Source organism: Faecalibacterium sp. Marseille-Q4896 (genome assembly GCF_017377615.1).
GTDB classification, from domain to species: domain Bacteria; phylum Bacillota; class Clostridia; order Oscillospirales; family Ruminococcaceae; genus Faecalibacterium; species Faecalibacterium taiwanense.
Genome location: NZ_JAFREG010000001.1, coordinates 393,857 through 450,843 on the forward strand (window position 1 = coordinate 393,857; position 56,987 = coordinate 450,843).

56 protein-coding genes and 2 tRNA genes (2 of these 58 running past the window's edge) are annotated in these 56,987 nt (G+C 58.5%); 17 read left to right on the forward strand and 41 right to left on the reverse strand.

Translation table 11 applies throughout. The features are described 5' to 3' along the window. The 16 genes from J3348_RS02115 to J3348_RS02190 all read right to left on the reverse strand — a co-directional run. Positions 1–635, reverse strand: partial view of an acyl-ACP thioesterase domain-containing protein gene (locus J3348_RS02115; RefSeq protein WP_207698204.1) — the 5' portion only. 103 nt of this gene lie to the left of the window's left edge; the window shows 635 of its 738 coding nt (coding positions 1–635); it begins with the start codon at positions 633–635; its stop codon lies off the left edge, out of view. A 63-nt stretch (positions 636–698) separates the two neighbouring features. Beyond that, entirely contained in the window at positions 699–1,931 is a 1,233-nt protein-coding gene (locus J3348_RS02120) for a spermidine/putrescine ABC transporter substrate-binding protein (protein WP_207698205.1), read from the reverse strand. Continuing rightward, on the reverse strand, positions 1,931–2,776 hold the full coding sequence (locus J3348_RS02125) for an ABC transporter permease (RefSeq protein WP_005937234.1): 846 nt from the start codon (positions 2,774–2,776) through the stop codon (positions 1,931–1,933). Before J3348_RS02125 ends, J3348_RS02120 begins: the two co-directional genes overlap by 1 nt. Then, positions 2,776–3,591, reverse strand: a complete 816-nt coding sequence (locus tag J3348_RS02130) for an ABC transporter permease (protein ID WP_044953212.1) — start codon at positions 3,589–3,591, stop codon at positions 2,776–2,778. The genes J3348_RS02125 and J3348_RS02130 overlap by 1 nt, the downstream gene beginning before the upstream one ends. 9 nt (positions 3,592–3,600) lie before the next feature. Next, positions 3,601–4,647: a spermidine/putrescine ABC transporter ATP-binding protein gene (gene potA, locus J3348_RS02135; protein WP_097774916.1), complete on the reverse strand. Its 1,047-nt coding sequence runs from the start codon at positions 4,645–4,647 to the stop codon at positions 3,601–3,603. A 279-nt stretch (positions 4,648–4,926) separates the two neighbouring features. Then, on the reverse strand, positions 4,927–5,910 hold the full coding sequence (locus tag J3348_RS02140) for a DUF4340 domain-containing protein (protein ID WP_207698206.1): 984 nt from the start codon (positions 5,908–5,910) through the stop codon (positions 4,927–4,929). Between the two features lie 12 nt (positions 5,911–5,922). After that, a complete protein-coding gene (locus J3348_RS02145; RefSeq protein ID WP_207698207.1) occupies positions 5,923–7,353 on the reverse strand; it encodes a Gldg family protein in 1,431 nt (476 codons plus the stop codon). A 15-nt stretch (positions 7,354–7,368) separates the two neighbouring features. Beyond that, positions 7,369–8,241 (reverse strand): ABC transporter permease, encoded by an 873-nt coding sequence (locus J3348_RS02150; protein WP_207698208.1) that lies wholly within the window; start codon positions 8,239–8,241, stop codon positions 7,369–7,371. Next, a complete protein-coding gene (locus tag J3348_RS02155; RefSeq protein WP_207698209.1) occupies positions 8,238–9,212 on the reverse strand; it encodes an ABC transporter ATP-binding protein in 975 nt (324 codons plus the stop codon). The genes J3348_RS02150 and J3348_RS02155 overlap by 4 nt, the downstream gene beginning before the upstream one ends. Before the next feature lie 190 nt (positions 9,213–9,402). Then, the gene (rpmE, locus tag J3348_RS02160) at positions 9,403–9,603 is read right to left on the reverse strand and encodes a 50S ribosomal protein L31 (protein ID WP_005926533.1); all 201 of its coding nucleotides are present in this window, start codon (positions 9,601–9,603) and stop codon (positions 9,403–9,405) included. A gap of 233 nt (positions 9,604–9,836) precedes the next feature. Continuing rightward, on the reverse strand, positions 9,837–11,177 hold the full coding sequence (locus J3348_RS02165) for a TRAP transporter large permease (RefSeq protein WP_207698210.1): 1,341 nt from the start codon (positions 11,175–11,177) through the stop codon (positions 9,837–9,839). 1 nt (position 11,178) lies between these two features. Next, positions 11,179–11,700, reverse strand: a complete 522-nt coding sequence (locus tag J3348_RS02170; protein WP_005937205.1) for a TRAP transporter small permease — start codon at positions 11,698–11,700, stop codon at positions 11,179–11,181. A gap of 99 nt (positions 11,701–11,799) precedes the next feature. Further along, positions 11,800–12,891: a TRAP transporter substrate-binding protein gene (locus J3348_RS02175; protein ID WP_154255440.1), complete on the reverse strand. Its 1,092-nt coding sequence runs from the start codon at positions 12,889–12,891 to the stop codon at positions 11,800–11,802. 347 nt (positions 12,892–13,238) lie between these two features. Further along, positions 13,239–14,249 carry a TRAP transporter substrate-binding protein gene (locus J3348_RS02180; protein WP_347563409.1) on the reverse strand — a complete coding sequence of 337 codons (1,011 nt, stop codon included), beginning with the start codon at positions 14,247–14,249 and terminating at the stop codon, positions 13,239–13,241. Continuing rightward, positions 14,246–15,055 carry a response regulator gene (locus J3348_RS02185; RefSeq protein ID WP_005937194.1) on the reverse strand — a complete coding sequence of 270 codons (810 nt, stop codon included), beginning with the start codon at positions 15,053–15,055 and terminating at the stop codon, positions 14,246–14,248. Before J3348_RS02185 ends, J3348_RS02180 begins: the two co-directional genes overlap by 4 nt. Then, the gene (locus tag J3348_RS02190) at positions 15,052–16,575 is read right to left on the reverse strand and encodes a histidine kinase (RefSeq protein WP_242702831.1); all 1,524 of its coding nucleotides are present in this window, start codon (positions 16,573–16,575) and stop codon (positions 15,052–15,054) included. The genes J3348_RS02185 and J3348_RS02190 overlap by 4 nt, the downstream gene beginning before the upstream one ends. A 137-nt stretch (positions 16,576–16,712) precedes the next feature. Here J3348_RS02190 and J3348_RS02195 point away from each other — a divergent pair, with 137 nt between their 5' ends. Next, on the forward strand, positions 16,713–17,246 hold the full coding sequence (locus tag J3348_RS02195) for a hypothetical protein (protein WP_005937189.1): 534 nt from the start codon (positions 16,713–16,715) through the stop codon (positions 17,244–17,246). A 137-nt stretch (positions 17,247–17,383) separates the two neighbouring features. On the opposite strand, the gene J3348_RS02200 is transcribed toward J3348_RS02195, so the two are convergent. From J3348_RS02200 to J3348_RS02210, 3 genes are all read right to left on the reverse strand, one after another. Further along, complete coding sequence (locus J3348_RS02200; RefSeq protein WP_154255439.1) at positions 17,384–18,970, reverse strand: mannitol dehydrogenase family protein; 1,587 nt, start codon at positions 18,968–18,970, stop codon at positions 17,384–17,386. Positions 18,971–18,975: 5 nt separating this feature from the next. Next, positions 18,976–20,076 carry a mannonate dehydratase gene (gene uxuA, locus J3348_RS02205; RefSeq protein WP_005937183.1) on the reverse strand — a complete coding sequence of 367 codons (1,101 nt, stop codon included), beginning with the start codon at positions 20,074–20,076 and terminating at the stop codon, positions 18,976–18,978. Between the two features lie 215 nt (positions 20,077–20,291). Further along, positions 20,292–21,746 carry a lipopolysaccharide biosynthesis protein gene (locus J3348_RS02210; protein ID WP_207698211.1) on the reverse strand — a complete coding sequence of 485 codons (1,455 nt, stop codon included), beginning with the start codon at positions 21,744–21,746 and terminating at the stop codon, positions 20,292–20,294. Between the two features lie 311 nt (positions 21,747–22,057). On the opposite strand from J3348_RS02210, the gene J3348_RS02215 reads away from it, so the two are divergent. After that, positions 22,058–22,141 (forward strand) — tRNA-Leu (locus tag J3348_RS02215). 377 nt (positions 22,142–22,518) lie between these two features. Here J3348_RS02215 and J3348_RS02220 read toward each other — a convergent pair. After that, a tRNA-Leu gene (locus tag J3348_RS02220) sits at positions 22,519–22,600 on the reverse strand. 157 nt (positions 22,601–22,757) lie between these two features. On the opposite strand from J3348_RS02220, the gene spoIVB reads away from it, so the two are divergent. The 3 genes from spoIVB (at position 22,758) to J3348_RS02235 (ending at position 25,795) form a co-directional block, all read left to right on the forward strand. After that, a complete protein-coding gene (spoIVB, locus tag J3348_RS02225; protein WP_154255437.1) occupies positions 22,758–23,987 on the forward strand; it encodes a SpoIVB peptidase in 1,230 nt (409 codons plus the stop codon). Between the two features lie 134 nt (positions 23,988–24,121). Beyond that, positions 24,122–24,880 carry a sporulation transcription factor Spo0A gene (gene spo0A, locus J3348_RS02230; protein ID WP_044953592.1) on the forward strand — a complete coding sequence of 253 codons (759 nt, stop codon included), beginning with the start codon at positions 24,122–24,124 and terminating at the stop codon, positions 24,878–24,880. A gap of 72 nt (positions 24,881–24,952) precedes the next feature. Further along, a complete protein-coding gene (locus J3348_RS02235; RefSeq protein ID WP_242702832.1) occupies positions 24,953–25,795 on the forward strand; it encodes a polysaccharide deacetylase family protein in 843 nt (280 codons plus the stop codon). A gap of 14 nt (positions 25,796–25,809) precedes the next feature. On the opposite strand, the gene J3348_RS02240 is transcribed toward J3348_RS02235, so the two are convergent. The 7 genes from J3348_RS02240 to J3348_RS02270 form a co-directional block, all read right to left on the reverse strand. Continuing rightward, on the reverse strand, positions 25,810–26,655 hold the full coding sequence (locus J3348_RS02240) for a MerR family transcriptional regulator (RefSeq protein WP_207698212.1): 846 nt from the start codon (positions 26,653–26,655) through the stop codon (positions 25,810–25,812). 109 nt (positions 26,656–26,764) lie between these two features. After that, positions 26,765–28,168, reverse strand: coding sequence for an aminopeptidase (locus J3348_RS02245; protein WP_207698213.1), 1,404 nt, complete (start codon positions 28,166–28,168; stop codon positions 26,765–26,767). A gap of 15 nt (positions 28,169–28,183) precedes the next feature. Then, a complete protein-coding gene (locus J3348_RS02250) occupies positions 28,184–28,852 on the reverse strand; it encodes a lytic transglycosylase domain-containing protein (RefSeq protein ID WP_005941169.1) in 669 nt (222 codons plus the stop codon). Continuing rightward, on the reverse strand, positions 28,849–29,466 hold the full coding sequence (coaE, locus tag J3348_RS02255) for a dephospho-CoA kinase (RefSeq protein ID WP_097777900.1): 618 nt from the start codon (positions 29,464–29,466) through the stop codon (positions 28,849–28,851). Before coaE ends, J3348_RS02250 begins: the two co-directional genes overlap by 4 nt. Next, positions 29,463–30,491 (reverse strand): L-threonylcarbamoyladenylate synthase, encoded by a 1,029-nt coding sequence (locus tag J3348_RS02260; protein WP_044953601.1) that lies wholly within the window; start codon positions 30,489–30,491, stop codon positions 29,463–29,465. Before J3348_RS02260 ends, coaE begins: the two co-directional genes overlap by 4 nt. Before the next feature lie 86 nt (positions 30,492–30,577). After that, positions 30,578–31,669 carry a peptide chain release factor 1 gene (gene prfA / locus J3348_RS02265; RefSeq protein WP_207698214.1) on the reverse strand — a complete coding sequence of 364 codons (1,092 nt, stop codon included), beginning with the start codon at positions 31,667–31,669 and terminating at the stop codon, positions 30,578–30,580. Positions 31,670–31,763: 94 nt separating this feature from the next. Then, a complete protein-coding gene (locus tag J3348_RS02270) occupies positions 31,764–31,952 on the reverse strand; it encodes a DUF951 domain-containing protein (RefSeq protein ID WP_005941184.1) in 189 nt (62 codons plus the stop codon). 205 nt (positions 31,953–32,157) lie between these two features. Here J3348_RS02270 and J3348_RS02275 point away from each other — a divergent pair, with 205 nt between their 5' ends. Further along, positions 32,158–33,093: a S1 RNA-binding domain-containing protein gene (locus J3348_RS02275; protein ID WP_005941187.1), complete on the forward strand. Its 936-nt coding sequence runs from the start codon at positions 32,158–32,160 to the stop codon at positions 33,091–33,093. Positions 33,094–33,143: 50 nt separating this feature from the next. Next, entirely contained in the window at positions 33,144–33,695 is a 552-nt protein-coding gene (locus J3348_RS02280) for a DUF4364 family protein (RefSeq protein WP_154255469.1), read from the forward strand. Between the two features lie 54 nt (positions 33,696–33,749). Here the strand turns inward: J3348_RS02280 and spoIVA are convergent, their stop codons facing one another. The 3 genes from spoIVA to J3348_RS02295 form a co-directional block, all read right to left on the reverse strand. Then, positions 33,750–35,240 (reverse strand): stage IV sporulation protein A, encoded by a 1,491-nt coding sequence (spoIVA, locus tag J3348_RS02285; protein WP_044953602.1) that lies wholly within the window; start codon positions 35,238–35,240, stop codon positions 33,750–33,752. Between the two features lie 534 nt (positions 35,241–35,774). Next, positions 35,775–37,109, reverse strand: coding sequence for an aspartate--tRNA(Asn) ligase (aspS, locus tag J3348_RS02290; protein WP_005941202.1), 1,335 nt, complete (start codon positions 37,107–37,109; stop codon positions 35,775–35,777). A 363-nt stretch (positions 37,110–37,472) separates the two neighbouring features. Continuing rightward, a complete protein-coding gene (locus J3348_RS02295) occupies positions 37,473–38,096 on the reverse strand; it encodes a sugar transferase (protein ID WP_005941208.1) in 624 nt (207 codons plus the stop codon). Between the two features lie 328 nt (positions 38,097–38,424). Between J3348_RS02295 and J3348_RS02300 the strand changes: the two genes are divergently transcribed. Both J3348_RS02300 and J3348_RS02305 read left to right on the forward strand, forming a co-directional pair. After that, the gene (locus tag J3348_RS02300; protein WP_005941213.1) at positions 38,425–40,440 is read left to right on the forward strand and encodes a TIM-barrel domain-containing protein; all 2,016 of its coding nucleotides are present in this window, start codon (positions 38,425–38,427) and stop codon (positions 40,438–40,440) included. A gap of 206 nt (positions 40,441–40,646) precedes the next feature. Further along, a complete protein-coding gene (locus tag J3348_RS02305) occupies positions 40,647–42,014 on the forward strand; it encodes an MATE family efflux transporter (protein ID WP_207698215.1) in 1,368 nt (455 codons plus the stop codon). 134 nt (positions 42,015–42,148) lie between these two features. Here J3348_RS02305 and J3348_RS02310 read toward each other — a convergent pair whose 3' ends face one another. Then, on the reverse strand, positions 42,149–42,286 hold the full coding sequence (locus tag J3348_RS02310; protein ID WP_207698216.1) for a hypothetical protein: 138 nt from the start codon (positions 42,284–42,286) through the stop codon (positions 42,149–42,151). 207 nt (positions 42,287–42,493) lie between these two features. Next, complete coding sequence (locus J3348_RS02315; protein WP_097774894.1) at positions 42,494–43,042, reverse strand: GNAT family N-acetyltransferase; 549 nt, start codon at positions 43,040–43,042, stop codon at positions 42,494–42,496. A 197-nt stretch (positions 43,043–43,239) separates the two neighbouring features. Here J3348_RS02315 and J3348_RS02320 point away from each other — a divergent pair, with 197 nt between their 5' ends. The 3 genes from J3348_RS02320 to J3348_RS02330 are packed head-to-tail and all read left to right on the forward strand — an operon-like array spanning position 43,240 to position 45,404. After that, positions 43,240–43,995 carry a GntR family transcriptional regulator gene (locus J3348_RS02320; RefSeq protein ID WP_097777907.1) on the forward strand — a complete coding sequence of 252 codons (756 nt, stop codon included), beginning with the start codon at positions 43,240–43,242 and terminating at the stop codon, positions 43,993–43,995. A gap of 28 nt (positions 43,996–44,023) precedes the next feature. Continuing rightward, positions 44,024–44,965, forward strand: a complete 942-nt coding sequence (gene pyrB / locus J3348_RS02325; protein WP_005941232.1) for an aspartate carbamoyltransferase — start codon at positions 44,024–44,026, stop codon at positions 44,963–44,965. A gap of 1 nt (position 44,966) precedes the next feature. After that, positions 44,967–45,404, forward strand: coding sequence for an aspartate carbamoyltransferase regulatory subunit (locus J3348_RS02330; protein WP_005941235.1), 438 nt, complete (start codon positions 44,967–44,969; stop codon positions 45,402–45,404). A 416-nt stretch (positions 45,405–45,820) separates the two neighbouring features. On the opposite strand, the gene J3348_RS02335 is transcribed toward J3348_RS02330, so the two are convergent. The 9 genes from J3348_RS02335 to J3348_RS02375 form a co-directional block, all read right to left on the reverse strand. After that, a complete protein-coding gene (locus J3348_RS02335) occupies positions 45,821–47,128 on the reverse strand; it encodes a sensor histidine kinase (protein ID WP_242702834.1) in 1,308 nt (435 codons plus the stop codon). Continuing rightward, positions 47,121–47,843: a LytTR family DNA-binding domain-containing protein gene (locus J3348_RS02340; protein ID WP_207698218.1), complete on the reverse strand. Its 723-nt coding sequence runs from the start codon at positions 47,841–47,843 to the stop codon at positions 47,121–47,123. Before J3348_RS02340 ends, J3348_RS02335 begins: the two co-directional genes overlap by 8 nt. 59 nt (positions 47,844–47,902) lie before the next feature. Beyond that, a complete protein-coding gene (locus tag J3348_RS02345) occupies positions 47,903–49,270 on the reverse strand; it encodes a sodium-dependent transporter (protein WP_207698219.1) in 1,368 nt (455 codons plus the stop codon). A 776-nt stretch (positions 49,271–50,046) separates the two neighbouring features. Next, a complete protein-coding gene (locus tag J3348_RS02350; RefSeq protein ID WP_207698220.1) occupies positions 50,047–50,877 on the reverse strand; it encodes a pseudouridine synthase in 831 nt (276 codons plus the stop codon). A gap of 508 nt (positions 50,878–51,385) precedes the next feature. After that, positions 51,386–51,793, reverse strand: a complete 408-nt coding sequence (gene ytfJ / locus J3348_RS02355; RefSeq protein ID WP_005941263.1) for a GerW family sporulation protein — start codon at positions 51,791–51,793, stop codon at positions 51,386–51,388. A gap of 79 nt (positions 51,794–51,872) precedes the next feature. Further along, a complete protein-coding gene (locus J3348_RS02360) occupies positions 51,873–52,622 on the reverse strand; it encodes a DUF2953 domain-containing protein (RefSeq protein ID WP_207698221.1) in 750 nt (249 codons plus the stop codon). Positions 52,623–52,625: 3 nt separating this feature from the next. Then, positions 52,626–53,177 carry an SMC-Scp complex subunit ScpB gene (scpB, locus tag J3348_RS02365; RefSeq protein WP_005941268.1) on the reverse strand — a complete coding sequence of 184 codons (552 nt, stop codon included), beginning with the start codon at positions 53,175–53,177 and terminating at the stop codon, positions 52,626–52,628. After that, a complete protein-coding gene (locus J3348_RS02370; protein ID WP_207698222.1) occupies positions 53,174–53,896 on the reverse strand; it encodes a segregation/condensation protein A in 723 nt (240 codons plus the stop codon). The genes scpB and J3348_RS02370 overlap by 4 nt, the downstream gene beginning before the upstream one ends. 2 nt (positions 53,897–53,898) lie before the next feature. Beyond that, positions 53,899–54,573: a site-2 protease family protein gene (locus tag J3348_RS02375; protein ID WP_207698223.1), complete on the reverse strand. Its 675-nt coding sequence runs from the start codon at positions 54,571–54,573 to the stop codon at positions 53,899–53,901. A 453-nt stretch (positions 54,574–55,026) separates the two neighbouring features. Between J3348_RS02375 and rpmB the strand changes: the two genes are divergently transcribed. The 5 genes from rpmB to J3348_RS02400 form a co-directional block, all read left to right on the forward strand. Next, positions 55,027–55,215: a 50S ribosomal protein L28 gene (rpmB, locus tag J3348_RS02380; protein WP_082210844.1), complete on the forward strand. Its 189-nt coding sequence runs from the start codon at positions 55,027–55,029 to the stop codon at positions 55,213–55,215. Between the two features lie 69 nt (positions 55,216–55,284). Continuing rightward, complete coding sequence (locus J3348_RS02385) at positions 55,285–55,461, forward strand: DUF4250 domain-containing protein (RefSeq protein WP_097774886.1); 177 nt, start codon at positions 55,285–55,287, stop codon at positions 55,459–55,461. 100 nt (positions 55,462–55,561) lie between these two features. Then, complete coding sequence (locus J3348_RS02390; RefSeq protein ID WP_097801858.1) at positions 55,562–56,317, forward strand: alpha/beta hydrolase-fold protein; 756 nt, start codon at positions 55,562–55,564, stop codon at positions 56,315–56,317. 143 nt (positions 56,318–56,460) lie between these two features. Then, positions 56,461–56,856, forward strand: coding sequence for a metal-sensing transcriptional repressor (locus tag J3348_RS02395; RefSeq protein WP_207698224.1), 396 nt, complete (start codon positions 56,461–56,463; stop codon positions 56,854–56,856). 42 nt (positions 56,857–56,898) lie between these two features. Next, on the forward strand, positions 56,899–56,987 hold the start of the coding sequence (locus J3348_RS02400; RefSeq protein ID WP_207698225.1) for a heavy metal translocating P-type ATPase. The gene runs 2,476 nt beyond the window's last position; 89 of the gene's 2,565 nt are visible here — the first part of the coding sequence; the start codon lies at positions 56,899–56,901; its stop codon lies beyond the right edge, outside the window.

Sequence of the window (56,987 nt, forward strand, 5' to 3'; positions counted from 1 at the left end):
TCTGCCGTTTCTCCCATCGGGATCTCGCGGTGGTAGTTGATAGAAGCAAAGGTCACGGGGCCTTTGCGCATCACTTCCAGCGGCAGCGCATCGCAGACAAGGTCCAGATAGAATGCGTTGTTCAAATGGCCGTTCAGATCGCACTGGGAATAATGCGCCGTCCACTCCCCTGCGCTGGTCAGACCATCCTTGCACTTGTGCAGCTGCAAAGGCAGCTCGCCCTCCACCGTATCGTTCCAGAAATTCTCCACCGTCCAGCCCGGCTCCCGCAGGATACGGCCCTCGGCAAGGCTTGCCACGATCCAGCGGCAGTCCACCATAGCCACCTCTTTGCCCTCGGCATCGGTCAGGGTGGTGATGCGTTTGACGGAACCATGTTTGCTGACCTGCGCCCGGGAGGTAAGGGTCAGCGTTTCGGCACGCTGGGGCACACGGTCAAATTTCAGGGCCTGCTTGCCCACCAGAAAGGTCACACCGCGATCTTTGAAGAACTGGTCATCCATACCAAAGGCGCGGGCGTGGTCTGTCGAAATCTGCTCCACATAGCGCAGCAGGGCGCTGGGCTTGAGCAGGCTGCGGAAGTCGGCATCTGCGTTCATGACTGTCATGGTCTCGGTGTAAAAGAACTGTTCCATGGTTTTTCCTTTCTATAAAAAGAGACCACTGCACGTTGTTCTGTGCAGCAGCCTCCTTTGCGTTTAATACTGATTGCGGTTGCGCCTGCGGACCTTGCGCCAGATGTTGAAGCAGGCCAGCGCCACCATGGCTGCCAGCAGCGCAAGGAACAGTAGACTGCTGCCACCCTCGTCGTAGCTCTTCATTTCGCTCCACTTCACGTCCAGCTCGCTGTTCACATCGTCGCTCAGGGAAGTGAACACCTTTTCCTTGGCGGCTTTCTCTTCGGACGGATAAGCGATCTCGCTCTCCTTCAGATCCTCGTCCAGCACCTCCCACACATCCTGCATGGGGGTGGTGTAGCCGATGTACTCGGCGTTTGCCTTGCCGATGTCCGTCTCACACATGAAGTTGATGAACATTTCCGCAGCTTCCTGATGCTCACTGGCAGCAGGAATGGCCATGCAGTCCACAGACAGCACGCTGCCCTCCTCCGGGAACACCCATGCAAGGTCGGGGTTGTCGTCGATCATGGTGATGGCATCGCCGGAGTAGTACACACCGACGGCTGCCTCGCCGCCGATCATCTTATCAAAGATCTCATCCATGACGTAGGCCTGCACCAGCGGTTTCTGAGCCTTCAGCTCTTCCACCACCTCATCCACCTCTTCGGTGGACTGCGGGTTGATATCGTGGCCGCTCTTAAAAGCAGCAATGGCGTAGGCATCGCGGCTGTTGTTGAACATCAGGATATTGCCTGCGTACTGCTCGTCCCACAGGTCGGCCCAGCTGGTGGGCGCTTTGTCCACCATGGTGGTGTTATAAATGATACCGGTGGTGCAGAGCATGTAGGGCACGGTGTAGGCATTCTGCGGATCGTAATCCGGATTCACGTACTCCTGATTGATCTTTTTGAAGTTCGGGATATTGTCGTAGTTCAGAGGCTTGAGCATCCCCTCGGCGATCATTTTTGCCACCATGTAATCTGACGGAATGACCACATCGTAGTTGGCTGCGCCGGACTTGAGCTTTGCGTACATGGACTCGTTGGAGTCGAAGGTGGTGTAGTTCACCTTGATGCCGGTGAGCTTTTCAAAGGCCGCCACCACGTCCACGCTGTCGTCCGAGCCGTTGGAGATGTACTCGCCCCAGTTATAGACATTGATGGCCACGTTCTGGCCCTTGAAGCGGGTCCAGTCGTAATCGTCCGACACCGAGACATCCTCGGTCACCTCAATGGTGCCGGCGGCAAAGGCGGGCATTGCACAGCAGACCGTCATTGCCAGCGCCAGCAGCAGCACAGCAAAACGTTTCATCACACGCCCTCCCCTCTCAGCGCCTTCTGGTCGCGGCGGTAGCTGCGGCTCTCCATTGCATTGGAAATCAGAATGATGCACAGAATGACCACGAACATGATGGTGGACAGCGCATAGATCTCCGGGCTGACCTTTTTACGGGTCATGGAGTAGATGGCGATGGGCAGCGTTTCCACCGTGCCGCAGTTGAAATAGGAGATCATGAAGTCGTCGATGGAATAGGTCAGGCAGATGAGGAACGCCGACAGGATGGCCGGGCTGATCTCCGGCAGGATGACCTTGAAGAAGGCCTGCTTGGGGTCGCAGCCAAGGTCGAGCGCTGCCTCATACAGCTTGATATCCAATTGCTTGAGCTTGGGCGTGACGTTGAAGATGACATACGGCACATTGAACGCGATATGCGCAATGAGCAGCGTCGGGAAGCCCATGATGGTATCCGGCAGCCAGGAGACACCCCCGGCAAAGCGCTGGTAGGCCACGAACAGCAGCATGAGTGAGATGCCGGTGATGATCTCCGGGTTGACCACCGGGATATAGGTGATGTTGGTGACGACAAGGCGGCTCCCGCGGCCCATGGACGCAATGCCCAGACTTGCCGCTGTACCCAGCACAGTGGCAATGACCGCAGAGATCAGAGCCACTTCCAGCGAGACCAGCAGCGCATGCAGGATGGAGGAGTTGTGCAGCAGGCTGGAGTACCACTTGAGGGTAAAGCCGGTGAAGAGCGAATAGCCCTTGGACTGGTTGAAGCTGAATACGATCATGTATGCAATGGGCAGGTACATGAAGCAGAAAAACAGCACGATATAGACGCGCTGCATCAGGCGCAGATGTTTCGTTTTCATCAGGACACGCCCTCCATTTCATCTTCATCAAAGCTGGAGGTGAAGCTCATGCACAGCAGCACAATGATCATCAGCACAAGGCTCATGGCAGAACCCACGTTCAGATTGTAGCTGTTGCCCAGAAACTGCATCTCGATCAGATCGCCAATGAGCAGGTTGGAGCCGCCGCCCAGCATACGGCTGATAACAAAGGTGGACACCGCCGGGACGAACACCATGGTGATGCCGGTGCTGATGCCGGGCACGCTCATGGGAATGAGCACCCGGAGAAGGGTTTTGGTGGTGGAAGCGCCCAGATCCTGCGCAGCTTCCACCAGGCTCTGGTCGATCTTGGTCATGCTGGTGTACAGCGGCAGGATCATATAGGGCACATAGTTATACACCATGCCCAGCACCACCGCACCGGAGGTGTTGAGCATATTGAAGGGGCCAAGGCCGAACACGCCCAGAACGGCGTTCACCGGGCCGTTGATGCTGAGCAGGCCCATCCATGCGTAGGTGCGCAGCAGGAAGTTCATCCACATGGGCAGCATGACCAGCATGAGCATGATGTGCTGCTTGTTCACCCGCAGGCGGGAAAGGAAATAGCCCACCGGGAACGCAATGACCAGACAAATGACCGTGGCAATGAGGGCCAGCAGCAGGCTGCGGGCAAACACCGAGCCGTAGCCGCTGATGGAGGTGAGGTTATCCAGCGTGAAAGCTCCGTTTGCATCCGTAAATGCATAGTACACCACGATGATCAAAGGCACCACTGTGAACAGCGTCATCCATACAAAGTACGGATAGGCCAGCTTTTTATCGTAAATCTTCATCATTGCGGCTCACCCCTCTGAACGCGCCATAATGTGGATCTCGTTGGGGCCGATGCGCATACCAATGGTCTCACCGGGGGTGCAGGCGCGGGTGGAATGGATCAGCCATTCGCGGCCCTCGCACTCCACATGCATCTCAAAGTGGACACCCTTGAAGATGACATCGTTCACAACGCCGACAAGCTGGCCTTCCACAGGAGAGACCACCTCGATATCCTCGGGGCGCACCACTACCTGCACGCTCTGCTCGCGGGCAAAGCCGCGGTCCACACAGGGAAAGTCCACACCGGAGAAGGACACCAGAAAATCCCGGTGCATCACGCCGTCCACGATGTTGGAATCGCCAATGAAGTCTGCAACAAAGGCATTCTTCGGCTCATTGTAAATATCCTCCGGCGTTCCGATCTGCTGCACCTTGCCGCCGTTCATGACCACGACGGTATCGGACATGGTCAGGGCTTCCTCCTGATCGTGGGTAACATAAATAAAGGTAATGTTCATTTCGCGCTGCAGGCGCTTCAGCTCCAGCTGCATCTCCTTGCGCAGCTTGAGGTCCAGTGCGCCAAGGGGTTCGTCCAGCAGAAGGATCTCCGGCTCGTTCACCAGACTGCGTGCGATGGCCACGCGCTGCTGCTGGCCGCCGGACATCTGGCTGATGCTGCGGCGCTCGAAGCCTTTCAGGCCAACAACTTCCAGCATGTTGCGCACCTTGCGGCGGATGGTCTCTTCGTCCATCTTTTTGAGCCGCAGACCGAAGGCCACGTTCTCGAACACGTTCAGGTGCGGGAACAGTGCGTATTTCTGAAAAACGGTGTTCACCGGGCGCTTATAGGGCGGCACGCCGGTAATGTCCTCACCTTTCAGCAGCACTTTGCCGGAATTGGGTTCCAGAAAACCTGCGATCAGACGCAGGGTGGTGGTTTTGCCGCAGCCGGAAGGGCCCAGCAGCGTTACGAACTCTTTGTCATGGATGTCGAGGTTCAGCCCATCCAGAATGCGCTGACCGTCAAATTCCACTACGATATCCCGCAGTGAAACGATCACCGAGTTGTCCATTTTTTACTTTATCCTCCTTGTAACTCAGATACGAAAAAAGACAGGGCCATGCCCCATCCCTCGTACCAGGGCGACCCAGCCCCGCACAACATCCATGACGACCGGAGAACCTGCAAAAGCAGGCTCTTATATTGCGCAGTTATTCTGCCCTGTCTCGTCTATCTTAATCAATCTTTGCTGAAATGTCAATCACTCTGCCAATGTTTGCCGAAGCTTTACACGCCGCAATAAAAAAACATGCGCCGCAGCGGGCTTTCCGCATACGGCGCACAAAGGTTTTTATTCAGCTTTTAAGGCAGCGGCCGTTATCAGAAGGGCCTGCACAGTGTCAAGGTCAACCGCATAGACGGAACTGTCCCCCTCCACCATCATCCAGCAGCCGTCTGCTTTTTCGGCGTAGTGGAGGGTCACAGTCCCATCGGCAGAGGCAGCCCGCACCGTTGCAAGCGGTGCATCAAAGCCATAGGCCGAAGGGTCGGCATCCGCGATTTGTGCGGTCACATAGCCTGCCAGAGCAGAGAGGATGCTCTGCACCTTGCTGTCGTCCAGATCGGCAGAGGGTTCATCGGCCAGCCGCCACACGGTCTGATAGGTGGTGGAATCGGCCGCACTTTCCGAGGAATCGCTCTCCGCTTCCGCAGGCTCAGAGACTGCATTCAGTGCAAGGGTGCCGCTGCCCGTCGTAATGGAAACACTTTCCAGCGCGGAGGCCGTCAGTCCCGCCGGGTTGAACGCGCCAAAAAGGTCCGCTTTGGTCAGCTCAAAGCAGGCCGCCTTGTTGCCAGAAACGGTGTACACGGCATCGTCCCCTGCCTTCTGCACATACAGATCTCCTGTGACCGGGTTCTCGGTGCCAAAGGCAAAGGTGTTCGTCTCGCCTGCCGCCGTCACCGTGACCGTAACAGCCGGATCGGCAAGGCCGTAGTCCTCGCCGGGCTGAGCCGTGAGCTGACGTTTGGCGTTCAGGGATGCCAGCGCCGTGACCATGGTATTGCAGGCAGATACATCCAGATGATAGTCCGGGTCATCCGCCAGCGTCCAGTTGCCGGAATCGTAATTTAGGGTAAGCGTTTCGCCGCCATAGGCATACCGGATGCTGGTCACATCGCCCGCCGCAAAAGAAGAAAGCAGGATGCTGCCCTCTGCGGCGGCGCTGGAAGCAGCCTCTTCTGCGGCATTGCTGCGGCTGACAAACCACAGCAGCCCGCCCAGCACAAGTACCAGCACCAGAAGCACCGCAAGGGTGCGCTGTTTTGTTTTCATGGCAGTGCCCCCTTACCTGCGGCGGCGCAGCAGCACCTCCACAGCACCTGCAATGAGCACTGCTGCGGGCAGCACGAATACGAACACCATGCCCAGCGTCATGGATGCGGAAGCCGGGACCGTGATGGGTGCAGCTTCCAGTGCTTTGGTGTCGATGAGCAGGCTCTGCCCTACCAGCGAAGCGGCACAGCCCTGCAGGAAGGTCAGGTTGCCCGGGATGGACTGGTACACCTGCTCGTTGTCCATGTTGGGGCAGCCGATCCAGATCACCTCGGCACCGGTGGAATCATTGCGCGCCCATACGGCCAGCGAGAACGGGCCGTCGGTATCGCCGGCTTCCTTTGCGGAAGAAGAGCTGGCATCAAAGTCCTGCTTGCTGTAGGCATCCTCGGTGGTATACAGCAGCGGTTCCGCCGTCACATCGTCTGTCTCGGTGATGGTGACGCCCTGTGCCACCGAGAGCATCACATGGGTGCTCTGATTCACGCCGTCCAGCGCGGTGCTTTCGTCGGCGGTCGCGTAGTCCGGGAACAGCGAGTACGGGTAGCCGTACAGCGCGTGGCCCGCATCGCCCTCCACCACAAGGCCCGGCTCACGCGCAAGGCCGAACTGTGCCATCACTGCATCCAGATTGGGCGTTTCGGTATAGCCGCTGGTGGTCAGCAGCACCTTGCCGCCGTTTTCCAGATAGGCCTGCAGCTGCGCGATCTCATTCACAAGGCCGTCAGCTGCAAAATCCGAAGCGGGGTCGCTGATGATGAGCAGATCACAGTCCTCCGGGATGGTGCCGGTGAGCAGATCCAGCGGCTGGGCATTGATATTCTGCGCCTTGAGCGCCTCGGTCAGCGAGGAGGTAAGCGCCTGCTCGCCGTGGTTGGTGGTGTAGTAGGCATGACTTTCTGCTGCGGCAGTCAGCTTGTAGATGGCAGAGCTGATCTGCTTTTCGCCGCCAAAGGTCACGTTGGCAGCGCCGGTGGTGTAGTAATCGGAGTAATCGTACTCGTAAAGTTCGGCGGCGTTCAGCACTTCGCTGTTCTCACCGCTGACCACGATCAGACTGCCGGTGGATGCATTCTCTGCGCCGTACTGCGCTGCAAAGGTCGGGTAAAGCGCCGGGTCCTTCTGCTCCCAGTGGAAGTGACCGCTCTCGTCGGCGTAGTGATCCAGCAGCTTGGTGATAATAGCATCCTCGCTGCCGGTCTCACAGAGATAATAAACGGTCACGTCCTGATCCAGGCTCTGCATCAGCTGCCTGGAGCTGTCGCCCAGCGTGTACATTTTGGCGGCAGAGAGGTCGAACTCGGTGTATTTTTTCGGGATGGCCCCCACCAGCAGGTTGATCAGCACGGCCAACACGATGGCTGCTGCCAGAATGGCCGTGGAGTACAGTCCATTGCGGAACACCTTGCCGTTTGCGGAGGAAGAAACTTTGAAATTTTTCATGTTGTTCCCCTCCCCTCAGTTCCAGCGGCGCTTTTCCAGCCCCTGCGCCGTGAAGAACAAAAACAGCATGGTCACGGTCAGGTAGTACACCAGCGTCGGGATGGAAAAGCTGTTGTTGACAAACTCTTCAAACGGCGTGAACAGGCACAGCCCGCTGAGCACCGCGCTGAACGCTTCGGTCAGCCAGCTGCTCTGCAGCAGGAACAGTGCCGTCAGCACCACACAGCAGCCCGCAAAGGTCAGGCAGCCCAGCGTAAAGCTGCGGGTACGCAGGCCTGCCACCACACTGAGCACTGCCGCAATGGCGGTGAACAGGGCCAGCGCCACTGCGCTGCCTGCGGTGAACATGCTGCGCAGGCTGGGCATCATGTAGGCCAGCAGCAGTGCGGCAACACCTGCCACCGCAGCAATGATCTGATTCTCGGTCAGGCTGGAAAGAAACACGCCAATGGCAATGGCGGCGCAGCCCATGAGATAATAGCACAGCAGAGCGGCCAAGTTTGCCAGCGTGGCCGTGCCGGTGGCACCCAGTGCGGCCAGTACAAGGATCATGACCGCATCGGCAAGGCACGGCAGTGCAAAGATGACGCACAGGGCAAAGAATTTGCCCAGCACGATCTCCCACACAGACACCGGGCTGGTAAGCAGCAGCTGATCGGTGCGGGTGCGGCGTTCCTCTGCAAAGGAGCGCATGGTGAGCACCGGGATATACAAAAGCAGCACAAACGTGGTGCGGTAAAGCGTGTAATAGCCAAAATCCGTCAGGCCGTAGCCCAGATTCAGGGCAACAAAATAGATGGCCGTTGCCGCCAGCATAAAGGCGGTGAGCACGTAGCCGATCATGCCATGAAAGCTGCTGCGGATTTCGCGTTTTAAAATGGCGGTCATTCCGTTTTCTCCTCCCCTTCATCCGATGGTGTTTCAGACTCGTTTTCGGTCAGTGCAAGGAACACTTCCTCCAGCGTCCTGTTTTCCGCTGCCAGCGCCAGCACCGTGCATCCGGCCTGCGAAAGGGCGCGGGACACCTCGGCGCGGCGGTCAGAAGCATCGGCACTTTCTGCGGTAAAGGTCACCTGTCCGTCGGCCTCGGATTCGATCTCCACCTTGCGGATGCCCGGAATGGAGCCGACTGTTTTCAGCACGGTCTTCCCCCCGCCCAGAGCGGTAGCGCGCAGACGGCTGCCGGGGTTCAGCTTTTCGGCCAGCTGTTCCGGCGCACCCACCGCCACCAAATGCCCCTTGGACAGGATCAGTACCTGACTGCACACCGCCTGCACCTCGCTGAGGATGTGGCTGGACAAAATGACCGTATGGGTCTTGCCCAGTTCCTGAATGAGTCTGCGGATCTCGATGACCTGTGCAGGGTCAAGGCCTACGGTAGGCTCGTCCAGAATGATGAGCTGCGGCGCGCCCAGCAGCGCCTGCGCAATGCCCACGCGCTGGCGGTAGCCCTTGGACAGACTGCGGATGAGCCGGGGCAGCACCTCTTCCAGCCCGGTGCGGCGGGCAGCTTTGCGCACCTGTTCTTTGCGGTCGGCCTTCTTTTTGATGCCTTTCAGCTCTGCAGCAAAATCCAGATATTCCTGCACCGTCATTTCCGGGTAGAGCGGCGGCTGCTCGGGCAGATAGCCCACACAGGCCTTGGCCTGCCGGGCCTGCTCCGGCAGGCTGAAGCCCGCCACCTTCACTTCACCGGAGGTGGGGGCAAGGTAGCCGGTGAGGATATTCATGATCGTGGACTTGCCCGCGCCGTTGGGGCCGAGCAGGCCGAAGATCTGGCCGTCGCCCACCGTAAAGGACAAATCTTCAATGGCAGGGTGCGTGCCATACTTTTTGCTCAGATGCGATACTTCGATCACAGCAAACGCTCCTTTTTCATCTAGTTCAATGCTGGTATATTTTAGACTGAAAATGTGTAAAAATTAAGACAATCCTGTGGCGGGATGCAAAAAGAATTCTTAAGAATGATTAAGGCCGCCCTTTCATATGCCAAAAAGGCAGCAAAAAAAGCACCGTCTCCCAAAGGAAACGGTGCTCAGAAAACCATAATTACTTACGGCCGAAACGCTTGTTGAAGCGCTCAACACGTCCGCCGGTGTCAACCAGCTTCTGCTTGCCAGTGTAGAAAGGATGGCACTTGGAGCAAACTTCGACGTGGATCTCAGGCTTGGTGGAACGAGTCTTGATGACGTTGCCGCATGCGCAGGTGATGGTGCAGTCAACGTAGTTCGGATGGATACCCTGTTTCATTCTTTTCACCTCATTTCTGGTTCTGACTTATTGGGGCCATATTATAAATGTATGTGCCCATCACAACCTTCAATATCGGCTACCCCGTCGAGCGGCCTTGGAAACGATTGCCTTACTATTATAGCACGATTCCGACAGAATGCAAGAGGGAAAATAAAGTTTTTAGCATACAAAAAGTCCCCTGCACTTTCATGCAGAGGACTTTAACGGTTTTACCTTATGCCGTCAGGCCATCAGTGGATGAACACAGGACCCAGCGGGTTGGTGATGGGGCTGACGTAGCCGCCCAGCAGCTTGGGGATCGCCAGGCTGATGTCGGGCACGAAGGTCAGCAGCAGCAGTGCAACGAACATGCACAGGTAGAACGGCAGGGTCGCCTTGACGACCTTTTCCATCGGGCGCTTTGCAACGGCAGAGCCGATGAACAGCACAGCGCCGACAGGAGGAGTCAGCAGGCCGATGCCGCAGTTCAGAACCACGATGATACCGAACTGGATGGGATCGATGCCGATGGAGGTTGCGATGGGCAGCAGGATGGGAGTAGCGATCAGGATGATGGGAGCCATATCCATGATGCAGCCCAGAACCAAGATGATCAGGTCGATCAGCAGAGCGATGATGTAGGGGTTATCGGTGACGCTGGTGATGGCATTTGCAGCCAGATCCGGCACATGCAGCATGGTCAGGCAGTTGCCGAAGACTGCAGAGGTGGCGATCAGGATCAGCACGATGGACAGAGTGTTCACGCACTCATCCAGTGCATGCCAGACACCCTTCCAGTCCAGACCCTTGTAGACGAACACCGACACGAACAGAGAGTAGATAACTGCAATAGCTGCAGACTCGGTAGCGGTGAACACACCGCCAACAACGCCGAACACAACGATAATAACAGCGGCCAGTGCCCAGATGGAAGTGCCCAGCTGCTTAACGAAGCCCTTGATGCTGAACGGAGAGCCCTTGGGGTAATTCTCCTTGACCGAGATGATGTAGGAACCGATCATCAGGACGATGGCCAGCAGAGCACCGGGCAGATAACCTGCCAGGAACAGGCTGCCGACCGAGATGCCGCCGGCAGTGGTGGCATAAATGACCATGTTGTGGCTCGGAGGAACCAGCAGACCCTCGCAGGAGGAGGTGATGGTAACAGCAGTGGAGAAGTCGGCATCGTAGCCCTGATCGACCATCATGGGGATCATGATGGAGCCGATGGAAGCGGTATCTGCAGATGCAGAACCGGAAATACCGCCGAAGAAGTAGGAAGCAACGATGTTGACCATTGCCATGCCGCCGCGCATCCAGCCCACGCAGGCATCAGCCAGAGCGATCAGCTTTTCAGAAATGCCGCCGGAGCCCATGAGTACGCCCATGGTGATGAAGAACGGCACGGCCATCAGGCTGAAGGAAGAGATGCCCTTGACCATCAGACGGCAGACATCGGTCAGTGCCTGACCCTGCACCATCATGCACAGCACGCTGGAAAGACCAACGGCGTATGCAATGGGGAAACGCAGGAAGATCATTACAAAGAAGCTGACAAGAAGGACAATGATTGCCAGTGTCTGAACTGTCATATTACACTTCCTCCTTTACAAAAATGCTCTTGATGTGGTTGTACAGTGCCTCGATCTCGAAGATGATCATGGCAACACCGGCCAGCGGCACCGGGAAGTACATCCAGAAGCGGCTCAGCCAGGGCATGGACACGTAGAAGCCGCGGCCGCCCAGAGTGGTGGCATAGTTCCAGCCGACCACCATCATGATGACACCCAGAATGCACACGGCAAGATCGGCCAGAATATCCAGCACCTTGACGGCGATTTTGGGCAGATACACGTCAAACGCAGTCATGCGGATATGGGCACCGCGGCGGATGGCCAGAGCAGCACTCAGCACGGCCATGTAGCTCATACAGGTCAGCACAACCTCTTCCGACCATGCCGGGTCCGGGATGAACGAGACGTAACGACCGATGACCGACATGGTAGTGATGAGGATATCTGCGATCAGCAGCAGCTTGCAGATAAACAGGACCACTTTGTAGGTGATGTCGTACACCGGCTTGATCTTATCCAAAGTGGTAAAGATTTTCGGCATATGAATTCCTCCATATAAAAAGCCCGGCAGGTCTGCGGGCGTATCCCGTAGTCCCCCGCCGGGCTATATACTATCTCAGAACAGGAAAGGCTTTTTCAATTATGCCTTCATGTCCAGCAGCTGCTGATACAGCTCAGCCTGATCGGAGGTGTTCTCGCTGATGACCTTCTGGCAAGCTTCCTGCCAAGGTGCCTTATCGGGAACATCCACGACATTGCAGCCGGAGCTCTTCAGCTCATCCAGAACCTTGTTCTCAGCGGTCTCGGACAGCTCTGCGTTGAAGGCCTGCGTATCAGCACCGGCCTCCATGATGGCAGCCTGCTGGTTCTCGGTCAGCTTGCCCCATGCGTTATCGGTGATAACAGCCTGAACAGCGCCCAGAGTGTGGCCGTCCAGGATCAGGTTGTTGGCAACCTCGGGGAATGCATTGGACTTGTAGTTTGCGATGGGCTGCTCAGCACCATCCACAACGCCGGTCTGCAGTGCGCTGTACAGCTCACCGAAGGAAACGACGGTGGGGTTAGCGCCCAGACTCTCGACCATGCCGTTCATAACGGGGTCGTTGGACACGCGCAGCTTCAGGCCCTTGAAATCATCGATGCCGGAAACAGGGTTGACCGTGAAGAAGTGACGGAAGCCCTCTTCGCCGTAGAAGACACCACGAACGGGCAGACCCAGCTCCTGAGGCTCGTTCAGGAACTCAGGTGCCAGATCGCTGTTGGCGAAGTTCCAGAAGTGTGCGCGGTTCTCGAAGGTGAAGGGGATGGACAGCAGCTTGGACTTGTTGCAGCCATAGCTGGTCAGTGCGAAAGCGGAGATACGGCTCATATCGATGGAGGTAGAACCGCCCAGGATTGCGTCCAGAACGTCGTTCTCAGAACCCAGAACGCCGGAAGCCTGCACATCGATGACGACGGAGCCGCCGGTCAGCTCCTCGACCTTCTCCTTGAAGTGGGTAGCGGTCTGGCCAACGATGGTATCCAGCGGGTTGACCTCGGCGTAGACCAGAGTCACCTTGGGATCGTTTGCAGCAGCAGTAGCATCACCAGCAGCAGAAGCTGCGGTGGAAGAAGCTGCGGTAGAGGTGGAAGCAGCAGCAGAATTGCTGGAGCCACCACATGCGGTCAGAGCCAGAGCAGCGGCGGAAACACCGGCTGCTGCCAGAAAGCTGCGACGAGTGATCTTTTTCATAATAAATCGTCCTCCTTAAATCTCCCGAACGGCCCGGTCTGCACAGGACCCGCATACCGTTCATTTACTGTACACACTTTAGCAAATTTTTTTAAACGAAACAAGGGCTTTCAAAAAATGTCCTGCTTTTTGAAAGAATGTCAGAATTTCTTTTGTGAAAAATGCCAAGTGTTTTACTTTTTGTTTGTGCACCTTCGCCTAACAGATGGATACATTTCTGTATTCCAGATAGAAGCAAAGCGCTGGATGCCCTTCCCTTTGGGGTTCAGAGCACACAGCGCTTTGCCGGTTCTTTTTTCTGTTTTCCTGATTTCTTTGCCCATCTTTTCCGGGCTTTGCTGTGGGGCTTATGCCTGCCGGATGCGGGCGATCAATTCGCCCTGCTGGGCAAACCGATCATACATCGGCTGCACAGCAGCACGGAACCTTGCCTTTTCTTCTTCGTCCAGCTCTGTCACCTCAATGCCTGCTGCACGCAGATCACTTTCCGATTCCGCCTCCTGCTGCGCCCAGAGCCTGCGCTCCACCTTGGCGCTCTCCCGGGCACACAGGCGGATGATCTCCGGGTAGCGCTCGTCCAGTGCGGCCAGCTTTTCCATCACAGCAGGGCTTGCAAGCTGCACCTCCGGCACGCGGGTATGCTCATCCTTTAAAAAGTAAGGTGCCACCTCGTAGTGACCCATGGCTTCGTAGCTGGGCCAGTTGTTCTCTGCGCCATCGATCTCACCGTTGTGCAGGGCGGCATACACCTTGCTGTACACTACCTTTACCGGCTTTGCGCCGAGGTCGGTGATCATTTCGCTCATCATGTCCGATTCCTGCACGCGGATGGTCAGGCCCTGCAGATCTGCAAGGCCTGTCACCTTCTGCCGGGTGTAGATGCTGCGCACACCGGCATCGAACCATGACAGTCCCGTCAGCTCCAGCGACTCCAGCGTGGAGAGGAACTCGTCGCCGATGGTCCCATCCAGCACGCGCCACATCTGGTCGGCATCGGTGTAAAGATACGGCAGCTGCAATACGCTCAGCGCCGGCTCGTACTCTGCCAGCTGGCTGAGGGACACGCGGGAGAAGTCAATGCCGCCAAACTGCATCTGCTGGATCACGCTCTGCTCCGCGCCCAGTTCTCCCCCGCTGTACACCAGCACTTTCACGCGGCCATCGGTGCGCTGGGCCACAAGATCCGCAAAGGCCAGCGCCGCCTGCGTAGTAGGATAATCCTCCGGCTGGTTCTCCGCATAGCGCAGGATCAGTTCCGCCCCCTGCTCGTCCTGCACCGGCTGATGGCCGCAGCCCGCCACCGGCAGTGCCAGCACGGCTGCGCCAAACAGGGCGGTCAGCATCTGGCGGCGGGTCACAGTCGGGCCTCCCGTGCAGCCTTGGCCGCTTCCCTGCGGTACTGGGTGGGGGTCATGCCGGTGCGTTTTTTAAAGGTGCGGGCAAAATAGCTGGAATCCTCGTAGCCCACCATGGAAGCTACCTCTGCTGCCGAACGGAACGGGTCGGTGAGCAGCTCCTTGGCAGCGTTGATACGCAGCTCGGTCAGGCAGTCCAGAAAGTTCATCTTCTGATACTTCTTGAACTGTGCTGAGAGATACGCCGGGCTGATATGCAGGATCTCGCTCACACTGTCCAGCGAGAGGTCGAACATATAGTTATCCTCCATATACTTGCGCACATGGGCCATGACCAGTGCATTGCGGTCGTTCTCCCCTGCTTCGGCGGCATCGCTCTCCGGGTCAGCTTCCGGCTCCGGTTCCACCGGAGCCAGCTCTGCAAGGCGGCGGCCCGCCTCGATCTGACGGATGGCCTTGCGGATGGAAGCTTCCACTTCGTCCGGGTTCACCGGCTTGAGCAGATAATCGCAGGCACCCAGATGCATGGCCTCGTGGGCGTACTGGAACAGACTGTAGGCCGTAACAAAGATCACCTTGCACTCCGGGCGCTGTTCCAGCACGGCGCGGGCTGCATCCAGACCGTTCATACCGGGCATCTCAATGTCCATCAGGATCAGGTCTGCGCCCCACAGCACCGCCGTATCCGCTGCCTTGCGGCCGTTCTCGGCAGTCTCGATGGTCACTTCGTGCTCAAAGCGGCGGGCCACGATGTCCGCCAGCGTTTCCCGTTCCAGTGCTTCATCATCCGCGATCAACAGACGAATCATTCCTCAAACTCCTCCTCATTCTCCACCAATGGCAGATACAGCACCACCGCCGTACCGCGTCCCGGATGGGACCGTATCACAAAGCGGCTGTTCCGATCCAGCAGACGCAGGCGGGCCGCAACATTATAAATGCCGATATGCTCCCAGCGCTCACCGGGCTGGCTGAGCGCCCCGCGCAGCTGTCGTAATTGATCCAGCTGGATGCCCACGCCGTTATCCACCACGCGGATGCACAGCAGTCCCTTCTCCCGCAGAGGGTTCACGCGGATGCGCACCACACCGCCCTCCTCTTTGGGGCAGATGCCGTGCTTGAAGGCATTTTCCACAATGGGCTGTAAAATAAAGGACGGCACCATGGTCTCGGTAAGATCCAGCGAATCGGAAATGCGCCACTCCATACGCACCCGCTCACCAAAGCGGACATGGTAGATGGAGTAATATTCATCCACGATGCGCACCTCACGGGAGAGCGGCACCTGTTCATCGTTGCTCATCAGGCTGTAGCGCAGCAGGTGCGAAAGCGCCATGATGAGCGCCTGCGTACGGTAGGCCGTCTCGGTGCCGGCGGTCTGCTGGATCACATTCAGGGTGTTGAACAGAAAGTGCGGGTCGATCTGGCTGCGCAGCTGCTGTAGCCGGCTGCGCTCCATGCGGTTCTGCAGCTCCAGTGCTTCGGTCTTCTGGCGGTGCAGCTCCCGCTCGATCTCGTTTTTCTCCTGCAGGGTGGTCACCTGCTGGGCCATGGAGTGCTTCATGATATTGAAGGACTCGGCCAGCTGAGCGATCTCCGGCTGCTTGGGCAGCGGGATGTCCGGGGTGTCGAACTCACTTTTGCCAATGGCGCGGGAGGCTGCGATCATCTGCTGCACCGGCGTGAGCAGACGCATGACCATCAAACCGGTAACGCAGCCCAGCGCCACGCACAGCGCCACCACCACCGTCTGCAGCATGGTGATGCGCTCGTTCAGGGCCGAGATGGTGGTGTAGGTAGTCTGGGAATCCTGAATGGCGGTTTCCAGCAATTGCAGGGTGTACTGGCTCAGGTAATCGCCGCAGGGCACCACCTTTGCATAATACAGCTGGGAAGCTGCGGCATCGTTGCCGCTGAGCAGGTCGTTTTCCAGCTCATCCAGCAGGCCGGTGTAGGTCTGATAGACCGTATCCACTGCGCTGTAGAGCACCCGCTGCTCATCGCTGACGCTTTCCAGACTGTCCAGACTGGTACCGATGCGCCAGAGCCATGCATTGCAGGTGGAAGATGCCGACTGCAGCCGGTCAATGATCTCCTCCGGCTCGCTGTTCTCCCAGCGGTAGTTCTCCAGCACGGAAATAGAGCTTTCCACACCGCCCTGAAAGCGGCTGATGGCGTTGAAGCAGCCCATCTGCGCGTCCTGTACTGCCTGCACTGCTCTGGACTGGTAGCCATTGAGCGTGAGCTGCATGGCAAAGGCCGCAAAAAATGCTGCCAGACACAAGCCCATGCGCTGCTTGAGGGTGATCTGCCGCTTGCGGTGCTGCAAAGCCTGCCGCCTCCTTTCGTTTGGTAACGATTTATTGTACCACGCTTTGGGCCGGATTGGCAAGGTTTGCATGTTTTTCTCTTGCCTAAACCGCGCAATTGTGGTACGATGCCTGTAAATACAAAGGAGGCGACTTTATGTCCCAGACCATCTCCGTTTCCACCACCATGGGTGAGCAGGGCTTCCGCGATTTTGCCGTGTTCGATGCATTCCATCACCGCAAAGCATGGCTGCGTCCCGCTGTTTTTGCCGCCATCATGCTGGCTTTTGCCGCCGTCTGCCTTTCGCAGCTGGGCAAGCGCCCGGGTGCCGGGCTGCTGGCTGCTGTGCTTGCCATTGTGGGCATCGGCCTGCCGGTGAGCTACTTTTACTCGTTCTTCCGCAGCGTTTCCCGGCAGATCAAACAGATGCACCTGCCGCGGGCCTTCTACCGTGTGGAGCTGGCCGACACCGGCATTGCTGTGTGGATGTACGGCCAGCAAGACAAGCCCGAACCCACCAGCCGCCACGCATGGGACAGCTTTTACTGCGCCTACCGCACGGACAATGCGGTGTACCTCTACGTAGAAAAAGAGAAAGCTTACTTACTGAACGACCGCATGGAAGTGGTGTGGAAGTTTTTGGCCGGCATCCTGCCCAAAGAAAAGCTGCACGACTGCAGAAAAGGTTAAACCCAAAAAATATGCACACGCAAAAAAGAACTGCTGACATTTCGTTCAGCAGTTCTTTTCTTTTATAAAGACCCACGCTGCGGCAAAGCAACGCGCAGCGCGGGTGCGAAGATATCTTAAATTATCGTGTCAGCAGATCAGCGGGCCAGCGTATACTTGTGCAGGGTCTTGCGCACAGCGCCGGGGCCTGCAAACAGCTCCTTGGCCATTGCCTCGATCTTCTCGCCCAGACCAACGGCATACAGATCCACGCCGAACACGTCAACACGGCTGTACAGCTTCTTCAGGCAGCTGAAGTCCTGCTCGCCTTCCTTGACCTCCAGCGGAGCCACAATGGCCTGCAGCTCAGCCAGCAGCGGATCGGCGGAAGGCTCAAAAGCCTGACCGTTGTCATCGATGCCCTTCAGGTAGCGGGCGTAGCCTGCCAGCACCAGCGGGATCAGGATCAGGTTGCCCTTGTCCAGACCGCGTGCCTCGTAGGCCTTGATGGTCTCGCCAAAGCGGATGGCCAGCTTCTGGGAGGTATCGGTTGCGATACGCTGGGGAGCATCCGGCATGAAGGGGTTGGGCAGGCGGCGGTTGATGACAGCGCCGATGAACTCGTAGGGGTTCAGAACGCCGGGATCGACCACGACGGGCATTGCCTCGATGTAACCGATCTTCTGGATGAAGGCACGCAGGTCTTCATCGGCCATCTCGGCGGAGATGAGGGTGTAACCCAGCATGCAGCCATAGATGGACATGGCAGTGTGCAGCGGGTTCAGGCAGGTGCAGACCTTCATCTTCTCGATCTTGTCCACGGTCTCGCGGTCGCAGTACAGCACACCGCCCAGCTCCAGCGGAGGACGGCCATTGGTGTAGTGATCCTCGATGCACAGGTACTGGGTCTCCTCGGCGTTGACGAAGGGAGCGGTGAAGGTGTGCTTCTCGGTGACGATGGTGTAGTTATCCTCAAAGCCGTCGTCGGCCAGCATCTGCTGGACCTTGGCATCCGGGCGCGGGGTGATCTTGTCGATCATGCTCCACGGGAAGGTGATCTTGCTCTCGTCCTGCACATAGGCCAGGAACTCGGCGGGCACCAGACCCTGCTCCACCCACTTGGCAGCATAGGCGTGGACAGCGTTCTTGACCTTATCGCCGTTGTGGGAGCAGTTATCCATGCTCTGGACGGTCAGGGGCAGCTTGCCGGCCTTGAAGCGTTCGTACAGCAGAGCAGTGACCTTGCCCATGGCCAGCACGGGGGTCAGGCCGCGCTCCAGATCAGCGGGAGCAACGCCGTAGCCCTTCTCAGTGATGGTGAAGGAGATCATCTGCAGGCTGGGGTTCTGGAAGATCTCCACCAGACGTGCCCAGTCCTCGCCGAAGGAGTAGTCAGCCTTCAGGCTCTCGGTAACGGAAGCCACCACCTTCTTCTCGATCTCGCCGGTGGACTTCAGGCAGACCAGCAGGCTCATATTGTCGTAGGGACGATAAGCCTTGTCGATGATCTCGTAGTCAAAGCTCTCGGCCACGATGACACCGCGGTCATACTTGCCGGTGTTCAGCGCATCGTTCAGGATGGCAGCCGGGAATGCACGGAAGATATTGCCTGCGCCGAAGTGCACCCAGGTGGGTTCGGCGTGGGTCTTGGCCTTGACAGCCTCGATATCGAATTTGGGCAGCTCATAACCCTTCTCTGCCCACTCGGCGGACAGATTGCCGTTTTTGATCTCAGACAGCTTCATATTTATCAGCCCTTCTTTTTCTCTTCATCCAGACGATCCAGCAGATCCCAGACACCCAGCATGTACTGAACGCCCAGAGCACGGTCATACTTGCCGTAACCGGGGCGGCAGTTGCCGGGGCCTTCCTCCCACAGCTGACGGCCGTGGTCGGGACGGATGTAGCCCTCAAAGCCGCAGTCATGGTAAGCACGCAGCACCTCGATGATGCCGGTCTCGCCGCAGCAGTCGCGGTGAGCAGCCTCGGAGAAGTCGCCGTTGGGGAAGTGGTGGATGTTGCGGATGTGACCAAAGGCAATGCGGTCGCAGTGCTTGCGCACGATCTCGGCACAGTTGTTGTTGGGGTTTGCGTTCAGGCTGCCGGTGCACAGGGTCAGGCAGTTGTACGGATCATCCACCATGCTCAGGAAGCGGTCGATGCTCTGGGCATCCACCAGCAGACGGGGCAGGCCGAAGATATCCCAAGGGGGATCATCCTGATGGATAGCCATTTTGATGCCGCACTCATGGCAGGTGGGCATCAGTGCTTCCAGGAAGTACTTCAGGTTTTCCCACAGCTTTTCCTTGGTGACAGGGGCGTAAGCCTTGAACAGCTCGTCCAGCTTTGCCATGCGCTCCGGCTCCCAGCCGGGGAAGGTCATGTTATACTTCTCAGTGAAGGACATGATGTACTCAGCCATAGCCTTGTAATCGCCCTTGATCTTATCTTTCTCGTAGAACAGTGCAGTGGAGCCGTCGCCCACGGGGTGGAACAGATCGGTACGGGTCCAGTCGAACACCGGCATGAAGTTGTAGCAGATGACCTTGACACCGAACTTGGACAGATTGCGGATGCACTGCTTGTAGTTCTCGATGTACTTGTCGCGGGTGGGCAGGCCGATCTTGATGTCATCGTGGACGTTGACCGACTCGACCACGTCCATATCAAAGCCGTAGGCGTGGATCTGATCGGCTACCTTCTGGATCTCGTCGATCTCCCAGATCTCGCCGGGCATCTTGTCGTGCAACGCCCAGACGATGCTGGTCACGCCGGGGATCTGCTTGATGTCGCTCAGGCTGATGGGATCGTTGCCCTCGCCATACCAGCGCCAACCCATTTTCATAGGCATAGGAAAATCCTCCTGTTTTATATTTTCTGCTTTGCATTTTCCGCGCAGCCGTGTGCCGCGCTCTTGTACTTATATTCTAGTATATCAGTTGCGTTTTTTCAATGGTCGCTTTGCCGGTTTTTAATGTTTCTTCTTGTATACTTTAGACAAAAAGAACAAAAATCCGTCGGACATCACCCGCCCGACGGATTTTTACACGATTCAAAATGCCGGTTTCAGCGTTTCAGCTTCTGCCGGATGGACGGAGCCAGCACATCCTTGAAATATTCAAAGGTGTCCAATTCCAGAATGGCAGAGCCTGTCAGATAAATGCCCAGACCAACCACCACCTGAATGATCACCGTCAGCAGATCCGGCAGGTGCAGGAAAATGACCAGATACATGCACAGGCCCGCGCCCACTGCCAGCAGCAGGGTCGGCAGGATATCACGCATCTGTTCCAGATAGCCATAGCCGATCAGCTTTTTGTTGAGCTGTGCATCCAGGATCTGGGTCACAACATTCGTGATCAGCATACCATATGCAATGGCCTCGACGCTGACACGGAATGTTGCCAGCAGAAGAAGGATGCACACCCCTTCGTTCAAAAGCTGACATTTCAGGTAAAGATCGCTGCGGCCCACCGCCTTGGCTGCATTCAGGTTTGCCGTGATGATCGGCCAGCACGCATACCCCAGACAGAACACCCTGAGGAACAGCACACAGGGCAGCCACTTCTCGGTGAGGATCAGGCGCACCAGCGGTTCGGCACAGAACGCAGTGCTCATCATCACCGGCGCAATAATATAGGTACAGGTCTTGATGGAGCGGCGGGTCATGTTCTTGACCTGCGCACGGTCATCCTGCAGTGAGGACATGACCGGGAACAAAACGCTCTCAATGGAAGTATCCACGCTTGACGCGATATTATAAGTCAGGTTATCGCCCTGATTGTAATACGCCAGATCCGCCGAGGTGTACATCTTGCCGATGATCAGGCTGCGCAGGTTGTTGTAGATGACGCTGCTCAGCGACGAGGCCAGCAGCTTCCAGCCATAAGAGAGCAGCCCTTTCAGGTGCTGCCACGAAAATTCCATCTTAGGCCGCCAGGAGGACAGCTTCCACAGCACCAGCGTGTCCACCGTGATATTGGATACCTGCTGCACCACCAGCGCCCAGACTCCAAAGCCCATATAGGCAAGGCCCAGACCCAGGACCGTGGATACGATCGCGCCCGCAAAGGCGGAATAGAAAAAATACTGGAACTTCATGTTCCGGGTCACATGCGCCTGCTGGATCGTTTTGATGCCGCAGACCGCCACTGTCAGGCTGATGCCGCGAAAGATCGGGGTCATGCTGGGGTCATTGTAGAAAGCAGCCAGATACGGTGCCGCCACGAACATTCCCCCATACAGCACAAAGCTGATCACAATGCTGAAAAAGAACGCCGACGAGTAATCCAGCTCGTCCACTTCCTTCTTCTGCACCAGCGCGGTGCCAATGCCGCAGTCCAGCAGGACATACATGATATTGTTGAACACCGTCACCAGTGCCACCTTGCCGTAATCATCGGGTGTAAGGATGCGCGCCAGAAGGATGGACACTACCGCTGAGATCAGCTGCACACCGCACCGCTCTGCAAAGCGCCAGAAAAAACCGTTTACAATAGCATTTTCTTTTTTCTCGTTCATTCCTGCGTCCACTCAAATTCCTTTCAAAAAAGCCGGTCGGTCTGCACCCTGCGCAGAAATGCATTTCCGCCGTATCCTTATCATCCTCTTCCCTGCTGCCAAAACAACTGAGCAGAGATAGTTAGTTTTATAATATCACACCCATCCATGCATTTCAACCAACATATTCTTAAGAAATGACGGCCCGAAAATTTCATTTAAAAAGAGAAAAAGCGCTTGACTATCTGCCAGGAACGTGGTAATATATTCAAGCAGTCCGCATCACGGTCTTTCACCTCAGAGATTTCAGGGCTGCGAAAACAATACGGTATGCGAGGGTGGCGGAACTGGCAGACGCGCACGTTTGAGGTGCGTGTGGTTTATCCTTGGGGGTTCGAGTCCCCTCCCTCGCACCAAAAACCAGTACACATTGTGTGCTGGTTTTTCTTTTTGTGCGAGGGAGCAGACCTCGAACAAGGCGGCGGCGCACAGCGCCGCAAGCAAAGCCACAGTGCAACAACGACAACCGCAGCCTGCGGCTGAAACAGGGAGGAGTTGTTGGGGCCGCGTTCTGATTTTTCAAAGCCCTGCCAAGGGGCTGCGGAAAAATCAGCTAACGCAACCCGTTGCTGTTGCTTAGCCTGCGGGTCCCAACCCGTAGGAATGTCTATCAGGGGTGTACCTATTTTGTACCGGTTTCTTTTTGTGCGAGGGAGAAGACCTCGAACAACACTATTTATTATATAAAAGAAAGCGCGATGAATTCTGAGAACTCATCGCGTTTTTTCTCTTATGCGGGTAGTGGGGGTCGAACCCACACGCCTTGCGGCACAGGAACCTAAATCCTGCGCGTCTGCCAATTCCACCATACCCGCGTATTCTTCTATTCTGCAGCTGCGGCCAAACCGCCTTAATATAGTATCAGTTCCGGCGGCAAAAGTCAATCACTGCATTGATATTTCCGCCCTTCACAGCGCATACTATCGCCGGACGATCGTATCATTTTCCATGGCGGAAAGGGGCTTTTTGCCGATGCGCAGATCAAAACTACGCCGCGCTGGCAGCATTGCGGCAGCTTATCTTCTGGTGGCCGCGCTGGCGGTGCTGGGCTGGCTGTGGCACAGTCTGCCTGCTGAAATTTTGCTGGAACCCGGCCAGACCCTTACCCTGCCCCGTTTTGCCTATGTGCAGCCGCTGCGCACCGCTGGCTCCCGCAACGCGGCCAGCACGCAGGCTGCGGGCAGCTATCAGGCCACTTTGTCCATTGGCGGGTGGCTGCCCGTCAAGACTGTGCGCGCTCTGGTGGAAACACGTCCGGTGGTAACCGTGTGCGGTACGCCTTTCGGCGTTAAGATGTTCTCCGAGGGTGCGCTCATTGTGGGCTTTTCCGACCTGAACACCCCGGACGGCACCGCAAACCCCGCCAAGAAGGCCGGGCTGCGGCTGGGCGACCGGGTGGTGCGCATGGACGACACCCTGACCGAGACGAACGATGCCGTGCACGATGCTCTGGAAACGGCCGCAGGCGCGCCGGTGCAGGTGGTCTATATCCGCAATGGTGAGCAATTCCAGACCCGGCTGACCCCCGTGTGGGACAGCACCGCCGGGCAGTGGCGCGCCGGGATGTGGGTGCGGGATTCTTCCGCCGGGGTAGGCACCATGACCTTTGTGGACAATGCCGCCGGGGTGTTTGCCGGGCTTGGCCACCCCATCAGCGACAGCGACACCGGTGAGAGCGTGGCCCTGCGCAGCGGCGAGATCGTCCCCTGCCAGATCGTGGGGTGTACCAGCGGCACCGTGGGCAGCCCCGGTGAGCTGAAGGGCCGCTTTCTGAGCACCCATGCGCTTGGCAGCATCTGCATCAACAGCAAGACCGGGGTCTATGGCAGAACACGGGCTGCATTTTCCGGCCCGGAGCTGGAGATGGCTTTTGCGCAGGAGGTGGTGCCGGGCGATGCCGAGATCTGGACGACTGTGGACGGCGAGGTGCCCAAGGCATACCGCATCCGCATTGAAAAGGTAAACGACGCAGACCCCCACCGCAACATGATCCTGCGCGTGACCGACCGGCAGCTGCTTGCCAAAACCGGCGGCATCGTGCAGGGCATGAGCGGCAGTCCCATCCTGCAGAACGGCAGACTGGTGGGTGCAGTGACCCATGTGCTGGTAAACGACCCCACGCGGGGCTACGGCATTTTTGCTCAGACCATGCTCAAGCAGGCCCGCGCTGTTGAAAAAACAGACGATGCTGCGCAGCCATAAAGCTGATCTGCAAAAAAATTTGCGCATTTCGATTTTCTTTGCCAAAATTTACCAATATAAACCGTTGAAAGTTCTGGAAAATTATGGTAAAATCCATGGTGTTAAGGGAACTGCACACATTGGAGGAAACAACCATGGACAAAGTTAGATTTTTGATGTCGGATACTGGTGCCCCGTTCACTGCCGCCTGCCGCGAAGCGCTGGAGCAGAAGGGCGTGGACGTGACCGTTGTGGAAAAGGACGGCAACAAGGTCCTGCAGAAAATGCTCACCGTGCGCCCGCAGGTGGTCCTGCTGGATGCTTTTATGCCCGGTCTGGATGCCCTTGCGGTAAAGCAGCGCTACAATGCCGCCGGTGAGCGGCACACCTCCTTCTTCGTGACCGGTGCCTTCCAGAGCGAAGAGATGGTACAGGAGCTGCTGGACGAAGGCTTTGCCTACTACTTTGTAAAGCCCTTTGATGAGACCGTGCTTGCCGCACGGGTGCTCAAGGCGGCACTTGGCCCGGAAAAGCACATCCTGCACACCAGTGTGGACAGCGATGAGCTGACCGTTACCGAGATCCTGCATCAGATCGGCGTCCCTGCCCATATCAAGGGCTACCAGTTCCTGCGGGATGCCATCCTGCTCACCATGAACGAGCCGGAGTATATCAACGCTGTGACCAAGCGTCTGTACCCGGAAATCGCCAAGAAAAACGGCACCACCGCCAGCCGGGTGGAGCGCGCCATCCGCCACGCCATCGAGGTGGCATGGGACCGGGGTGATGTGGATACCCTCAACAGCTACTTCGGTTATACCATCCATAACCTGCGGGGAAAACCCACCAACAGCGAGTTCATTGCAATGATCGCTGACAAGATGCGGCTGGATAAACGGCAGCGGGTGGGCTGATTTTTTTCATAGAATCCGCCGTCGTTCATATTCTGATAAGAGCAAACCAAACAGACAAAGGAGGTTTTGCTCTTGAAGCTTGCAGAATATCTCGCACGGCGCAGGCGGGCCAGAGTTGCGGCCGTGATGCTGTTCGCCCTCATTATGGGGTTTGTATCTGCTGCGCCGCCGGTCGTCACCGGATGTCAGGCGCAGGATCTTACCCCGGCACCGGACACTTCGATGCTCTCCCCCGCCGTTTCGGCTCTGGCACAGGAGCAGCAGGAGCCTGCTGCCCAGCCGCTGCCGGAAAAGTGGGTCTGCCTGACCTTTGACGACGGCCCCAGCAAGACCACACCGGATGTGCTCAGCGCGCTGAACGCGGCCGGAGTGCACGCCACATTTTTTGTGGTGGCTACCGGTTACAACGAGAAGTATCTGCCCCTGCTCACCGAAGCGGTCAGCGCCGGGCACCAGATCGCGCTGCACTCTGCTTCCCACGAGTACAGCGATATCTACCGCAGCAGCGACGCTTATTGGGAGGACATTGCCCTTTTAAAGGAGCGCATTGCGCCCTATGTGGATGCCGAGAGCATCCGGTATCTACGGTTTCCGGGCGGCAGCACCAACACCGTCAGTCGGCGCTACGGCGGCAAAGGCCTGATGAAACAGTTGAAAGCCGAAGTAGAGCAAAAAGGCTGGCAGTGGGTGGACTGGAACGTGTGCGCCGAGGATGCCGTGGGCGGGCACCCAAGCGCGGACACCATTTACCGCAATGTGGTGCGGGAGACCGGGCAGCAGACGAACTGCATCGTTCTGATGCACGATTCCGCCACCACCCGCACCACCGCCGAGGCGCTGCCCGACATCATCCGGTGGTATGCAGACAACGGCTACACCTTTCTGACGGTGGCCGAAGCTCTGCCGCTAAGCTGAGCAGACTGGCCCAGTTACAGCCGGTGTTCAAAGCCGCGGCCAAGCAGGACCCCTGCCGCTGCCAGTGCTGCCAGCCAGAGCCAGTCCGCTCCGCCGGTCGCCACCCAGCCTGCCGCCAGAATGGCGGCAAAGGTGAACACCGGCGGCAGCACGATACGCGCGATGCGCAGCAGCTTTTCCCGCCGGGACGGCAGCCCGGTGTTCAGCTGTTCCGGAGATGCAGCATCACAGCAGATCTCATCGCGGTACTTGCCCGGGTTGCGGTAGGCTTTGTATGGGATCCCGTCCAGCGAAAATTCCGGGTACATTCCTTCTTTTGTCAGGCTGAGCTGCATCCCGTGTTCCTCTGCATACGCCTGCAAGGCCGCGGCAAACTCCTGCGGCGTGTTGATGCTGCCCTCCGGAATAAAGGAAAAATGCCTCTGATGCTGCACCTGCGCCAGCGTGCGGTAATCCTGCACCCAGCCGCAGAAAAAGTTCTGCGGCTGCGCAGGGTCCTCCATCCGGGACAGGCAGGCGTCCACATCCAGTGATGCCACAGACGGGTCCTGCCGGGCCAGTTCTGCACAAAAACGCGCCGCCCCTTCCAGCTGCTTTGCGCGCTGTTCCAGTGCGGTCTTTTGCTCCCGCAGGACACTCCCCAGCGATGCATCGCCTGCAAGCACGGATCGGATGACCGGAAGCGGCACATCCAGCATCCGCAGCATCCGGATGAACCGGAGAGTGCGGATGTCCTGTTCCGTGTAATCACGGTAGTCGTTGCCAGGCAGCCGGGCGGGATTCAGAAGTCCTTCTTTTTCATAGAAGCGGATATTGGGGGCAGACACCCCGCTCTGTTTCGAAGCCTGTTTGATGTTCATTTGCTTCACCTCCGCACTCACATTACACCTTAAAGACACTTGAAGGTCAAGTTTTTTTCAAAAAAAGCCCCGGAATGCGCGCGGCTGCGGGCGATCCGGGGCTAAATCTTTATTCCGCGTTCTGGCAGAACAGTGCAAAGGTGCGGTAAGCCATGTACAGGTCGGTCTTATGGATGACCTCGAAGGGCGAGTGCATGGACAGCACCGGTACACCGATGTCCAGCACCGGGATGCCGCGGTTGGCCACGTACTTGGCAATGGTGCCGCCGCCGCCCAGATCCAGACGGCCCAGCTCACCGATCTGCCATGCCACGCCGTTGGCATCCAGCAGGCGGGTGATGTTCCCTACCAGCTCAGCGGAAGCATCGCTGGCAGAGCTCTTGCCGCGGCTGCCGGTGTACTTGAAGAAGGCCACGCCGCGGCCTGCGTAAGTACCGTTCTGCGGCTCGAAGGCATTTGCCCAGGAGGGGTCGTAGGCGGCGGTCACATCGGCAGAGAGACACACGCTGTTCTGGAAGGCAAGGATGTCGTCCTGACCGGCGGCGCGGCACAGCAGCTGCATAAAGTGGAACACATACATGCTCTGCATGCCGGTCACACCGTCGGAGCCGATCTCTTCCTTATCGGTCAGCACGCAGACGGTGGTGTGCACAGGATCTTTCGTCTCGATCTCGGCCATAAGGGCGGGGTATGCGTCCACCCGGTCATCGTGACCGTAGCCGCCCACCATGGAGCGGTCAAAGCCCACGTCCCGGGCCTTGTGGGCGGGCACCACCTCGATCTCGGCGCGGGTGAAGTCCCGCTCGGTGATGCCGTACTTTTCGTGCAGCAGCATCAGGGTGTTCAGCTTGACGGCCTCCTTGATGTCGGCATCCTCTACAGCGTCGGAGCCGATGAGCACGTTCAGCTCCTCGGCCTTGATGCCCTCGCTGAGCTTGCGGTCGTTCTGCTCGGCACCCAGATGGGGCAGCAGGTCGGTGATGCAGAACACGGGGTCATTCTCGTCCTCACCCACTGCAAAGGACACGCTGGAGCCATCAGCACGGGTGAACACGCCGTGGATGGCCAGCGGCATGGTGCCCCACTGGTACTTGCGGATGCCGCCGTAATAGTGGGTCTTGAAGTAGCTGAGGTGATTTGCTTCGTACAGCGGGTTCGGGCGCAGGTCCAGACGGGGGCTGTCGATGTGGGCGATCACCAGACGGAAGCCCTCCTCAAAAGATTTCCGGCCGATGGTAGCGGCCACCACCGCCTTGTGCTCCTGCACAAAGTAGATCTTCTGGCCGGGGGCATAGGTCTTTTTCGGCTCAAACTTTTCGTAACCGGCCTCCAGCAGCAGCTTTTCGCTGGCGGCGGCAGCTTCGCGCTCGGTCTTGGCAGCGTTCAGGAAGGCTTTGTAGCCTTCGGCAAAGGCTGCAGCCTTCTTCTTCACGTCGGCGCTCTTGTCGGCGGCGTACTCCGGCTTGTAAAGCAGCTGTTCGGCAGCCTGCTTTGCGGTAAGTTTCTCGCTCATGTTCCTTATCTCCTCTCAGCTTTCTGCATAGATACGCTGATACCGCGCATAGCAGGAAGTGATCTTTTTTACGTAATGGTTCATCTGGTTATAGGGAAAGCCCTGCAGCGTTTCGCCGTCTGCGGAGTGCTCTTCCATCTGTAAAAGAGCATCTACCGTGCCCCACCCGCTGTGATAAGCGGCAGCGGCAGTGGCAACATCGCCGTTGTAGCGCTCCATGCACAGATGCAGGTAATAGCATCCGAACCGGATGCTGGTCTCCGGGTCGTAGAGATTTGCAAAGAGCAGTCCTTCGTCCGGTGCGATCTTGCTGCGCAGCCAGATAAAGGTCTCCTCTGTCATCTGCATCAGGCCCCGGGCATCCACAGTGGAGGTGGCCTGCGGGTCAAAGCCGCTTTCGGTGCGGATGAAGGCATCCACCAAAAGCGGGTCAAGGCCGTAAGTCTCCGCCCACTGGTCCACCAGCGCTTCGTACTTGCGGGGGTATAAAAGCCGTTCTGCCCTGCCCCACAAGTTGGGCACCAGCACAAACAGCAGGATCAGCGCCATGCCCAGCAGGAACAGCCTGCGGCTGCGCATTTTTTTGCGGCGGCGTGCCTTCTGGGCGCGGAGAGCGCGGCGGATGCGGGCCGTCTCCGGGTCGTACTGCGGTGCAGGATCTTGTTCGTTATATCGTTTGTTCAAAGCTCTTTTCCCGCACCTCCTTCTGCCAGAAGCTTTGTGCAGAGCTGCTCTGCCGCAGCCTGCAGATGTGCAAGGCTGGAATCGTTGCGCAGCACATAGTCTGCCTGCGCGGTGAGGGTGCTTTCCGGTGTCTGGGCGTTCAGGCGGCGGGCGGCCATCTCGGCCGAGATGCCGTCCCGGGCCACGATGCGGGCCACACTGGTCTCAAACGGTGCCGTGACCACGCACAGGCGGTCACACTCGGCCTGCGCCGCAGTCCCCACGATGACCGCGCCATCCAGCACGAACAGCGGTGCACCGGCATCCTGTGCTGCCTGCTTTGCCGCACGGATGCGGCGCACGATCTCCGGGTGGGTCAGGCTGTCCAGCGCCGCCTTGCCTTCCGGGGTGGCAAAGGCGCGGTCAGCCAGCAGGCGGCGGTCCAATGTGCCGTCTGCTTTTAAAATGTCTGCGCCGAACCTCTGGGCCAGCCGGGGCAGCAGCGGCGAGCCGGGCAGTAAAATCTCGCGGCTGATCTGGTCGGCATCGGCCAGCGGCACACCGTGGGCCGAAAACACCGCCGTGACCGTGGATTTGCCGCAGCCGCTGCGGCCCGTGATGCCAAGCGCGATCATAGCTTGATCACCCGGAAGGCCGCAGCGCGGATCAGGCGGTTGTACACCGCCATGGAAAGGCCGTCCTTCTGCGGGCAGCGGGCGTAGACCACGGCATCGCCCTGCTCATCCAGCGCGCGCAGGCAGCGGAAGATGTGCTTTGCCTGATCGGCACCGTCGCCCTCGCGTCCATACTCCACGCAGGGCACACCCAGCTTTTCCGCCTCGCCGGTAAAGCACAGGCAGCTGGGATTCTGCTCGGCGTGGGCATCCACATAGGCTTTGAACTGCTCAAAGGTGCCGTCCAGCAAGGTCACATCCGCCTTGGGGGCGTAGTGCTTGTACTTCATGCCGGGGCTGCGCACCACAGCACCCTCCGGCAGCTTTTCGAGGATGGCTTTGGACACTTCCACCTCTTCGCCGAGGGCACGCTCGAGGTCTTCCAGCGTGATGTGGCCCGGGCGGAACAGGGTGGGCTTTTCGCCCACCACCGACACCACAGTGCTTTCTACGCCCACGTCGCACTCGCCGCCGTCCAAAATCAGCGGCAGGCGGCCGTCCATATCGGTGAACACATCCTGCGCGTTGGTGGGGCTGGGCTTGCCGGAAAGATTGGCGCTGGGGGCAGCAAAGGCGCAGCCGCTCTTTTCAATGACGGCGCGGGCCACCGGGTGGCTGGGCATCCGGATGCCCACGGTGTCCAGACCGGCACAGCACTCCGCTGCCACCTCCGGGCCGCGGGGCATGATGATGGTGAGCGGGCCGGGGCAGAACGCAGCCATCAGCAGCTGGGCGCGCTCCGGCACCTCGCTGACAAGGCCGGGCAGCATTTCCGGGCCGGTGACGTGGACGATCAGGGGATTGTCCTGCGGGCGGCCCTTGGCCACAAAGATCTTCTTCACAGCCTCGCCGTTGCGGGCATCGGCAGCAATGCCGTAAACCGTCTCGGTGGGCAGGGCCACCAGCTCACCGTTCTGCAGCAGGGCAGCGGCTTTTTCAATGCTCTTTTCGTCCGATGCGGGCAAAATTTCAGTTTTCATTTCCATACGGATCATCGTTCTTTCTATCTGTAAAGTATTTATGCTTTTCAGCATTTATCGACAGGATATCGTTTTATTTTCAAAACCGCATTTCAGCCCTGCTCGTTGAGCTTTTGCAGCTTTTCGGCCTGTTCGCGGGTGGCCAGTGCGTCGATCAGATCGTCCAGATTGCCGTCCATGATCTTGGAAAGATTGTGCACGGTCAGGCCGATGCGGTGATCGGTGCAGCGGTCCTGCGGGAAGTTGTAGGTGCGGATCTTTTCGCTGCGGTCGCCGGTGCCCACCTGCCCCTGACGGCTGGCGTTGATGGCATCCTGCTGCTGTTTCTGCTTCTGGGCCAGCAGGCGGCTGCGCAGGATCTCCAGCGCCTTGTCCTTGTTCTGGAACTGGCTGCGCTCGTTCTGGCATTCTACCACCATGCCGGTGGGGAGATGTGTCACACGGATGGCGCTGGAGGTTTTGTTGATGTGCTGACCGCCCGCGCCGGAGGAGCGGAAGGTGTCGATGCGCAGGTCCTTCATGTCCAGCGCAAAGTCCACCTCTTCGGCCTGCGGCATCACAGCTACCGTGGCCGTGGAGGTGTGGATGCGGCCCTGCGTCTCGGTCTCCGGCACGCGCTGCACACGGTGCACACCGCTCTCGTACTTGAGGCGATTGTAGGCCCCGGCACCGTCCACCGAAAAGATGGCCTCCTTCACGCCGCCAAGCTCCGTCTCGTTGAGGTTGAGCATTTCCAGCTGCCAGCCCCTGCTTTGCACATACATGGTGTACATGCGCAGCAGGCTGTGGGCAAACAGGGCAGCTTCCTCCCCTCCTGCGCCGCCGCGGATCTCCACAATGACATTTTTGCCATCGTTCACGTCCTTGGGCAGCAGCAAAATTTTGAGATTATTTTCCAGCTTTTCCACATCTTGACTTTTTTCGCTGATTTCCTGCTGTATCATCTGCTTGAAGTCCGGGTCAAGTGCGCCCGGTTCTTCCAGCAGAGCTTTGGCCTGTGCCAGATGATCCTGTGCGGTCTGCCACGCGCGGTAGGCCTGCACCACAGGTTCTGCATCGTGGTACTCCCGCATCAGCCTGCGGAAAAGCGCAGGGTCTGCGGCGGTATCCGGCTGGTTCAGGCGGATGGAAAGCTCTTCAAAGCGGTGGCAGACAGCATCCATCTGGGTAAACATGTTCGGCATAATTCCGGCAGTTCTCCTTACAAACTCAGATTCATGTTCGTGCAGCCGAACGGTTCCGGGGCCTTTCCGCCCCGGATGCGTGCTGCGCCGGGCGCTAGGCCTGCCCGGGTTTTACCACCTTTTTGATGTTCTTTTCAATTTTAGCACGCGGCAGCATCACCTCGCGCCCACAGCCGGTACACCGGATCTTAAAATCCATGCCGACGCGCAGCACCTCGAAGCTGGACGCTCCGCAGGGGTGCTTTTTGCGGGTGAGGATGGTATCGCCTACAGCAATGTCCATAGCTCTGCTTCTCCCTTCTGCCTGCCCAAAACAGCAGGCGGTGTGTGCGCAAAGTCCGGCGTGCCGGTTTGCTGCGCATACAGATATAGTATAATGCAAAGCCGCACAAAATGCAAATATCCGCCCATGCGGATGCATAAGTTTTAACAGAAAGGCCGCTGCCGTTCCAAGCACGGCCTAAAAAGCAGAGAAAGAGGAATGAAAGATGATGCAAGCTTACCGTACCGAAGGCAACTACCGTTCTGCTGCGCGCCTGTCCCCCGCTGAACTGCGCGCCGCCATGGCAAACCGCGAGATCCTGCAGGCCACTGCTCTGGCCTTTGATACCCAGCGCCAGCTGCGGTTCGAGATCGGCGGGGTGAGAGCCGTGATGCCCTTTGCCCAGTGCGCCGATGGTGCCGCAAACGGCACCGTGCGGGACATTGCGGTGCTGACGAGGGTGGGCCGCCCCACCTGCTTTGTGATCGAGGCGCTGGACACCGACGAGAACGGTCAGCCCTTCTACCGGCTCTCCCGCGCACTGGCGCAGCAGATGTGCAAGGCCGACTATCTGGACACCCTGCAGCCCGGCGATATCCTGCCCTGCACCGTGACCCATATCGAGCCGTTTGGCGCGTTCTGTGATGTGGGCTGCGGCATCAGTGCCCTGCTGCCCATCGACTGCATGTCGGTGAGCCGCATCTCCTCCCCCGCCGACCGGGTGAGCGTGGGCCAGCAGATCTTGTGCGCCGTCAAGAACCGGGATGTACAGGGCCGCTTTGTGCTGACCATCCGGGAACTGCTGGGCACATGGGAGGAAAATGCGGCCGGGTTCACCGTGGGTGAGACCGTAGTGGGCATCGTGCGCAGCGTGGAGGAATACGGCACCTTTATCGAGATCGCGCCCAACCTCGCGGGCCTTGCCGAGAGCTGCACCGACCTTGTGCCCGGGCAGGCGGTGAGCGTCTACATCAAGAACATCCTGCCGGAAAAAATGAAGATCAAGCTGGTGATCGTGAACCACGCCCTGAGCCAGCGCCACCGGTTCGAGCTGAAGTATTTCATCACCGAGGGCCATCTGGACCACTGGGTGTACTCCACACCGGAAAGCCCCAAGCGCATTGAGACAGATTTTGCCGCTGCGGCTTGCAATCCGGCGTGAAAGCCTTTATACTATAAAAGAAAAGGAATGCAAGGGGGATGTATGGAACGATGGCCGCCAATGATGCTTTTACTGCCGGTGTACGTCCCGGCGGGTTGACCAGCAGCACCGAGATCCGGCTGCTGCTGTGCTATCTGGTCAAAAATGCCGGACCCATTACCCGGCAGGAGATCGAAAACGCCCTGATGGAAGAAGCGCTGGTGAACTATTTCGAGATCGGCTCGTGTCTGGACGATATCACCAAGCAGCAGCTCGTCACCCTGACAAAGGGCAGCTACACCATCACCGAGAAGGGCCGCAAAGTGGCGCAGGAGCTTGCCTACGACCTGCCCCGCAGTGTGCGGGAGCGCGCTGTGGCCGCTGTGCTGCGCTGCCAGACATGGGCACGCAAGGAAGCCAAGTACAGTGCCAGCATTACCGAAAAAGAGGACGGCCACTGCACCATCCGCTGCACGGTGAAAGGGCTGGACAGTGAGCTGTTCTGTCTGGACCTCGGCACACCGGACCGGCTGACCGCCGAGCTGGTAAAAAAGCAGTTCATCCTCAAGGGCAACGAGATCTACCAAATGCTCATCAATAAGCTGACCGAAGAAGAGAAGTGAACAAATAAAGAGGGAGGCACCCGCGCGGCGCTTCCCTCTTCTGTTTTGTAGCGGTCAGATCAGAATGCAGATCAGCCCGGTGCAGCCCTCATTGATGACCCGTTCCAGCGTTTCCTGCAGGCGGGTGCGGGCCTCCTGCGGCATGTGCAGCAGCTTGTTCTGCAGCCCTTCGTTCACCAGCTCGTGCAGGCTCTTGCCAAAGATGTTGGATTCCCACAGCTTTTCCGGGTCGTCCTCAAAGCCGGCCAGCAGGCTGCGGGCAAGGTCCTCGCTCTGCTTTTCGGTGCCCACGATGGGGCTGATCTCGGTGTGGATGGTGGCCTTCATCATCTGGATGGAGGGCGCGCAGGCTTCCAGCCGCACACCGTAGTTCGTGCCCTGCCGCACGATCTGGGGCTGTTCCAGTTTCAGCTCGCTGACCGTGGGCATCACGATGCCATAGCCGGTGGCTTCCACCTGCTCAAGGGCGCTGCGCACCTTCTCGTACTCCCGTTTGGCCTTTGCCAGCTCCATGATGCAGGGCATCAGGCCCGCTTCGTCGCCAATGGCAAGGCCGGTCTGCTCGCTCAGCACCTGATAGAAAATTTCCGGCTTCAGCTCCACTGTGATGCGCACACTGCCGTTTGCAAGGTCGATGCCGCTGATGGCCGAGCGCTGCACTGCGTCACATTCCAGCGCAGGTGCGTCTGTTCCGGAGGGCACATCCTTCATGCGGGAGACCTTTGCCGCCAGCTGCATGGCCGCATCGTACACCTGCGTTTGCAGCCAGTGGCCGTTTTCCAGCATCGTGACCCAGCGCGGCAGGGCAAAATCCAGCTCCTGCACCGGGAACTCGTACAGCACCTGCCGCAGGATGCTGCCCAGTGCCTCCGCGTCCAGATCCACGCAGCTCACCGGCAGCACGGTGTGGTCGTAGTCCCGGGCCATGCCCTCGGCCAGCTGCTTCGTCTCCGGCGCATCCGGGTGGGTGCTGTTGAGCAGGATGATGTAGGGCTTGCCCAGCGCATCCAGTTCTTCCACGATGCGCTTCTCGGTTCTGGCATAGCCCTCCCGCGGGATGTCGCTCACAGAGCCGTCGGTGGTGACCACGATGCCGATGGTGGAATGTTCGCAGATCACCTTGCGGGTGCCGGTCTCGGCGGCAAGGTCGAAGGGCACCTCGTGGTCGAACCACGGGCTTTTGACCATGCGGGGCTTGTCGTTCTCCTCGTGGCCCATAGCCCCCTCCACCATGTAACCCACGCAGTCGATGAGCCGCACCCGGCACTCGCCGCCGCCCTCCAACTGCAGGGGCACGGCTGCTTCCGGGATGAATTTTGGTTCCGTGGTCATGATGGTGCGGCCCGCTGCCGACTGGGGCAGCTCGTCCCGGGCACGCTCCCGCGCAGCCGCCGGGCCGATGGCGGGCAGCACCAGCTGTTCCATGAAACGCTTGATAAAGGTGGATTTGCCGCTGCGCACCGGGCCAACCACCCCAATGTAGATATCTCCGCCGGTGCGTGCGCCGATCTCGCGGCAGATGCTCTTCTGTTCCTGATTTGCCAAATTGCTCTCCCCTTCCCGTTTGCGCTGTGCACCGGACAGGATTCCGGTCCGCTTGTTGTAATCGTATGAAACAGGGCGGGGCATTATGCCGGAACGATTTTGAATGCCCTCCGCCTTGCTCTGGGCATATTCAGCGAAAAATTTATTTTATAATTGCAATTCAGGAAAATCTGCGGATTTTCCTGAATTGCTTTTTCACAGATGGGGTCGTAGAGGGAAACAGCATTTACAGCGCCGCTTTCTGCGAAAGCGCGGCGCTGTGGAATAGGCTTTTTCGTTTGCTTTCAGCATGCTGAACCCTCTCAGGCTCACATTCGTTCGCCAGCTCCCCCGAAGGGGGAGCTTTTTGCAGTAACGGCGCAGTTTCCAGATAAAATGCAAGCCTTGCGGATGCGTCAGAAGCTCCCCCTTTCGGGGGAGCTGGCAAATCCGAAGGATTTGACTGAGAGGGTGAGTCCACCATTCTAAACCATCCAACAAAAAGAGAGCTGCCGTGCAAAATGCACGGCAGCTCTCGGTATGATCTCTATAAAATTACGGGGTCAGACGGTTGGGGCCGCGGAACAGGAACTCGGCATCCTTGATGGTCAGGCCGCACAGCAGCATGGTCAGGCGGTCGATGCCCAGACCGAAACCGCCGTGGGGCGGGCAGCCGTACTGGAAGAACTCCAGATAGAACTTGACATCATCGGCCAGACCCTTTTCCTCGGCCTGCTTCTTCAGCACCTCGTAGCGGTGCTCGCGCTGGGCACCGGTGGTGATCTCAACACCACGCCAGATCAGGTCGTAGCCCTGGGGCACGCCGTTCTCGTCGCGCATGTGGTAGAACGCACGCTTCTCGGCGGAATAATCGGTGATGAAGAGGAACTCGTGGCCGTAGTGCTTCTTCACCCACTCATAGCTCAGGCGCTCGGCCTCGGTGGTCAGGTCGCCCTTCTCGCTCTCATCGACGGTGTAGCCGAACTCTTCTTCCAGACCCTTGTACAGGTCTGCCAGCTTGACCACCGGGAACGGAGTGGTGGGAACGATCACTTCCTGCCCGAACATCTCCTTGATCTGGTCGCCGTAGTTGTCCTTGACGGCCTGCAGACCGGCAGTCAGCAGCTCTTCTTCCATCTTCATCACGTCTTTATAGGAAGTGATGTAGCTGAACTCCAGATCGAAGCCGGAGAACTCGGTGGAGTGCTTGTTGGTGTAGCTCTTCTCGGCGCGGAACACAGGGCCGGTCTCGAAGATGCGCTCAAAGCCTGCAGCCATGGCCATCTGCTTGTAGAACTGAGGGCTTTGTGCCAGATAGGCGTTGCGGTCAAAGTAGTCCACCTTGAACACCTCAGAGCCGCTCTCGCTGGCAGCAGCGATCAGCTTTGGGGTGTGGATCTCGATGAAGTTACGGTCCAGCAGGAACTTGCGCATGGCATTGACGAAGCAGCTCTGTGCCTTGAACATCAGCTGGTTCTCGTCGGTGCGCAGGTCGATCCAGCGGTAATCAATGCGCTGATCGATGCTGGAGCGCTCCACAGCCTTCTTTTTCTTGGTGGCTGCGATCTCCTTGCGGACGATGGGCAGAGCGTTGGCGATGCTCTCGATCTCGATGCTCTCGGGGATCATCTCCACGCCGCCCATCTTGACGTAGTCGTTCTCCACCACCTTGCCGGTGACAGTGATGACGGAATCCGGGGTGAGCTGATCGATGGTATCCACCAGATCGGGGTGGTCTTCCTTTTCCACCGTGATCTGCAGCTTGCCGGTAATATCCTTCAGCACGATAAAGGCCATATACTTGCTGTTGCGCAGGTTCTCGATAAAGCCCTGCACCTTGACCGTGCCGCCGATGGCCTTTTGAGCCTCGTTGATATAGGTGCGTTCCATAATACAGGAATCCTCCTTTGACGTCTTGTGTACTGTTTTATTATACGCTTTTCCGGGGATAAATCAAGAGATATGGCGATTTAGAATGGCCTCCGCTGCGCTCTGGCCATCTTCTGCGGAAGAATTATTTTTATTTTGTGTTTGTCGCGGCCTGCGGGCCGCTCCAAGCACCTTTTCACACATCAGGACAAATCAGCAAAAAATGCAGTTTCTGTTCACGACCCCTTCTGTGAAAAAACAGTTCTGGAAAATCCGCAGATTTTCCAGAACTGCAAATAAAAAAATATTTTTCCGCTGAAAATATTCGGGTTTCGGCCACTGGCCGCGGTCGTCGCCGTTGCAAAGCGCACGCGGCGGCTATTCTTAATGGTTCTCTTTGCCTGTTTCTTCGTGCAGAGTGCCGGTGCCGCCCTCCACCACGCCGTCGTGCTTAAGCACTGCGGCAATGGTGCCGAAGAAGCATTTCACATCCAGCCCAAAGCTCAAATGCTCCACATACCAGCCGTCCAGCTTGGCCTTCTCGGCAATTTCCAGCTCGTCGCGGCCGTGGATCTGTGCCCAGCCGGTCAGGCCCGGGCGCACATCGTTTGCATGGTACTTGTCGCGCTCTGCCAGCAGATCATACTGGTTCCACAAAGCAGGCCGCGGGCCGATGACCGCCATATCACCTACAAAGATATTCCACAGCTGGGGCAGCTCGTCCAGACTGGTCTTGCGCAGGAAATGACCCATGCGGGTGATATACTGGTCCGGGTCGTGCAGCAGATGGGTGGGCATATCGTGGGGCGTGTCGATGCGCATGGTGCGGAACTTTAAAATGTAAAAGTGCTTTTTGCCAATGCCCACACGCTTCTGTTTGAAGAACACCGGGCCGGGCGAGTCCAGCTTGATGGCGACGGCCAGAATGAGAAAAAGCCAGGACAGGCAGATCATGCCGCACAGCGACAGCACCACCGCCAGCAGGCGCTTGATTCCATTGCGATACATGGGTTTCCTCCATTTTCCGATTCAAAGTAGCAGTTCCAGTATAACAGTATGGGCCGGAATTTGCAATTGCATCCGCCGCCTGCCGCCGATATTTTTATGCTTTGGCTGCGTTCTGCCGGTTTTGTGGCAAAAAAGTGCCGGTTTTGTCTCTTGTTTTGCAGCGTGGCCCGGGGTAAGATAAAGAAAATGAGAAGTCCACTCCCCCAGTCTCGCTTTCGCTCGACAGTCCCCTCGGAGATGGAGCCTTTGGCAAAACCTCTCACTTTGAGAGAGGTGGCACGCCGAAAGGCGTGACGGAGAGGGCAAGGATGCTACAAGGAGGTCCCCTATGATCCAGCGTTTCCGTTTTGGCCTGCCCCTGCCCACCGACAGTGTGGTGCAGGAGATCCCAGTTTCCGCCGGGCCGGTTCCCTTCCTCACAGCCGAAGAAGACGGCTGGGCCTACCGGATGGCTCCGGATGCCATCGTGTACGGTCTGGGCGAAATGCCCCGCGGCATCAACAAGCGCGGCTGGCACTACGTGACCAACAACACCGATGAAGCCCGCCACAGCGAGGATAAGCTTTCCTACTATGGTGCGCACAATTTTCTGCTCATTGATGGCGGTGTGGGCCGTGAATGCTTTGGTGTGTTCATCGATTTCCCGGGCAAAGTGCGCTACGATATCGGCTACACCGAATACGATGCCCTGCGCTTTGCCACCGAAGAGCCGGATCATGAGCTTTACATCATCACCGGCGACGACCTGAACGATATCAGCCGCCAGTTCCGGCAGCTCATCGGCCGCAGCTATATCCCGCCCAAGTGGGCCTTTGGTCTGGCACAGAGCCGCTTTGGCTACAAGACCGCTGAGGACGTGCGGGAGGTGGCCCGCCAGTACAAAGAGAACGATCTGCCGCTGGATATGATTTGCATGGACATCGATTACATGCAGGACTACGCGGATTTTACCGTAAACAAGCAGCGCTTCCCGGACCTTGCCGCCCTGAGCGCTGAACTGAAGGCACAGGGCATCCGGCTGGTGCCCATCATCGATGCGGGTGTGCGCATCGACCCGGAAAACCCCGTCTGTGCCGAGGGCCTTGCAAACGGTTTCTTCTGCACCAAAGCCGACGGCACCCCCTTTGTGGCGGCGGTGTGGCCCGGCAAGGCTTACTTTGCGGACTTCCTGCGCCCGGAGGTGCGGGAGTGGTTCGGCCGGCAGTACAAGGCACTGACCGACTGCGGCATCGAGGGCTTCTGGAACGATATGAACGAGCCTGCGCTGTTTTACTCACCCGAGCGGCTCAAGGCTTTCTTTGAGAGCATGGACGAACTGAGCCGGAAGGACAACATCGTGCAGGATGAATTCTTTGGCAAGGTGGTGGGCGGTGCGCTGGGCCTGATGAACGCCCCGGAGGACTACGCCAGCTTCTACCACGATGTGGACGGCCAGCGGGTGCGCCATGACAGGGTGCACAACCTCTACGGCGGCAATATGACCCGTGCGGCAGGCGAAGCCTTTGCCCGCCTGCGGCCCGGCAGACGCACGCTGCTCTACAGCCGTTCCAGCTTCATCGGCAGCCACCGCTACGGCGGCATCTGGCTGGGTGACAACGCTTCCACATGGGCACAGCTTCTGGCCAATATCCAGATGATGCCCAACGTGCAGCTGTGCGGCTTTCTTTATACCGGTGCCGACCTGTGCGGTTTTTCCTACGATACTACGCCTGATCTGGCTCTGCGCTGGCTGGAGTTCGGCCTGTTCACGCCGCTGATGCGCAACCACGCCACCGACGGCTCCCGGATGCAGGAATACTACCGCTTTGCGGATATGCTGCCTGCCCTGCGGAAGATGCTCCGGCTGCGGTATGCCCTGCTGCCCTACCTTTATAGTACCTTCATGAAGGCGGCATTGGAAAATACCAGTTACTTCCGGCCCTTGGGCTTTGATTTCCCTGCTGACCCGGATGCCCGCGAGGTGCAGGACCAGCTGCTGCTGGGCGAGGGTGTGATGGTAGCGCCTGTCTACACCCAGAACGCCAGCGGACGGCATGTCTACCTGCCGGAAGCAATGAAGCTCTACCGCATCCGCAGTGTAGACGACTACGACACCGAGCTTCTGCCCGCCGGGCACCACTACGTCCGCTGCGCATTGGACGAAGTGCTGCTGTTCATCCGCCCGGGCCATGCGGTGCCGGTGGCAAGACCCGCCAGCTGCACCGCCCAGCTGGACGACACCGCCCTGACCCTGTGGGCCTGCCCGGACGAAAATGGCAGCGCCCGCTGCCGGATGTACACCGATGACGGCGAGACGAGCGATTTTGCCGCACCGGAGCACTGGAAGGTGCTTGAATCCAACTGAAAAACCGTTTTCCTGTGGCATTGCCGGAAAAAACTGTCTTTTTTCGGCGGTGCCACTTGTATTTTTCTGCGCCGCGCGTTATAATATGCCTTCGGTTCCCTTTATTTACGAAAAATTTACATTTCAGATGCTGTCCTCCTAAGCAGTGTGCAATGCTTCGGAAAACGGCTTCTCCGCGTAAACGATAAAAAGGAGGTACTTTTCTCATGGCTCAGACAAGCCGCTCCGCTGACCTTACCAGCGGCCCGATGCTCCAAAAGATCATCCTGTTCTCCATCCCACTGGCAGCTTCCAGCATTCTGCAGCTGCTGTTCAACGCTGCGGACGTAGTGGTCGTGGGCCGCTTTGCGGGCAGCACCGCACTGGCGGCAGTGGGCTCCAACGGCTCCCTCATCAACCTGCTGGTGAACCTGTTCGTAGGGCTTTCGCTGGGCGCAAACGTGGTGGCGGCCCGCTGCTTTGGTGCAAAGGACGAGCGCGGTGTTCAGGACACGGTGCAGACCTCGGTGACACTGGGCCTTGTCAGCGGCGTGCTGCTGGCTGTGGTGGGGTTCTTTGCAGCCCGGGGGCTGCTGGAGCTGATGAGCTGCCCGGAGGATGTGATCGACCTTTCTGCGCTGTACCTTAAAATTTATTTCATCGGGATGCCCATGACCATGCTGTACAACTTCAGCAGTGCGCTGCTGCGCGCCGTGGGCGACACCAAGCGCCCGCTGTACTGTCTGGCAGCAGCCGGTCTCATCAATGTGGTGCTGAACCTTGTGTTCGTCATTGGCTTTTCCATGAGCGTGGCAGGCGTGGCGCTGGCTACCATCATCAGTCAGACCGTTTCCGCCTGCATGGTGACGCGGATGCTGATGAAGGAGGAGGGCGCGCTGCATCTGGATCTGCATCATCTGGGCTTCCACATGGGTGCCCTGAAGCAGATTTTGCTCATCGGCCTGCCTGCCGGTCTGCAGAGCACCGTGTTCAGCCTGTCCAACGTGGTCATCCAGTCGGCCATCAACTCCTTTGGCTCCACGGTAGTGGCAGGCAGTTCGGCCTCCGCCAATCTGGAGGGCTTCGTCTATACCGCCATGAACGCCTTTTCGCAGGCTGCCGTCACCTTTACCAGCCAGAACATGGGCGCGCGCAAGTACCAGAACCTGAACCGTGTTGTCCTCAACTGCCTGCTGTGCGCCATCGTGACCGGCGTGGTGCTGGGCGGCGGTGCGGTGCTGGCAGGCACCCAGCTGCTGCACTTCTACTCCTCGGATGCGGCGGTGATCGCTGCCGGATACGAGCGCCTGCGGGTGATCTGCGGCACCTACCTGCTGTGCGGCATCATGGATACGCTGGCCAGCAGCCTGCGCGGCCTTGGCTACAGCGTGCTGCCCATGGTGGTGAGCCTTGTGGGCAGCTGCCTGCTGCGGCTGGTGTGGATCGCCACCATCTTCCAGCTGAATCGCACACCGTTCATGCTGTACATCAGCTACCCCATCAGCTGGGTGCTGACGGCTGCCGTGCATCTGGCCTGCCTGCTGGTGGTGCGGCACAAGATGCGCCAGAGAGGTCAGACACTACAGGCGGCGTAAAGAGAAGCCCTGCGCCCTTGACAATCCCTGAAAAAAGCACTATACTACAAACAGAAAAGGCGCTGTCCGCAATGGTCAGCTCCTTGCCCGTTTAGTCAAGAAAAGATTGACCGCACGAGTTGGTAGCTGGGCGGTCAGTCTTTTTTGCTATCATCGGCTTTGTGCTTGGAAAACATTGTCATGACCTCAACGGCCAGACGGATCACGTCCACGATCAGACCCAACAGTGTGAGAATGAAGGTGAGCAGTGCGAAGGTTTCCAACAGAGTCACCGGATATCCCTCCCTTCGCCTTCAAGGCTCCGGGAAGTTTCATTTTGCAAAAAAGTTCCACTCCCGGAACCTCTGCTTCGTTCTATGTAGAAAGAGCAGCGATAACGGGCAGGAAGCATGACCACCTGCGCTTGCAGACAGCACCTTAACGCCACCCTTCGGGGTGGCGTTTTTAGTTTAACATACTTTTTGACGAATTACAACTTTTTACAGCTCCTTTGCCAGCAGGTAGCGGTCGTGGCCGCCATACATTTCCCGCCGGGAGACGATGGCAAAACCGGACGCAAGGGCGTTGTGCAGGCTGTACTGGTTCTGCGGGCTGACGGTAGCACCGATGTGGGTGATTTTTTTCGGGAAAAGCGGCAGCGCTGCTTCCAGCATGAGCCGTTGCAGGCCGTTGCCGCGAAAATCTGCGTGGACGATGGCGCTGTCCGCATTGGCCCAGTGCTCCCACTCGGTGCGCGGTACATCCATGAAGGCCGCATAGTTGTGTGCGCTGCGCCCGCAGAAGCGCACGATGAGATACCCGCCAAGGCGGCTGCCCTGCCATGCGCCGATGCACAGATCATTGCGGACATAGGCCGTGATGTTTTCCAGCGTGTCCGGCACGAACTGCTCCGGGTCCGGCATGGCGGCGCGCACCTCGTTTTGCAAGGCGTACACCGCCGGGGCCTGCTCCGGCGTGCAGCGGCGCAGCTGCATGGACACCGGCGGCTGCACCGGCTGGCCGCAGATCTTGTGCAGAAAAACTTCCATCTTGCGTTTCCCTCCAAAATAAAATCATACTTTTTCGCTGTTTCCAGTATAAATGCCGCTTTTATAAATGTCAATTTATGTTATAATAAAGTATAAAGGGGTCTGCGGTGTATGGCGTGGTCACAAAGGTGCCGTGCGGCGCAGGCTTCAAGTCCCGGCGGGGCGCATCCCCTGCCCGTGAACGGAGGAACCGAACCATGAAGGAATCTGCACTTACCTCTTCCAACCGATTGGGCGGTGCTGTGATCAGCGACCGCATCGTTGCCAGTCTGCTGGAAGAGCTGCGCACCGGGCGCTATGCCCGGGCCGACCGTCTGCCCGCCGAGGTAGATCTTGCCGCTGAGCTGGGCGTGAGCCGCACCGTCATCCGCGATGCTTTGAGCGAGATGGAGCGCGCAGGCTATGTGGAGCGCGTGCGCGGCATTGGCACGGTGGTGAACCGCGCTGTGCTGAGCCTGCGCAGCCGGCTGGACCAGAAGCTGGAATACTACCCGCTGATCCGCAGCTTTGGCAGCTACCCCCACGCCGACGGCATTCAGGTATTTCCCATCCGTGCCGGTGAAGAGCTGGCCCGCGATCTGGAAATTGAGCCGGGCGACGACGTGATCTGCATCAAAAAGCGCATTCTGGCCGACACCACCCCGGTGATCTACTCCATCGACTACCTGCCCAGAGCACTGTTCGGTGCCAGAGACTACACCCGCATCGACCTGACCGGCGGCGTGTTCGATATTCTGGAACGGGAGTGCCACCAGCAGATCTCCTCCAACGTCGCCCACCTGAAGGCAAGCTGCGGCGACGATGCCATCCGCTCCGCCATGCGCCTTGCTCCGGGCGAGGCCATGCTGCTGCTGGACGAAGTGTGTTTCAATCGTTTGTGCCGCCCGGTGATGCGTTCGCTGAGCTACTACACAAACTTCTTTGATTTTTCCATTTTACGCAAGCTGCTCTAAACCAAAAAACTGACGGAGGTATGCACCCATGCGACATCTGATCGACCCGTTGGATTTTACCCAGCAGGAAATTTCCACTCTGCTCGACCTGGCCGACCGCATCCATGACGACCCGGCCGCGTATCAGGAGGTAGCCCGGCATAAAAAGCTGGCTACCCTGTTCTACGAGCCTTCCACCCGCACCCGCCTCTCCTTTGAGGCAGCCATGCTGAACCTTGGCGGCCATGTGCTGGGCTTTCCCAGTGAGAACGTGTCCAGCGCAAGCAAGGGCGAAAGCGTTGCCGACACCATCCGCGTGGTGTCCTGCTATGCGGACATCGTGGCCATGCGCCACCCCAAAGAGGGCGCACCGCTGCGCGCTTCCCGCTACTCCCGCATCCCGGTGATCAACGCGGGCGACGGCGGCCACCAGCACCCCACCCAGACCCTGACGGACCTCATGACCATCCGCCGCCGCATGGGACGGCTGGATGACCTGACCATCGGCCTGTGCGGCGATCTGAAATTCGGCCGCACCGTGCACTCCCTCATCAAGACCATGGCCCGCTGCAAGAACATCCGGTTCGTGCTTATCAGCCCGGAAGAGCTGCGCGTGCCGGACTACATCGTAAAGGACGTGCTGGAGGCCAACGGCATCCCCTACCAGGAGACCCGCAGTCTGGAGGAATCCATGTCGGAGCTGGACATCCTGTACATGACCCGCGTGCAGAAGGAGCGCTTCTTCAACGAGGAGGACTACATCCGCCTGAAGAACAGCTACATCCTCACCAAGGAAAAGATGAGCCTTGCAAAGCCGGATATGGCTGTGCTGCATCCCCTGCCCCGCGTCAACGAGATCGCACTGGACGTGGACGACGATCCCCGCGCCGCCTACTTTGAGCAGGTGCAGAACGGCGTGTATGTGCGTATGGCACTGATCATGACCCTGCTGGGCCTGCGCGACCCCAAGGCACCTAAGGAGGAAAACTGATATGCTGAACATCGATGAAATTCAGAACGGCATCGTGATCGACCACATCAAGGCAGGCACTGCCATTGGCCTGATGGACCTGCTGGGCATTGCGGGCAACCGCACCGCCAGCGTGGCGCTGATCCAGAATGCACGCAGCAGCAAGACCGCCAGCGGCCGCAAGGACATCATCAAGGTGGAGGGCGATGCTTCCTGGCTGAACCTGGATGTGCTGGCCTACCTTGACCCGGGCATCAGCGTGACCATCATTGAAAACGGCAAGGCCGTGCGCAAGGAAAAGCCGATGCCCCCCAAGCGCCTTGTGAACATTGTAAAATGCCGCAACCCCCGCTGCATCTCCTCCATTGAGGAAGAGTGCGACCAGATCTTTGAGCTGAGCTCCAACGGCAAATACCGCTGCATCTACTGCGAGCAGGAGCTGCAGGTAAAGCCGGAATAACGACACAGAAAAAGAGCTGCTGTATCAGGCAATTTTGCCGTACAGCAGCTCTTTTTTTGCAATAAAAAATCTGACGGAACTCTCACCGACGCAAATGCCCTGTGCGGCAGATGCTCCATTCCCACAAGCAGCACCTGCCGGACAGAAATGCGACGTACCGAGTGACTTTATCAGCAGCAAACCCCAAAGTTCGCCGTTGAAAGCCCCGCCAGATGAGCTGCGCAGCGCATGAGGACTGCACAGCGAAGAGCAAAGGGAAAACAGAGCAGCTTAACACGCACCGCTGCCCGGATCACTGCACAGGGGGCAAAGCTTCACCAGGTCTTCCTTTGGCCGCAAATCCGCCCTGCCCCGGCAGGAGGTCACCTTTACTGGCCTTAGTATAGCATTGTTGCGTGCCTGTTGCACAGAACATGTCATAAATTGTCGGTGCTCATGTCATGAACTGCGCACGGGATGGCGCAGGTAAACCGGAACCACCGGTCGCGGCAGCTCACGGTGTACTCGGCACCGTACTTGCGCAGCACGTCCTGCACATTGGCAAGGCCCATGCCGTGGCCGCTCTCCTTTTTGGTGGTGCCGGGCAGCTTGCCCTCCTCCAGCAGCAGGTCTTCCTGCACGCGGTTGCGCACCGAGATCAGGTATTCTTCCGGCGTTTTGCGGATGCGCACATACACCTCCGGCGGCAGGGCCTGCGCTGCGGCGCGGATGGCGTTGTCCAGAAGGTTGGAGAGCACGATGACCATATCCATGCTGTCGAAGGGCATCCGCTTGAGATCGCACAGGTCAAAGTAAATGTTCACGCCAACTTTTGCCGCTTCTTCGTATTTTTTGCTCAGAATGGAATCCAGCAGCGGGTTGTGGGTATCCATGATGGTGGTGCCCGCCGCCACCGTTTTGCTCACGCTGGCAATGTAGGCCTGTGCGCCTTTCAGATCTCCCTGATCCAGCAGGGCGGTAAGGGCTGTCATGTGGTTGGTGAACTCGTGGGTCAGGCGGCGCTGTTCCGTGTAGGAATCCAGCAGGGCTTCGGCACGCTGCTGTTCCAGCTGAGCACGGTAGCGGGAGTTCTGCCGCTGCACCACCTGATCGTTGAACATCTGCACGATGGCGATATGCACCAGCACCGCCACGCTCATGCCAAAGGTGAGCAGCATGGTCATCCGGGTAGCGGGCTGCTGGGTCCCTGTGACCATCAGCACGATGTTCAGCACCACAGCCACCCCGGGGAAAAAGGACATCACCAGCGCCTGCAGCGGCTGCAGAGCACACTTCTGGTTCCAGCTGTACAGGGAATGCGCAACTGCTGCACCCACGATAAGGTTCGCGGCGCACAGAGCGATCAGGCAGCCGGGGTGCTGCCATGCTTCGCCGGTGCGCACTCCTGTGAACCAGGAGTAGGTATAGTTGACCGTGTTCTCCACCAGCAGGCACATGGTGCCGTTGATCAGGCAGGCGGTGAGCTTATCGGCAAAGGTTCCGCCAAACAGCTGCGCCGTAACAAAAAGGTACAGCACATTGAGCAGGACGCTCTGCACATTGAAAAATGACATTCCTGTTGCGAGTGACAGGCCCAGCTGCCCCATACACAGCAGCTCTGCCCACAGAACCGGCCAGCGCAGTTTTCCCCTGCCCAGATAGGCCCACTCCACCAGAATAAAGGCGTTCCCCTGGACCAGACACACCAGATGCCCCAGCATCATTTCCGCAAATGCATCACTCATCCACATACTGCCCCTTCCATTCCAGATATGCGTTCTGGATGGCCGCATAGCCTGCGCGGCTCACGCTCAGCTCCACCCCGTTTTTCAGCAGGGCGCGGTAGCTGCGGATGCTGCGCACATATTTCATGTTCACCACATCGCTGCGGCTCACCTGCAAAAAGCCGTTCTCGTAGAGCATGGGCGGCAGGTCGGCGATCTTGCCGTAGTAGGTGCAGATGGGCTGGCGGGCAATGTCGCCGTAGATGTTGATCTGGCGCAGGTCGCTTTCCAGATAATAGATCTGATCCAGCGGAATTTCCGTTTCGGTGCGGTTGTGGTGCACCGTCAGGGTCTTGCGCTGGTCGGTCAGGGCGGCAAGCAGGTCGTCCAGACACTTGGGCAGGGTGCGCGCAATGTCCCGCTTGAGCAGGTAGCGGTAGGCGTTCACCGTGTAGCCTTCCAGCGCAAATTCCAGATAGGCCGAAACATACACCAGCATCAGGCCGGGGCACTTCTGCTTGAGCTGACGGCCCAGCACCATGCCGTTTGCACCGGGCATGTCCACGTCCAGAAACGCCAGCTGATACAGCTCCAGCCCCGGCGTTGCAAGCACCTCGGCTGCGCTGGTGCAGACGGCGGTGTGCACCTGCACGCTGCGGGCGGTAAAGTAGACGGTGACATATTCTGCCATGCGCGCGCCGAACGCCGCATCGTCGTCACAGATCAGGATATGCATGGAAGGTTCCTTTCTGCCGCAAAAGGCCCCTCTTGCAGTAAGAGGGGCCAAAGTAACTATCAGAGAAATTTATCGTAGAGGCCAAAGGCAAAGATGAACAGCACGATCACCGGCAGCACGCAGGTCAGGTAACCGCGCATCCAGTCGTGCATCTTGAGGCCCTTGCCGGTGTTGACTTCCTTTTTATAGTTGTCCCAGCCCCAGCCGTACCTGGTAACGCAGAACAGCAGGTACACCAAGCTGCCCAGCGGCAGGAACAGGTTGCTCACGAGGAAGTCCTCCAGATCCAGCACAGCGCCGCCGAACACGGCAAAGCCGTCCCATGCCCACACGTTGTAGCCCAGCACGCAGGGCAGCGAAAGCAGAGTGATGAGCACGAAGTTCACCAGACTGGACTTCTTGCGGCTGCAGCCGGTCAGCTCCATGCCGCAGCAGATGATGTTCTCGAACACGGCCAGCACGGTGGAAAGCGCTGCAAAGGCCATGAACAGGAAGAACAGGGAGCCCCACAACCGGCCCATGGCCATGTTGGCAAAGATGTTGGGCAGGGTAATGAAGATCAGGCTGGGGCCGCTGGTCTGGTCCACACCGTAGGTGAAGCAGGCCGGAAAGATGATGAGACCGGCGGTGATGGCCACGAAGGTATCCAGCACCACGATGCGGGCGGACTCGCCCAGCAGGGAGTGCTCCTTGCCGATGTAGCTGCCAAAGATGGACATTGCGCCAATGCCAAGGCTCAGGGTGAAGAAGGCCTGATTCATGGCGGACACCAGCGTGTTGACCACGCCCACCTCTTTCATGCGCCCAAAGTCGGGCACGAGGAAGAAGCTCAGGCCTTCCTTTGCGCCGGGCATGAACAGGCTGTTGACGGCCAGCACCACCATGATCACCAGCAGGGCGATCATCATGACCTTGGTCACGCGCTCAAGGCCGTTCTGCAGGCCCTTGGCGCATACAAAGATGCCCAGTGCCACCACGAACACCATCCAGAAGGTCATCACGCCGGGGTCTGCCAGCATTTCGGTAAACTTGCCAGCCACCTGATCGGCGTTCAGGCCTGCCAGCTTACCGGTGGCGGTCATGTAGAAATAGTGCAGCATCCAGCCTGCCACGGTGGTGTAGAACATCATGAGCAGATAGCAGCCAATGAGGGTGAGGTAGCCGTGGATGTGCCACTTCTGGCCCGGCTTTTCCAGTGCCTGATAGGCCCGCACCGGGCTTTTGCGGGAAGCGCGGCCCACCGCAAACTCCATGGTCATGATGGGCAGGCCCAGAATGATGAGGAAGATCAGGTAGAACAGCACGAACGCGCCGCCGCCGCCCTGACCGGCAATATAAGGGAACTTCCACACGTTGCCAATGCCGATGGCACAGCCCGCCGAAAGCAGAATGAAGCCCAGCCGGGACTTCAGTTTTTCTCTTTCCATGATTCCAAACTCCTTGTTTTCCGTTCTGCTCTGCCCTGCCCTTTGCGGGGCCGGGCGAAGCGTTGCTTTTGTATTATAGCACAAATTTGGTCGAAGAACAGGGGCGCTTCAGTGAGATGAACTTTTGTTGTCAAAAGTATTCTTTGTCTTTCCCGCGTGCACAGCCCGTCCTGCCGCAGGGTCGTACCGCAATTTTCGTTGCAGGTGCGTCCGTTTTCGGTGTATTTACGGCAGGCTGCAATTTTTCTCACCTGAAAGGTGAAGAGCTGACAGTTATTCACTTATATAAAAATGCCTTGCATAATAGCCGAGAACCATCTCTTGACAAACCAGCAAAAAGAAACTATACTACAAATAGAGAAGGTGCTGTCCGCAATGGTCAGCTCCCTCCGGCTAAGGAGTCAATAAGAATGACCGCTCACCGTTTGGAGACTGGGGCGGTCATTTCTTATTGTTATGGATCTCTTTGAAGATTGCCCATGCGATCTGAAATGTAATCCCAACTGTACCGCCAACAATGACGAACAGCTGCAGAACATCGTTCAACACCATGATGCATCCCCCCTTCCGCGTTTGCGAACGGGGGAACAAACAATAAGCTTTTACGTCCCCCGGACGCTTGCCGGAGGAAAGCATGACCACCTGCGCTTGCAGACAGCACCGAATCACCGCCTTTTCGGGCGGCATCTTTATGATATCATAAAAAATAACATTTTACAATAAAGAAAGCACCCGCTGTACAGGTGCTTTCTTTTCGTTTATATAGGTATATAGGCTTACTTGCGCTTTTTGGGGGCAGTACCCTTGCCCACCGGGCCGCGGGGGCGGCGCGCGGCAGCCTTGGACTGCACTGCGGCACTGCGGGTCTGGGCGCGGCCCTTGGCGGCAGCGGCACGCAGACCGTTGATCTCTGCCTTGGTCAGCTCACGATAGGTGCCGGGCTTGAGCATTCCCAGCTTTACCACGCCCTCGGCATTGCGCTTCAGGCGCACCACCTCAAGGCCCACGGTCTCGCACATGCGGCGGATCTCGCGGTTCTTGCCCTCTTTCAGGGTCATTTCCATCACGGTGCGGCCCGGCTCGTCGGTGACAACGTTGATGGCGCAGGGCATGGTCTTGGTGCCGTCGTCCAGCACAACGCCGCTGCTCAGCTTCAGGATCTGGCTTTCATCGGCGCGGGGCTGCACGGTGACGCGGTACAGCTTGGAGATGCCGCCCGACGGATGGGTGACGGCCTGCGCAAACGCGCCGTCGTTGGTCATGAGCAGCAGGCCCTCGCTGTCCTTATCCAGACGGCCCACCGGGTACAGGCGGGCGGGGATATCGCTCACCAGCTCCATCACGGTCTTGCGGCCCAGCTCGTCGCTGGCGGTGGTCACATAGCCGCGGGGCTTGTACAGGGCCAGATAGTACATCTGCTGATCCTTGCGGATATAGATGCGCTCGTCGTCCACGTGCAGCACGTCGCGGTTGGGGTCCATCTTGTCGCCCACCTTGACGGGGTGGCCGTTGACCTTCACGCGGCCCTCGGCAATGATCTGTTCGGCGGCACGGCGGGAGCAAAGTCCCTGCTCGGCCATGATCTTTTGAATACGTTCTTCTGCCATAATAAAACTCCTTGTGCGCCTCCCGGCGCTCAAAACGCGCACCTCTCCCCTGCTTTGGGGTGCGGGTGCGCCTGTATCAAAACTGTGAGTTGGAAGCTCACAGTTACGGCGATAGTAGTTAGCAGGCCAGCAGGGAGCTTTCTCCGCGAACAGCGACGGGTTGCGGCACCCAGCAGCCGCTTCGCTATCGCTTGCGTCTTGCTGGCCGCGGCCCCAACGGCAACTCCCTGTTTCCGCCGCTGGCGGCGGTCGTTGCCGTTGCAGGGCTCCAGTCCCGCCCCAACGCTTGCGCGCCGGGGCCCCACCCCCAGGACATTCGCTGGAGAAACTCCCTGCCGTCCTGCCGGGATCGGCACCGGATACTCCGGCAAGATGCGCGAAGCCATGTCTAAAGTGCAGGCTGCGACTAAAATCGACAGAAAAGCCTGCCGGGAAGTGCGAGGGCTACACCACGCTGGTGGTCTGGCGAGCGCAGGCGGGACGGAGTGTCCGGTGCCAAGCCCTCCACTTACTGCTCAGCAGGAGCAGCAGGCTCTTCCTTCTTTTCGTCCTTCTTGATGAGGGCGGCAACCTTGTCCACCAGCTCCGGCAGCATGGTCAGGGCACGGTTGATGGTATCGGCGTTGTCCGACAGCTGGATGGTGCGCACGCAGCCGTCCTTTACCACGAGGAAGGCCACCGGCTGGATGTTCACACCCGCACCGGAGCCGCCGCCGAACAGGTCCTTGTTGGCGGCGTTCTTGCCGTCAAAGTCGGTGCCGCCGGAGGCAAAGCCAAAGCTCACCTTGGAAACCGGCAGGATGGTGGTGCCGTCCTCGGTGATGATGGGCTTGCCAATGATGGTGTTGGAGTCCACCATCTGGTGGATCTTCTCCATGGTAACGTTCATCAGGCCCTGAATGGGATGCTCAGCCATAAAACAGCTCTCCTTTATCGGTTTGATTCGGGCAAAGGCCCGTTGTCTGCAGATCCGGATACACGTATAGTGTACCACATTATAGGAAGATGTCCAATACTTTTTTGCACCAGAACTCGTACAGCACCCGCACCGCCGCAAGAACGATGAACAGTGCCTGCGCGCTCACCCTGCAGGACACCCGGTCCTCCACGGTGGGCTGCCCGCTGCCAAAGTCCGGCAGGATGCGCAGCTCATCGAACTGCAGCCAGAGAAAGCGGTCCAGCACGCCCAGCACCGGGTACAGCCACGCCTGCAGCTTGCCGTAGCTGCGGGCAGCGGCGGCGGGGTCCTCCCCGCGCACACCAAGGCGCACCTGTATTTTTGTGATGCGCAGCGCACCGAACACAGCTTTGGTCAAAGTGCCCGCACCTTTGAGCATGGTGCAGAGGATCTCCAGCGTGATCTTTGCCTTTTTGCGCGGCTGGGCGGGCTTGTTTGCCTTGGCGGCAGCGGCGGCGGCCTTTTTGCGGGCCTTCTCCTCTGCCTTTTTCCGCTTGCGCTCGGCCCGCCATGCGGCAAACTTTGCCTTGACCTTGCCAAAACCCCTGGGCGGCTCCGGGTTTTCCGGTGCGGGCGGCGGCTCCGGCTTCGGGTACTGGAACACCGGGAAGGTGATGCCCAGCGCACCGGCCTTTACGGTGAGCACGCCGTGCTCCCAGCACAGGTCTGCGCAGAAGGGGCACAGCAGCAACAGCACCAGTAAGATCAGCACCACCAGCAGCAGAATGCCGATCACCCGGAGGATGAACAGCAGCACTGCGCCCAGCGCGGCGAGGAATGCTCCCATGCGTTACCCCTCACTTTCCGTCGGTGATGCGTTTGTTTCAGTCTCCTGCCCGTGCACCGGCGGCAGGTCGGCCAGAGAAGAAAGGCCGAACACCCGCAAAAAGGTGTCGGTGGTGCGGAAGCTCACCGGCCTGCCCGGCAGGTCAAGGCGTCCGGCTTCCTCAATGAGGCCCTTTTCCAGCAGGCCCGACACGCTGGACGAGGAATCCACGCCGCGCACCTGCTCGATGAAGGCGCGGGACACCGGCTGGTTGTAGGCGATCACGGTCAGGGTCTCCATGGCGGCGGGGCCAAGGGGCACTGCGCGGCGGCTGTCCAGCAGGCGGCGGATGCAGTCGGCCCACTCGGTCTTGGTGGCAAGCTGCCAGCGGGTGTTCAGGTGCAGCAGGCACAGGCCGCTGTCCTCCCGGGCGTAGCGCTCCCGCAGGGCTTCCAGCGCGGCTTCCACGCTGAGCTGCGGCAGCTGCACCGCCTGGGCCAGCTTGTCGGCACCAATGGGGTCGCCGCTGGCAAACAGCATGGCTTCCACGGCTGCACGGATCTGTTTCTGGTTCATTCCTTCTCCTTATCACGTTGGATGCGGCCCCGCTGCATGGTCAGCCGGCCCTCGTCGTCCAGCTTTACGCGGCCGCCGCGCACCAGCTCCAGCAAGGCCAGAAAGGTGGCCACGTTGGTGCTGCGGGTCTGCTGACGGCTGAACAGCTGGCTTATTTTTGCCGCTGTACCGGCAATCAGGTGCCGCAGAATGTACACCACCCGGCTCGTCACCGACACCATGGGCGCTGTGACCAGCGGCTCGAACTGCTGCTGGGTAGGCTCCCGGCGCAGCTTGGTGCGGCCGGAAAGAATGGCCCAGTCATCCGCCAGCACCTGCGGCGCATGGTGCAGGTCGTAGGTGTTATCGAACTCCATCTCCATGGGCGGACGCACAAAAACCGGCGCAGCTTCGGCCTTTTGGCGCAAAAGCGCAGCCATGCGGCGGCACTGGTCGTACTCGATCAGCTGGCCGGTGAACTCCTGCTTGAGCCGCTCGCCCTCTTCGCTGCGGGGCAAAAGCAGGTAGCTTTTCATCTCCACCAGCCGCGCGGCCATCTCGATGAAGGCGCTGGCGGCTTCCGGGTCCGGGTCGGCCCGCGCCACCGTGGCGGTGTACTGGTCGATCAGCTCCAGAATGGGGATGTTGTGCAGGTCCATCTTATGTTTGGCCACAAGCGCCAGCAATAATTCCAGCGGGCCGTCAAAATCTTCCAGATGGAAGGTCAGTTCTTCTGCCACGCTCACACCACCGTCCCAAGGCCGGCATAGTAGATGGAATACGCGATCTTATCAATGTAGCCGGTGCCCTTGCCCAGCAGCTCCCACACAATGTTGTTCAGGTAGTACAGGGGGGTATCCAGTGCGCCGAACCACACTGCCGCCAGCAGGGCGATCATGATATAGCGCTCGTACTTCATCAGGCCAAAGTAGATGCGCCGGGGCAGCACCACCAGCAGGATGCGGCTGCCGTCCAGCGGCGGCACCGGGATCAAGTTGAACACGGCAAGGCTCACGTTCATCAGCACAAGGTACTGCAGGAACATGGCAATGTAGATGGCGGCATCGTTCACCGGTGCCCAGTAGTACATGAGCTTCCACACCACCATGCCCACATAGGCAAGGAGGATGTTTGCCGCAGGGCCTGCCAGCGCGGTGAGGGCCATGCCCCACTTGGGGTTTTTAAAATTGCGGGGGTCGGTGGAGACGGGCTTTGCCCAGCCCACGCCCGCAAACACCATGCACAGCGTGCCCAGCAGGTCAAAGTGGGCAAGGGGATTCATGGAGAGCCGCCCCTGCCGCTTTGCGGTGTCGTCGCCCAGCAGCCATGCCGCCAGCGCGTGGCCGCACTCGTGGAAGGGGATGGCCACCAGCGCCACCAGCGCGCGGATGAGATAATAGATGCCCTGAGAGGTCATTCGATATTCCTGCCTTTTTTCAGTATACCATATATAATACTATTTTTTGAGGTTTTAGACAAGGGGTGTCCAGACGATTTAAAATGATCTCCGCTTCGCTCTGATCATTTCAGCGGAATTTTATTTTTAATTCGTGATTTGTCTACGAGTTGCGGCACCCAGCATTCGTTTCGTGCCTTGAACGGCACTCACGTCTTGCTGGCCGCTGCCCCAACAGCTTCTCCCTGTTTCCGCCACTGGCGGCGGTCGTCGCCGTTGCAGCCTGCGGGCTGCTCCAAATCACATTTTCACACAAGGGGTCGTAACAAAAAACAGCATCTGAGTGCATCGGGGCAGTTTTCCAAAAAACCGCAATATTTTTTGAAAAAAGGCTTGCATTTTGCCCGGTAATCTGCTACAATAGTCAAGCTGATTATTTTGATTCCTTACTTCACTGCAGGAGGTGCAAGTACCATGGCTAAATGTGAATGCTGCGGCAAGGGTGTTGCCTTTGGTATCAAGGTTTCTCACTCTCATCGTCGTTCCAACCGTACCTGGAAGCCGAATGTCCGTCGTGTCAAGGCGGTCGTTGAGGGTTCTCCCAAGTACGTCTACGCATGCTCCCGTTGCCTGCGCGCTGGCAAAGTTACCCGCGCTGTCTAATTTGGTGTATGTGGCCGGTCACTTTGTCGAGTGGCCGGCTTTTTTTGTTGCTGTAAGGAGGCAAAACACATGGCTCTGCCCAACGATCCCATCATGCTGCTGAGCGTGGTGAACCTGAAGCTGCGTGATTTTTACAAAAACCTCGATGCTCTGTGCGAAGACATGGATGCCGACAAGGCAGATCTGTGCGCAAAGCTCAAAGCTGTGGGCTACGAGTACGATGCCCAGCGCAACCAGTTCGTGTGATATTTCCAGAGAAAGCTTTCTTTTGATCGCTAACGACCGGCACCAACGTGCAGCGACTGCGCCCGGGCCGGTGAATATAGAAACAAGGAGTGCTTGATTTATGATCCAGGGTACCTATTACAAAGAGTGGAGCAGCGTGCTGAACCGCGAGATGGAGTTCAAGGTATACGGCAGCGCCGGTGTGCCGGTGCTGGCTCTGCCTGCCCGCGGCGGCCGCTTTTATGATTGGGAGAACAACGGTATGCCCGATGCCATTGCCCCGCTGCTGAACGAGGGCAAGGTGCAGCTGTTCTGCGCCGACAGCATTGACGGCGAGGCCGTACTGAACGGCGACATCCCGGTGCGCCGCCGCGCCGAGATGGAGGAAAAGTACTTCGTCTACCTTACCGCCGAGCTGGCTCCCCGGGTGCTGGCCCTGAACGGTGCCGCAAAGGATGCCAAGCTGTGGTGTGTGGGCATCGACCTTGGCGCTGTGCACGCCGTCAACTGCCGCCTGCGCCGTCCCAAGCTCTTTGCCGGTGCCATCGGCCTTTCCGGCATCTACGATCTGGCCCGCTTCTGGGGCAGTGAAGCCGACGATCTGGTGCTGCGCTGCTCTCCCCTGCAGTATCTGGCCGAGAACGGCATCGCCGACAAGCTGGCTCTGGCCAAGGCCAAGGAGAACAGCCTGATGCTCTGCGCCGGTCAGGGTGCCTACGAGGACGACGCCAAAGCCGACACGCAGGCGCTGGCCGATGTGCTGGCCGCACAGGGCCTGCCCGCCCACCTCGAGGTCTGGGGCGGCGATGTCTCCCACGAGTGGTACTGGTGGGGCAAGATGCTGGGCCTGTTTGTGCCGCGGATTCTGGAGAAGTAAAAGATATTTGATAGAGGGAAGGCATTTGCAGTGCCTTCCCTCTTTTTGTTTGTATTTTTCAATTCCCTACTTGATTTATCGGGTTTGCTGTGCTATACTCATGCTGTAAGACGTATACCCCCTATGGGTAAAGGAGATATTTTATGGACAACGAGAAAAAGCCCTGCTGCTGTTGCGGCACGCCCGCCCAGCCCGAAGCTGCCACGGCTCCGGCCGTTGACGCATCCGCTGCGCCCACCGAAAGCGTCACCCCCTCCTGCTGCCGCCACAAAGACCGCACCCCGGAGGAGCACAGGGCCCTGCTGAACCGGCTCAGCCGCATCGAGGGGCAGGTGCGCGGCATCCGCGGCATGCTGGAAAAGGATGCCTACTGCGTGGACATCCTTGTGCAGGTGGCGGCGGCGAACTCGGCGCTGAACAGCTTTTCCAAGGAGCTGCTGGCACAGCACATCTCCACCTGCGTGGCGGACGACCTGCGCGCGGGCAGCGAGGCAAAGCTGGACGAGCTGGTGAATCTGCTGCCCAAGCTCATGAAATAAGAAGCCCTTTCCTGTGCATACTCAACGTAGGAGTGATATTTTATGGAACAATACAACGTTACCGGCATGAGCTGCGCAGCCTGCTCCGCCCGGGTGGAGAAGGCCGTGAGCAAGGTGCCCGGCGTTGCCAG

Coding starts and splice junctions, on each gene's coding strand:
- J3348_RS02295 (WP_005941208.1), bottom strand. CDS start 38,096: ATGTATCGCAATGGAATCAAGCGCCTGCTGGCGGTGGTGCTGTCGCTG.
- J3348_RS02175 (WP_154255440.1), bottom strand. CDS start 12,891: ATGAAAAAGATCACTCGTCGCAGCTTTCTGGCAGCAGCCGGTGTTTCC.
- aspS (WP_005941202.1), bottom strand. CDS start 37,109: ATGGAACGCACCTATATCAACGAGGCTCAAAAGGCCATCGGCGGCACG.
- J3348_RS02350 (WP_207698220.1), bottom strand. CDS start 50,877: ATGGCAGAAGAACGTATTCAAAAGATCATGGCCGAGCAGGGACTTTGC.
- J3348_RS02360 (WP_207698221.1), bottom strand. CDS start 52,622: ATGGGAGCATTCCTCGCCGCGCTGGGCGCAGTGCTGCTGTTCATCCTC.
- prfA (WP_207698214.1), bottom strand. CDS start 31,669: ATGCCGAACATGTTTACCCAGATGGATGCTGTCTGCCACCGCTTTGAA.
- J3348_RS02305 (WP_207698215.1), top strand. CDS start 40,647: ATGGCTCAGACAAGCCGCTCCGCTGACCTTACCAGCGGCCCGATGCTC.
- spoIVB (WP_154255437.1), top strand. CDS start 22,758: ATGCGCAGATCAAAACTACGCCGCGCTGGCAGCATTGCGGCAGCTTAT.
- J3348_RS02130 (WP_044953212.1), bottom strand. CDS start 3,591: ATGAAGATTTACGATAAAAAGCTGGCCTATCCGTACTTTGTATGGATG.
- J3348_RS02395 (WP_207698224.1), top strand. CDS start 56,461: ATGGACAACGAGAAAAAGCCCTGCTGCTGTTGCGGCACGCCCGCCCAG.
- ytfJ (WP_005941263.1), bottom strand. CDS start 51,793: ATGGCTGAGCATCCCATTCAGGGCCTGATGAACGTTACCATGGAGAAG.
- rpmE (WP_005926533.1), bottom strand. CDS start 9,603: ATGAAACAGGGTATCCATCCGAACTACGTTGACTGCACCATCACCTGC.
- J3348_RS02145 (WP_207698207.1), bottom strand. CDS start 7,353: ATGAAAAATTTCAAAGTTTCTTCCTCCGCAAACGGCAAGGTGTTCCGC.
- J3348_RS02375 (WP_207698223.1), bottom strand. CDS start 54,573: ATGACCTCTCAGGGCATCTATTATCTCATCCGCGCGCTGGTGGCGCTG.
- J3348_RS02140 (WP_207698206.1), bottom strand. CDS start 5,910: ATGAAAACAAAACAGCGCACCCTTGCGGTGCTTCTGGTGCTGGTACTT.
- spo0A (WP_044953592.1), top strand. CDS start 24,122: ATGGACAAAGTTAGATTTTTGATGTCGGATACTGGTGCCCCGTTCACT.
- J3348_RS02345 (WP_207698219.1), bottom strand. CDS start 49,270: ATGGAAAGAGAAAAACTGAAGTCCCGGCTGGGCTTCATTCTGCTTTCG.
- J3348_RS02340 (WP_207698218.1), bottom strand. CDS start 47,843: ATGCATATCCTGATCTGTGACGACGATGCGGCGTTCGGCGCGCGCATG.
- J3348_RS02385 (WP_097774886.1), top strand. CDS start 55,285: ATGGCTCTGCCCAACGATCCCATCATGCTGCTGAGCGTGGTGAACCTG.
- scpB (WP_005941268.1), bottom strand. CDS start 53,177: ATGAACCAGAAACAGATCCGTGCAGCCGTGGAAGCCATGCTGTTTGCC.
- J3348_RS02200 (WP_154255439.1), bottom strand. CDS start 18,970: ATGAAGCTGTCTGAGATCAAAAACGGCAATCTGTCCGCCGAGTGGGCA.
- rpmB (WP_082210844.1), top strand. CDS start 55,027: ATGGCTAAATGTGAATGCTGCGGCAAGGGTGTTGCCTTTGGTATCAAG.
- J3348_RS02120 (WP_207698205.1), bottom strand. CDS start 1,931: ATGAAACGTTTTGCTGTGCTGCTGCTGGCGCTGGCAATGACGGTCTGC.
- J3348_RS02165 (WP_207698210.1), bottom strand. CDS start 11,177: ATGACAGTTCAGACACTGGCAATCATTGTCCTTCTTGTCAGCTTCTTT.
- J3348_RS02185 (WP_005937194.1), bottom strand. CDS start 15,055: ATGATTCGTCTGTTGATCGCGGATGATGAAGCACTGGAACGGGAAACG.
- J3348_RS02270 (WP_005941184.1), bottom strand. CDS start 31,952: ATGGACATTGCTGTAGGCGATACCATCCTCACCCGCAAAAAGCACCCC.
- J3348_RS02125 (WP_005937234.1), bottom strand. CDS start 2,776: ATGAAAACGAAACATCTGCGCCTGATGCAGCGCGTCTATATCGTGCTG.
- coaE (WP_097777900.1), bottom strand. CDS start 29,466: ATGATCGCGCTTGGCATCACGGGCCGCAGCGGCTGCGGCAAATCCACG.
- J3348_RS02275 (WP_005941187.1), top strand. CDS start 32,158: ATGATGCAAGCTTACCGTACCGAAGGCAACTACCGTTCTGCTGCGCGC.
- J3348_RS02150 (WP_207698208.1), bottom strand. CDS start 8,241: ATGACCGCCATTTTAAAACGCGAAATCCGCAGCAGCTTTCATGGCATG.
- J3348_RS02260 (WP_044953601.1), bottom strand. CDS start 30,491: ATGGAAATGAAAACTGAAATTTTGCCCGCATCGGACGAAAAGAGCATT.
- J3348_RS02335 (WP_242702834.1), bottom strand. CDS start 47,128: ATGAGTGATGCATTTGCGGAAATGATGCTGGGGCATCTGGTGTGTCTG.
- J3348_RS02315 (WP_097774894.1), bottom strand. CDS start 43,042: ATGGAAGTTTTTCTGCACAAGATCTGCGGCCAGCCGGTGCAGCCGCCG.
- J3348_RS02280 (WP_154255469.1), top strand. CDS start 33,144: ATGGCCGCCAATGATGCTTTTACTGCCGGTGTACGTCCCGGCGGGTTG.
- J3348_RS02330 (WP_005941235.1), top strand. CDS start 44,967: ATGCTGAACATCGATGAAATTCAGAACGGCATCGTGATCGACCACATC.
- J3348_RS02300 (WP_005941213.1), top strand. CDS start 38,425: ATGATCCAGCGTTTCCGTTTTGGCCTGCCCCTGCCCACCGACAGTGTG.
- uxuA (WP_005937183.1), bottom strand. CDS start 20,076: ATGCCTATGAAAATGGGTTGGCGCTGGTATGGCGAGGGCAACGATCCC.
- J3348_RS02170 (WP_005937205.1), bottom strand. CDS start 11,700: ATGCCGAAAATCTTTACCACTTTGGATAAGATCAAGCCGGTGTACGAC.
- J3348_RS02195 (WP_005937189.1), top strand. CDS start 16,713: ATGTCCCAGACCATCTCCGTTTCCACCACCATGGGTGAGCAGGGCTTC.
- pyrB (WP_005941232.1), top strand. CDS start 44,024: ATGCGACATCTGATCGACCCGTTGGATTTTACCCAGCAGGAAATTTCC.
- potA (WP_097774916.1), bottom strand. CDS start 4,647: ATGGACAACTCGGTGATCGTTTCACTGCGGGATATCGTAGTGGAATTT.
- J3348_RS02245 (WP_207698213.1), bottom strand. CDS start 28,168: ATGAGCGAGAAACTTACCGCAAAGCAGGCTGCCGAACAGCTGCTTTAC.
- J3348_RS02240 (WP_207698212.1), bottom strand. CDS start 26,655: ATGAACATCAAACAGGCTTCGAAACAGAGCGGGGTGTCTGCCCCCAAT.
- J3348_RS02390 (WP_097801858.1), top strand. CDS start 55,562: ATGATCCAGGGTACCTATTACAAAGAGTGGAGCAGCGTGCTGAACCGC.
- J3348_RS02320 (WP_097777907.1), top strand. CDS start 43,240: ATGAAGGAATCTGCACTTACCTCTTCCAACCGATTGGGCGGTGCTGTG.
- J3348_RS02210 (WP_207698211.1), bottom strand. CDS start 21,746: ATGAACGAGAAAAAAGAAAATGCTATTGTAAACGGTTTTTTCTGGCGC.